The sequence below is a fragment of the Neobacillus sp. S1115 genome, from assembly GCF_055385565.1.
Genome location: NZ_AP038275.1, coordinates 5,657,689 through 5,715,359, shown reverse-complemented (window position 1 = coordinate 5,715,359; position 57,671 = coordinate 5,657,689). Strand labels below are relative to the sequence as shown.

52 protein-coding genes and 1 riboswitch are annotated in these 57,671 nt (G+C 43.7%); of the genes, 45 read left to right on the top strand and 7 right to left on the bottom strand.

The genetic code is table 11. The features are described from left to right. The first annotated feature begins 324 nt into the window (after positions 1-324). The 18 genes from ACZ5B7_RS27935 to ACZ5B7_RS27850 all read left to right on the top strand — a co-directional run bounded on the left by ACZ5B7_RS27935 (position 325) and on the right by ACZ5B7_RS27850 (position 18,730). Entirely contained in the window at positions 325-1,911 is a 1,587-nt protein-coding gene (locus tag ACZ5B7_RS27935) for a bifunctional 3-(3-hydroxy-phenyl)propionate/3-hydroxycinnamic acid hydroxylase (protein WP_464491823.1), read from the top strand. Between the two features lie 40 nt (positions 1,912-1,951). Then, the gene (locus ACZ5B7_RS27930; protein WP_464491822.1) at positions 1,952-2,881 is read left to right on the top strand and encodes a VOC family protein; all 930 of its coding nucleotides are present in this window, start codon (positions 1,952-1,954) and stop codon (positions 2,879-2,881) included. A 21-nt stretch (positions 2,882-2,902) separates the two neighbouring features. Next, positions 2,903-3,739: a fumarylacetoacetate hydrolase family protein gene (locus ACZ5B7_RS27925; RefSeq protein ID WP_464491821.1), complete on the top strand. Its 837-nt coding sequence runs from the start codon at positions 2,903-2,905 to the stop codon at positions 3,737-3,739. A gap of 132 nt (positions 3,740-3,871) precedes the next feature. Beyond that, positions 3,872-4,624, top strand: coding sequence for an oxygen-insensitive NADPH nitroreductase (gene nfsA / locus ACZ5B7_RS27920; protein ID WP_464491820.1), 753 nt, complete (start codon positions 3,872-3,874; stop codon positions 4,622-4,624). 333 nt (positions 4,625-4,957) lie between these two features. Next, positions 4,958-5,890, top strand: coding sequence for a 3-hydroxyacyl-CoA dehydrogenase NAD-binding domain-containing protein (locus ACZ5B7_RS27915; protein WP_464491819.1), 933 nt, complete (start codon positions 4,958-4,960; stop codon positions 5,888-5,890). 47 nt (positions 5,891-5,937) lie between these two features. Further along, positions 5,938-6,615 carry a cyclase family protein gene (locus ACZ5B7_RS27910; RefSeq protein ID WP_464491818.1) on the top strand — a complete coding sequence of 226 codons (678 nt, stop codon included), beginning with the start codon at positions 5,938-5,940 and terminating at the stop codon, positions 6,613-6,615. A 196-nt stretch (positions 6,616-6,811) separates the two neighbouring features. Continuing rightward, on the top strand, positions 6,812-7,105 hold the full coding sequence (locus ACZ5B7_RS27905; protein ID WP_213140605.1) for a transposase: 294 nt from the start codon (positions 6,812-6,814) through the stop codon (positions 7,103-7,105). Next, the gene (locus tag ACZ5B7_RS27900) at positions 7,042-7,992 is read left to right on the top strand and encodes an IS3 family transposase (protein WP_464494429.1); all 951 of its coding nucleotides are present in this window, start codon (positions 7,042-7,044) and stop codon (positions 7,990-7,992) included. Before ACZ5B7_RS27905 ends, ACZ5B7_RS27900 begins: the two co-directional genes overlap by 64 nt. Positions 7,993-8,285: 293 nt before the next feature. Then, on the top strand, positions 8,286-9,347 hold the full coding sequence (locus tag ACZ5B7_RS27895; RefSeq protein WP_464491817.1) for a zinc-dependent alcohol dehydrogenase: 1,062 nt from the start codon (positions 8,286-8,288) through the stop codon (positions 9,345-9,347). 159 nt (positions 9,348-9,506) lie between these two features. After that, positions 9,507-9,851 carry a DUF3870 domain-containing protein gene (locus ACZ5B7_RS27890; protein WP_464491816.1) on the top strand — a complete coding sequence of 115 codons (345 nt, stop codon included), beginning with the start codon at positions 9,507-9,509 and terminating at the stop codon, positions 9,849-9,851. Positions 9,852-10,210: 359 nt separating this feature from the next. Further along, complete coding sequence (locus ACZ5B7_RS27885) at positions 10,211-11,548, top strand: short-chain fatty acid transporter (RefSeq protein ID WP_464491815.1); 1,338 nt, start codon at positions 10,211-10,213, stop codon at positions 11,546-11,548. A gap of 215 nt (positions 11,549-11,763) precedes the next feature. Next, a complete protein-coding gene (locus ACZ5B7_RS27880) occupies positions 11,764-12,447 on the top strand; it encodes a CoA transferase subunit A (protein WP_464491814.1) in 684 nt (227 codons plus the stop codon). Continuing rightward, positions 12,444-13,100, top strand: coding sequence for a 3-oxoacid CoA-transferase subunit B (locus ACZ5B7_RS27875; RefSeq protein WP_464491813.1), 657 nt, complete (start codon positions 12,444-12,446; stop codon positions 13,098-13,100). The genes ACZ5B7_RS27880 and ACZ5B7_RS27875 overlap by 4 nt, the downstream gene beginning before the upstream one ends. 13 nt (positions 13,101-13,113) lie before the next feature. Further along, positions 13,114-14,310, top strand: coding sequence for a thiolase family protein (locus ACZ5B7_RS27870; protein ID WP_464491812.1), 1,197 nt, complete (start codon positions 13,114-13,116; stop codon positions 14,308-14,310). 82 nt (positions 14,311-14,392) lie between these two features. Further along, a complete protein-coding gene (locus ACZ5B7_RS27865; RefSeq protein WP_464491811.1) occupies positions 14,393-15,133 on the top strand; it encodes a carboxymuconolactone decarboxylase family protein in 741 nt (246 codons plus the stop codon). Positions 15,134-15,258: 125 nt separating this feature from the next. Continuing rightward, positions 15,259-16,044, top strand: coding sequence for a 3-oxoadipate enol-lactonase (pcaD, locus tag ACZ5B7_RS27860; RefSeq protein ID WP_464491810.1), 786 nt, complete (start codon positions 15,259-15,261; stop codon positions 16,042-16,044). Positions 16,045-16,454: 410 nt separating this feature from the next. After that, positions 16,455-17,867, top strand: coding sequence for a Na+/H+ antiporter NhaC (gene nhaC, locus ACZ5B7_RS27855; RefSeq protein WP_464491809.1), 1,413 nt, complete (start codon positions 16,455-16,457; stop codon positions 17,865-17,867). Then, a complete protein-coding gene (locus ACZ5B7_RS27850; RefSeq protein WP_464491808.1) occupies positions 17,864-18,730 on the top strand; it encodes an MBL fold metallo-hydrolase in 867 nt (288 codons plus the stop codon). Before nhaC ends, ACZ5B7_RS27850 begins: the two co-directional genes overlap by 4 nt. A 121-nt stretch (positions 18,731-18,851) precedes the next feature. Here the strand turns inward: ACZ5B7_RS27850 and ACZ5B7_RS27845 are convergent, their stop codons facing one another. Both ACZ5B7_RS27845 and ACZ5B7_RS27840 read right to left on the bottom strand, forming a co-directional pair. Next, a complete protein-coding gene (locus tag ACZ5B7_RS27845; protein WP_464491807.1) occupies positions 18,852-19,424 on the bottom strand; it encodes a hypothetical protein in 573 nt (190 codons plus the stop codon). A 252-nt stretch (positions 19,425-19,676) separates the two neighbouring features. Next, positions 19,677-20,339, bottom strand: coding sequence for a TetR/AcrR family transcriptional regulator (locus ACZ5B7_RS27840; RefSeq protein WP_464491806.1), 663 nt, complete (start codon positions 20,337-20,339; stop codon positions 19,677-19,679). 196 nt (positions 20,340-20,535) lie between these two features. Between ACZ5B7_RS27840 and ACZ5B7_RS27835 the strand changes: the two genes are divergently transcribed. The 4 genes from ACZ5B7_RS27835 to ACZ5B7_RS27820 all read left to right on the top strand — a co-directional run bounded on the left by ACZ5B7_RS27835 (position 20,536) and on the right by ACZ5B7_RS27820 (position 25,986). Then, the gene (locus tag ACZ5B7_RS27835) at positions 20,536-22,074 is read left to right on the top strand and encodes a BCCT family transporter (protein WP_464491805.1); all 1,539 of its coding nucleotides are present in this window, start codon (positions 20,536-20,538) and stop codon (positions 22,072-22,074) included. Positions 22,075-22,184: 110 nt separating this feature from the next. Next, positions 22,185-24,236 (top strand): CocE/NonD family hydrolase, encoded by a 2,052-nt coding sequence (locus tag ACZ5B7_RS27830; protein WP_464491804.1) that lies wholly within the window; start codon positions 22,185-22,187, stop codon positions 24,234-24,236. 83 nt (positions 24,237-24,319) lie between these two features. Further along, on the top strand, positions 24,320-25,456 hold the full coding sequence (locus ACZ5B7_RS27825) for a M24 family metallopeptidase (RefSeq protein ID WP_464491803.1): 1,137 nt from the start codon (positions 24,320-24,322) through the stop codon (positions 25,454-25,456). A gap of 17 nt (positions 25,457-25,473) precedes the next feature. Beyond that, complete coding sequence (locus ACZ5B7_RS27820) at positions 25,474-25,986, top strand: DUF2179 domain-containing protein (RefSeq protein WP_464491802.1); 513 nt, start codon at positions 25,474-25,476, stop codon at positions 25,984-25,986. 88 nt (positions 25,987-26,074) lie between these two features. Here the strand turns inward: ACZ5B7_RS27820 and ACZ5B7_RS27815 are convergent, their stop codons facing one another. Further along, on the bottom strand, positions 26,075-26,524 hold the full coding sequence (locus ACZ5B7_RS27815) for a MarR family winged helix-turn-helix transcriptional regulator (RefSeq protein WP_464491801.1): 450 nt from the start codon (positions 26,522-26,524) through the stop codon (positions 26,075-26,077). A gap of 287 nt (positions 26,525-26,811) precedes the next feature. On the opposite strand from ACZ5B7_RS27815, the gene ACZ5B7_RS27810 reads away from it, so the two are divergent. The 4 genes from ACZ5B7_RS27810 (at position 26,812) to ACZ5B7_RS27795 (ending at position 30,882) form a co-directional block, all read left to right on the top strand. Further along, positions 26,812-28,032 (top strand): MalY/PatB family protein, encoded by a 1,221-nt coding sequence (locus ACZ5B7_RS27810; RefSeq protein WP_464491800.1) that lies wholly within the window; start codon positions 26,812-26,814, stop codon positions 28,030-28,032. 42 nt (positions 28,033-28,074) lie between these two features. Continuing rightward, complete coding sequence (locus ACZ5B7_RS27805) at positions 28,075-29,451, top strand: APC family permease (protein ID WP_464491799.1); 1,377 nt, start codon at positions 28,075-28,077, stop codon at positions 29,449-29,451. A gap of 99 nt (positions 29,452-29,550) precedes the next feature. Further along, positions 29,551-30,210, top strand: coding sequence for a carboxymuconolactone decarboxylase family protein (locus tag ACZ5B7_RS27800; RefSeq protein WP_464491798.1), 660 nt, complete (start codon positions 29,551-29,553; stop codon positions 30,208-30,210). Between the two features lie 132 nt (positions 30,211-30,342). Then, positions 30,343-30,882, top strand: a complete 540-nt coding sequence (locus ACZ5B7_RS27795) for a CBO0543 family protein (protein WP_464491797.1) — start codon at positions 30,343-30,345, stop codon at positions 30,880-30,882. Between the two features lie 78 nt (positions 30,883-30,960). Here ACZ5B7_RS27795 and ACZ5B7_RS27790 read toward each other — a convergent pair whose 3' ends face one another. Further along, complete coding sequence (locus tag ACZ5B7_RS27790) at positions 30,961-31,596, bottom strand: nitroreductase family protein (RefSeq protein ID WP_464491796.1); 636 nt, start codon at positions 31,594-31,596, stop codon at positions 30,961-30,963. 149 nt (positions 31,597-31,745) lie between these two features. On the opposite strand from ACZ5B7_RS27790, the gene ACZ5B7_RS27785 reads away from it, so the two are divergent. Then, positions 31,746-32,087: a winged helix-turn-helix transcriptional regulator gene (locus ACZ5B7_RS27785; protein ID WP_464491795.1), complete on the top strand. Its 342-nt coding sequence runs from the start codon at positions 31,746-31,748 to the stop codon at positions 32,085-32,087. Positions 32,088-32,195: 108 nt separating this feature from the next. Here the strand turns inward: ACZ5B7_RS27785 and ACZ5B7_RS27780 are convergent, their stop codons facing one another. Further along, positions 32,196-32,333 (bottom strand): hypothetical protein, encoded by a 138-nt coding sequence (locus ACZ5B7_RS27780; RefSeq protein ID WP_423799875.1) that lies wholly within the window; start codon positions 32,331-32,333, stop codon positions 32,196-32,198. Between the two features lie 21 nt (positions 32,334-32,354). Then, positions 32,355-32,439: riboswitch (cyclic di-GMP riboswitch) on the bottom strand. A gap of 221 nt (positions 32,440-32,660) precedes the next feature. Here ACZ5B7_RS27780 and ACZ5B7_RS27775 point away from each other — a divergent pair. Further along, on the top strand, positions 32,661-34,856 hold the full coding sequence (locus ACZ5B7_RS27775; protein ID WP_464491794.1) for a heavy metal translocating P-type ATPase: 2,196 nt from the start codon (positions 32,661-32,663) through the stop codon (positions 34,854-34,856). Positions 34,857-34,949: 93 nt separating this feature from the next. Here ACZ5B7_RS27775 and ACZ5B7_RS27770 read toward each other — a convergent pair whose 3' ends face one another. After that, positions 34,950-35,099 (bottom strand): hypothetical protein, encoded by a 150-nt coding sequence (locus ACZ5B7_RS27770; protein WP_464491793.1) that lies wholly within the window; start codon positions 35,097-35,099, stop codon positions 34,950-34,952. A gap of 573 nt (positions 35,100-35,672) precedes the next feature. Here ACZ5B7_RS27770 and ACZ5B7_RS27765 point away from each other — a divergent pair. The 8 genes from ACZ5B7_RS27765 to ACZ5B7_RS27730 all read left to right on the top strand — a co-directional run bounded on the left by ACZ5B7_RS27765 (position 35,673) and on the right by ACZ5B7_RS27730 (position 45,576). After that, on the top strand, positions 35,673-36,578 hold the full coding sequence (locus tag ACZ5B7_RS27765; RefSeq protein ID WP_464491792.1) for a LysR family transcriptional regulator: 906 nt from the start codon (positions 35,673-35,675) through the stop codon (positions 36,576-36,578). Between the two features lie 200 nt (positions 36,579-36,778). Continuing rightward, positions 36,779-37,294: an acyl-CoA thioesterase gene (locus ACZ5B7_RS27760; protein ID WP_464491791.1), complete on the top strand. Its 516-nt coding sequence runs from the start codon at positions 36,779-36,781 to the stop codon at positions 37,292-37,294. A 23-nt stretch (positions 37,295-37,317) separates the two neighbouring features. Next, positions 37,318-37,680 (top strand): hypothetical protein, encoded by a 363-nt coding sequence (locus ACZ5B7_RS27755; RefSeq protein WP_423799870.1) that lies wholly within the window; start codon positions 37,318-37,320, stop codon positions 37,678-37,680. Positions 37,681-37,928: 248 nt separating this feature from the next. Then, the gene (locus ACZ5B7_RS27750) at positions 37,929-39,200 is read left to right on the top strand and encodes a LysM peptidoglycan-binding domain-containing protein (RefSeq protein ID WP_464491790.1); all 1,272 of its coding nucleotides are present in this window, start codon (positions 37,929-37,931) and stop codon (positions 39,198-39,200) included. Positions 39,201-39,461: 261 nt separating this feature from the next. Further along, the gene (locus ACZ5B7_RS27745; protein WP_464491789.1) at positions 39,462-40,661 is read left to right on the top strand and encodes a sensor histidine kinase; all 1,200 of its coding nucleotides are present in this window, start codon (positions 39,462-39,464) and stop codon (positions 40,659-40,661) included. After that, entirely contained in the window at positions 40,658-41,323 is a 666-nt protein-coding gene (locus tag ACZ5B7_RS27740; RefSeq protein WP_464491788.1) for a response regulator transcription factor, read from the top strand. Before ACZ5B7_RS27745 ends, ACZ5B7_RS27740 begins: the two co-directional genes overlap by 4 nt. A gap of 197 nt (positions 41,324-41,520) precedes the next feature. Beyond that, complete coding sequence (locus ACZ5B7_RS27735) at positions 41,521-42,294, top strand: CPBP family intramembrane glutamic endopeptidase (RefSeq protein ID WP_464491787.1); 774 nt, start codon at positions 41,521-41,523, stop codon at positions 42,292-42,294. Between the two features lie 222 nt (positions 42,295-42,516). Continuing rightward, entirely contained in the window at positions 42,517-45,576 is a 3,060-nt protein-coding gene (locus tag ACZ5B7_RS27730; RefSeq protein ID WP_464491786.1) for an efflux RND transporter permease subunit, read from the top strand. Positions 45,577-45,719: 143 nt separating this feature from the next. On the opposite strand, the gene ACZ5B7_RS27725 is transcribed toward ACZ5B7_RS27730, so the two are convergent. Beyond that, a complete protein-coding gene (locus ACZ5B7_RS27725) occupies positions 45,720-46,037 on the bottom strand; it encodes a hypothetical protein (RefSeq protein WP_464491785.1) in 318 nt (105 codons plus the stop codon). 306 nt (positions 46,038-46,343) lie between these two features. Between ACZ5B7_RS27725 and larB the strand changes: the two genes are divergently transcribed. From larB to ACZ5B7_RS27680, 9 genes are all read left to right on the top strand, one after another. Beyond that, complete coding sequence (larB, locus tag ACZ5B7_RS27720) at positions 46,344-47,102, top strand: nickel pincer cofactor biosynthesis protein LarB (RefSeq protein WP_464491784.1); 759 nt, start codon at positions 46,344-46,346, stop codon at positions 47,100-47,102. Beyond that, positions 47,099-48,073 carry a nickel pincer cofactor biosynthesis protein LarC gene (gene larC / locus ACZ5B7_RS27715; protein WP_464491783.1) on the top strand — a complete coding sequence of 325 codons (975 nt, stop codon included), beginning with the start codon at positions 47,099-47,101 and terminating at the stop codon, positions 48,071-48,073. Before larB ends, larC begins: the two co-directional genes overlap by 4 nt. Positions 48,074-48,646: 573 nt before the next feature. Continuing rightward, on the top strand, positions 48,647-49,981 hold the full coding sequence (locus ACZ5B7_RS27710; protein WP_464491782.1) for a gluconate:H+ symporter: 1,335 nt from the start codon (positions 48,647-48,649) through the stop codon (positions 49,979-49,981). A 216-nt stretch (positions 49,982-50,197) separates the two neighbouring features. Next, positions 50,198-51,019 (top strand): ATP-dependent sacrificial sulfur transferase LarE, encoded by an 822-nt coding sequence (larE, locus tag ACZ5B7_RS27705; protein ID WP_464491781.1) that lies wholly within the window; start codon positions 50,198-50,200, stop codon positions 51,017-51,019. Positions 51,020-51,062: 43 nt separating this feature from the next. Beyond that, positions 51,063-52,835, top strand: a complete 1,773-nt coding sequence (locus ACZ5B7_RS27700) for a PrpR N-terminal domain-containing protein (protein ID WP_464491780.1) — start codon at positions 51,063-51,065, stop codon at positions 52,833-52,835. A gap of 288 nt (positions 52,836-53,123) precedes the next feature. After that, positions 53,124-54,479 (top strand): four-carbon acid sugar kinase family protein, encoded by a 1,356-nt coding sequence (locus ACZ5B7_RS27695; protein WP_464491779.1) that lies wholly within the window; start codon positions 53,124-53,126, stop codon positions 54,477-54,479. Positions 54,480-54,535: 56 nt separating this feature from the next. Further along, entirely contained in the window at positions 54,536-55,543 is a 1,008-nt protein-coding gene (gene pdxA / locus ACZ5B7_RS27690; protein ID WP_423799857.1) for a 4-hydroxythreonine-4-phosphate dehydrogenase PdxA, read from the top strand. 107 nt (positions 55,544-55,650) lie between these two features. Next, positions 55,651-56,904 (top strand): nickel pincer cofactor-dependent isomerase, group 22, encoded by a 1,254-nt coding sequence (locus ACZ5B7_RS27685; RefSeq protein WP_464491778.1) that lies wholly within the window; start codon positions 55,651-55,653, stop codon positions 56,902-56,904. A 47-nt stretch (positions 56,905-56,951) separates the two neighbouring features. Next, entirely contained in the window at positions 56,952-57,533 is a 582-nt protein-coding gene (locus ACZ5B7_RS27680; RefSeq protein WP_464491777.1) for a DUF456 domain-containing protein, read from the top strand. Positions 57,534-57,671 lie beyond the last annotated feature (138 nt).

The following is a 57,671-nucleotide window of genomic DNA, read 5'->3' as shown; positions in this document are numbered from 1 at the left end:
TTTATCGTAATGCAATATTATTTTTAAAAAAATATATAAAATTTGCATAATTCTATTTTCATTTATTAAATTATGATAATACTGAAAAATAAGCAAAATGGCCAATCTATACTATTCGGTTAAAACCACTGCGTAAAATCATATATTAATAATTATAATAAAATAAAGCGGTTTAATTTTTAAATAATTAATATCAATTATCAAATTATGATAATAGTTGTTGACAATCAAAAAAATATATTTGATAATTATGAATATTAAATACTGTTTTACAGGTGAATACGTTAAAAACTATTAAAATTTTTACTAAATGAGGTGAAAGTCATGATGTATGCAGATGTAATAATCGCCGGCGGCGGCCCAACCGGGGTAATGGCAGCCAATATTCTAGGAAAATACGGGCTTAAAACGATTGTATTTGACAAATTAAAGGATATATACCCCAACCCACGAGCTGCAGTAATCGATGATGATATTGCCAGGATTATTCAATTTGCAGGACTTGAGGAAGAAATACTCAAATTATCCACTGTTTCAAAAGGATACAAATTTTTAAATCAACAAAGAACGCCGATGTTCGGCTTCAAACGTGTGGAAGGCAATACGTCCAACGGCTATCCTACCACGCTGGTCATCAGACAGCCTTTGATTGAAGAGGTATTAAGGAGCGGCCTGAAGCAGCATGAGAATGTCACAATGTATAGCAATCATGAAGTATTAGATGTAGAAGAACACAACGATCTTGTAACGGTAAAAGTGAAAGATTTAGTCGCAAAAGAAGAAAAAACGTTTCAAGCAAAGTATGTAATCGCGGCCGATGGTGCCAGGAGCAAAATAAGAGAATGTATCGGAATCGAACGAGAAGATATGAATTTTAACCACCCTTGGTTAATTGTCGACATTAAAGCACCAAAAGAGCTGAATTTACCTAATATTAATCAGCAATTTTGCCATCCATCTCGGGCAGCTACTTGTATCTATCTGGGCAATGATATGTACAGGTGGGAAATTGCCCTCCATGAATATGAAACCCAGAGCACGTATAAAACCGATGAATCGATCAAGGAACTGCTGTCTAATTGGATGAATACGGAAGACATCACGGTGGATAGAAAAATAATCTATGTGTTCCGCTCCTTGTTGGCGAAGCAGGGCAGAAAAGGACGGGTATTCCTGGCCGGCGATTCAGCCCATCAAATGCCGCCATTTTTAGGTCAAGGGCTTTCATCGGGAATTCGCGATGTGATGAATATTTGCTGGAAAATCGCTCATATCCTCAAATACGATTTCTCTGAATCCATCCTAGATTCCTATGAAGAAGAGAGACTGCCGCATGTAGAAAAGATTATGCGCCATGCGGTCCTGCTGGGTGAGATCATTCAAACAAACAACCAAGAAATCGCGGACTTCAGAGATCGTCTATTTAACTATTTAAACAGCATTCCAAATGTGAAAGAAGCATTAAACAACCTGGCAAAGGCCGCTTCACCAATTGGCATAGGGTTTCACCATTCTACTATAAAAAGTGACGAGACGACCTTGTTCCCACAAACAACTGTAACATTGGCAGACGGCACACAAGCTAAATCAGATAATGTGATTGGCAACAGGTTTGCCATGGTTGTTTCAGCAAACGTTTCAGAGAATAAACTCGATGCATTAAAGCAAAAATTAGCCGCCCTCCATTTAACCGACTTTTTTGAATGCCTGCAGGTTGTCACGCAGCAGCCCGTAAAGGCAGGCCAAATCCTGGAGGAAACACCCCATTTTTCAGAATGGTTTGAAAAAAACGGCGTGGACGTGGCCATTGTTCGTCCTGACCGGTATGTCTATGCAAAAGGCGAAGCTGAAATAGCTGGAGATATTTTGGAGGATTTGGCAAAAGGCCTCGGGATCAAGGTACTGAGTTAATATTTTAAAAAAACAAGATTGCGGGTTAGGAGATGATCGTGTGATTAAAACGATTCAATTAGGTTATGCCGATTTTAACTGTGTGGACCTGTCCAAGATGGCGGACTATTATGAAAACGTTCTCGGACTGTCGCTCGTCGAAGAAGGCGATCAGGGGGAAAAATATCTTAGCAGCAGCTTAGATCATCATAATATTGTGTTAAGAAACAGTAGAGAAAGTGAATTGTCCACGCTTGGCTTTCAAATCGCAGAAACCGATTCTTTGGAAAATGTTCAGAAGTTCCTTGCGAATGCCGGGATTCATTCAGTAATAAAATCCGATTATCAACCGGGGATAAGGAAGTTATTGGAGCTGAACGATCCGGATGGCTACACCATCCACTTATACCACCATATTGACATGCCTGCACCGGGGTATAAGCGAGATTCAATTTCCCCTTTTAAGCTTGGGCATATTGCATTAGGTTCAAAAAAGCAGCAGGAGTCGGTTGATTTTTATAGGGACATTTTAGGATTTCTAGAAACCGATAAGATTGGCAACCGGGCAGCCTTTTTAACTTGTAATTCCGATCATCATGTCTTGAACATTTCAAACTTTGGCCATAAAATCATGCACCATATCGCTTTTCAATTGAAAGATTCGAGCCATCATACGTTAAGTGCCGATTTTCTTGCCAGTAAAAATATCCCGCTAGTTTGGGGACCATTCAGGCATACCGCCGGACATAATCTTGCTTCCTATCATCATGACCCGGAGCTGAATTTAATCGAATTGTACACGGAAATGGACCAATATATTCCGGACCTCGGGTATTTTGAACCGCGTCCCTATCATAGTGAGCTGCCATTACGCCCTAGAGAGTGGTTGCGTAATTGCAAATGGTATCCAAAAGTAGAGCGTGACATTATCGACTCTGTTTTACAAAAAGTAGAATTTAATAATCGTTTAGTTTCACAAATACATGATTAATAGATTAGGATGGTGTTAGATATGAAATTAGTAAGCTATCAAGTGGAGAACCAAAACAAGTTTGGCATTGCGAAGGATAACGGGATTGTTGATTTAACGAAGCGTCTGGATGCTGCAGACTTAAAGTCTTTATTGGCCGCCGATTTAGCTCAGGCCTCGGAGTTCGAACATGAGCCTGTGGACTATACATTCGAAGAAGTGACTTTTCTGCCGGTCATTCCGAATCCTAATAAAATATTTTGTGCCGGAGTCAACTACGATGCTCATCGAAGAGAAGTCAATCGCGATAAAACGGAAAAACCGGTGATTTTCTTCCGCCTTGCTGATTCGCAGATTGGTCATAATGAAGCGATATTGCTGCCACAGGAATCGGATGTACTGGATTATGAAGGCGAAGTGGCAGTCATCATTGGAAAACCTGGAAGACGGATCCCGAAAGAGCAAGCGTTTGAACATGTAGCCGGCTATGCTTGTTATAATGATGCCACGATCCGCGACTGGCAGCGACATACACACCAATGGGGGCCTGGAAAGAATTTTGAAGGAACGGGAGCGTTTGGGCCATGGATGGTGACCCGCGATGAAATCGAAGACAATGAGATATTAACGCTCGAAACACGTTTAAATGGCGAAACTTTGCAGCATACTACAACCGATTTAATGATTTTCTCCATACCTGAACTGATTCACTACGTCTCCTCCTTCATTACCCTAGTGCCAGGCGACGTCATCGTCACAGGCACACCAGGCGGAGTCGGCTTCAAACGCAACCCACAAGTCCTAATGAAAGCCGGAGATGTCGTAGAAATAGAAGTAAGCAAAATCGGGATCCTTCGCAACCAGATCAAAGAAGGGTGAAGCATGGGGACGGTTCTTGTGCCTCACTTCATCACAGTGATGCACGATGGAGCATGGGGACGGTTCTCGTACCTCACCCAATCACAGTGATGCAAGAGAACCGTCCCTCTGCCTCAAGAAAGGAAGAACTAGATGAAAGATACAAGTACATTATCTGAAACAATGAAAGTGATGCAAAGGCATGTTTCCGTTCGGAAGTATTCGGCAAAGCCGATTTCGACAGAACATTTGGTGGAAATCCTTCAGGCGGGTCAAAGTGCAGCTTCTTCGCATTTTGTCCAGGCGTATTCGATTATTCGCATCACCGACAAAGGCAAAAGGGATCAAATCGCTGAGCTTGCCAAAAATAAGCATATCAGTGACGCTTCCGAATTTTTATTATTTTGCGGGGATTTAAAGCGCTTGGAAGCTGCTGGCCGGAAGCAAGGGATTGTGATTGAACATGATAATTTAGAAAATTTTATCGTCGCCACTGTTGATACCGCCCTCATTGCCCAGAATGTCATCACTGCTGCGGAGTCACTTGGTTACGGCGGCTGCTATATCGGCGGCGTCCGGAATAATCCCGGTCCGATAAGCGAGCTGGTTGGTCTTCCAGACAAAGTGTTTCCGCTATTTGGATTATGTTTAGGAGTCCCTGCCGAAAAGAACGAGGTAAAACCAAGACTCCCTTTAGACGCCATTCTCCATGAAAATGTCTATAACGAGGAAAAATACGAAGGTTTGCTCGATGACTATGATCAAACCATGAGCAACTACTATCAGCAGCGTTCTACTAATAACAAAAATACCAACTGGACTGAATCAATGGCCCACTTCATGCAGGGGAAGAGACGAGTGCACATGAAGGAATTTATGGAAAGCAAAGGGTTCCATTTGGAATGATGCATAGTGAAGGTTTTTATAAAATTTTGGTACGTAAAAAGGCACAGCTAGTGGATTAAAGTTAGCTGTGCCTTTTTACGTACTGTTTTATGTGATTGATTAGGATACACCTCTCGTCCCCGTTACACGACTTGACTTCAATTGAATTTCGAAATATCATAATAATATAAACAGCTTTAATAGTGAATGAGAAGCAGTTTCTTAATGGTGAAATTACCCGTTTCATGTAATTTAGGATACCTAGCTTTCCATTGAAAGATAAGGATGGGTTTGTTCTTATTTTTTATGGGGCTGGGTTTTTTTATTTTCAAATTAAGGAGGGACCACGCTCATATGGAAGATAGAAAAATTACGGTTGTTGGTGCGGGAACGATGGGTAGAGGGATTGCTCAATTACTTGCGCAAAATCATGTAAACGTTCACATGGTAGAACAGAATCAAGGGATTCTGAACGAAGCCGTGGATAGAATTAGGGACCAATATGAGATTCTAAGAGAATATGAGTTTATTTCTGAACAAGAAATGAATGAGGCACTTGGCCGGATCTCACTTTCAGACAGCCTTCAAGATGCGCAAAACTCCTGGATGGTGATTGAGGCGATTCCGGAAGTCTTGGAATTAAAGCAAACTCTCTTTCAAACGCTGGAAGAGATTTGCGACCAGGCGACAATTTTTGCAACGAATACTTCGGGATTATCCATTAACCAAATCAGCGAACAGCTAAAGCACCGCGAACGCTTTATCGGAACGCATTTTTTCATGCCGGCGGCGATTATTCCGTTAGTGGAAATCATCCGCGGGGACGAGACTTCGAATCAAGTCGGTGATGAAGTCATGAGTTTTTTCAAAAAAATCCATAAGGAACCTGTCCTGATTCGAAAAGACATCCCGGGTTTCATCGGCAACCGGATTCAGCATGCGATGGCGCGTGAGGCGATTTCGCTGCTGGAGGAAGGGATTGCGACAGCGGAGGAAATCGATACGGTTGTCCGCTGGAGTCTTGGGGTCCGGCTTCTATTCACCGGTCCACTCGAGCAGCGAGACCTGAACGGCTTGGACGTCCATCACCACATTGCGTCTTACCTTTATAAGGATTTGGAGAACCGGACCGAACCTTCCCGGCTGCTTTCGGAAAAAGTGCAAAATGGCGAGCTCGGGACAAAAACAGGCAAAGGGTTTTACGATTGGGACAAGGATTCCCAAACTGACGCCCTTCAAACGAAAAATGCCCAGCTGCTTCAATTGATGAAATGGCTGAAGAAGTAGAGCGGCTTGCTCATTTATAAAAAATAAACTACTAGAGGTGCGTAATTATGAAAACGGTTGATTTATCAGTATTGTTGTACGACGGCTTAGTTTCTTTTCCATCCCATCCAAAAGTAGTGTTCATGGATCATATCACACACGATTTTTCAAAACCAAGATATACGGCTCCTTGCGAAGGCTATGCCAGTAAGATTTTCATGATGTCCGACCATAGCGGGACGCACATGGATGCTCCCTATCATTTTTTCAAAGATGGCTTAACGATCGAACAGATTCCGATTGATGCAACGATGGGGGACGCAGTTTTAATTGATTGTTCGGATAAAAATCCTGCGGAACCGGTAACGCGGGAAATGGTAGAAGCGGTGGTTGAGAGGGACCAACTGGAAATTAAAGAGAATAGTATTGTTCTGTTCCGCTGCTGGGACGGGGAATGGAACGGCGAAGGCTTTCATGAGTGCAAATCCCTTGCTCCTTCTGTCGGGGATTGGGTCGTCGAGAATAAAATCAAAGCAATCGGCCTGGATCTGTCGAATGCCGATATCAATGAAAATATGCAAAGGGATGTCCACCTTACTTTGCTGAGCAGAAATATTCTCATTATGGAAAATATCGTCAACTTAGATAAGTTATCGCAAAAGCATTTCTACTTTATCGGAACTCCTTTGAATTTAAAGGGGTTAACAGGTTCGCCAATCAGGGCGATTGCGGTTGAAGAGTGGTAATAGGTTCAGTCTTCGGACAAAACTAGTGAGAAATGAAGAGGAAATGTCCGAAGGGAGAGTATCTTCGGACAAATCTGGTGAAAAACGAAGGAAAAATGTCCGAAGGAATGGCATCTTTGAGGTTAGTCTAAAAAGTGGACACGTAAAAATGAGATTTAGATTATAATACAATCATCATTTAAAAGGACGTGTTCACATGGGTAAACATCATTCTCAAGAGTATAAAGAATATGTTGCAAAGTTAATCGTTGAGGAGGGGAAAAAAGCCTCCCAGGTAGCTTTTGAACTCGAGATCTCCCCTAAAACTGTTAGTCGATGGGTGGCAGCTTACAGGACTAAAACAAGTGCTGGGAAAGCTGGAGAAAACTATCTTACACCCACAGAACTTGAAAAACTGAAAAAGCAACACGAGAAAGAGATACAAAAATTGAAAGAGGAAAACGAAATTCTAAAAAAGGCCATGCACATCTTCACGAAAAACCAAGCGTAATTTATACGTTCATTCAAGCCCACTCTGATGAGCACGCTGTGGCGAAGATGTGCAAAGTTCTTAAAGTATCATCAAGTGGCTATTATAAATGGCTAAGGATCCAGAATAAACCTCAATCTGAGAAAGATGCCTACCGTAAAGAAATCAAGCAAAAAATAAGTAAATCATTTCACGAGAGCTATGGTACGTATGGGAGCCCCAGGGTCCATGCCGACTTGGTGGAGTGGGGTTATACCATTTCTCAAAAGACGGTTGCACGTATGATGAAAGAGATGGGTTTAACAGCCACACCAAAAGAAAAGTTTGTCATTACTACTAATTCAAATCATGATTTACACATTTATCCTAACCTGCTTAATCGCCAATTTAATGTTGAAAAGCCCAACCGAGCATGGGTAACTGACATTACGTACATTTGGACGCTTGAAGGCTGGGTTTATTTATCATCCGTTATGGATCTATTCTCAAGAAAAATCGTAGGCTGGAGTATGGCTTCACATATGAAAAAGGAGCTATCCATACAAGCATTAAATATGGCGATTGTTACAAGGCAGCCTAGTGAAGGGTTAATCCATCATTCGGACCGTGGGTCCCAGTATTGTTCAAATGATTATATCGACATCCTGAAAGGGAAAAACATGCATATCAGTATGAGCAGAAAGGGCGATCCTTACGACAATGCATGTATTGAGTCTTTTCATGCCACAATCAAGAAAGACTTGATCTACAGAAGACGCTTTAAGACCAGGGCTGAAGCCGTAAAAGCCATTAATCATTATTTAAATAGTTTTTATAATGAAAAACGAAAACACTCTACTTTAGGGCACAATTCACCGAATCAATTCGAGAGAAACCACCGGCAAGATGAAGTTGCATATACCTCATAATATAGCCATTTGGTGTTAGGAAATGAGCAGTCATGCTTTTCGACTGATCATTTCTAATACCGTACCAAACGAAGTGCGGTAGTGGTTTGGTTTCTAAAAGTCTTAAATTTTACTGTCCACTTTCTTGACAGAAGACCATCTTCGGACAAATCTGGTGAAAAACGAAGGGAAAATGTCCGAAGGAATGGCATCTTCGGACAAAACTGGTGGAAAACATAGAGGAAATGTCCGTAAAAAGGATTTATAGTCGCTTGCTGACGCAAAAAAGCATAATCCAGAAAGGGTGAGGAAAAATGAAAGCAGTTGTCAAAACAACAAGAGATCACGGGGTAGAGGTAAAGGAAGTAGAAACTCCTAAACTGAAGGAAAACGAAGTGCTTGTCCGTGTCGAGGCCGTAAGCATTTGCGGGAGTGACCTGCACATGTACGAGGGGATGCGTGCCTATGAGTGGGTGGCGACACCTGTCATTCTCGGCCATGAATTTGCCGGAAGGGTCGTTGGCGTGAACAATCCTGACCATGAGCACTTGTTGAACAGCCGGGTTATCATCAATCCGTATGTGGCCTGCGGCGAATGTGCGAATTGCCAGCGGGGCAGGACGAATCTTTGTGACCATGGTAAAGGCGCGATGGACAAGGTGCCGGCAAAATCCCTGCAATATGGCTTCCGGCAAAATGGCGGAATGGCCGAATACGCGGCGATCCATTACAAAAATGTGCTGCCGATTCCGGAAACGATGCCGATTGAGGTGGCCGGTATGCTCGAGGCGCTTGGCATTGGCGTACGTGCGCTTGAACGGGCCGACATTCTGCCAGGCGACACGGCTGTTGTCATCGGACCGGGTCCTATCGGTCTTTCCCTAATCGCATCCTTATCCAGCCTTGGCTTGAAAAAGCTGATCGTAACAGGTTTGTCTGTTGATGAAGAAAGACTGCAGCTGGCCAAAGAATTAGGTGCAACAGACATTGTCTATGCCGACCAGGTGAACGATGTGGAGGCCATATCCGAGCTGACAAACGGTCAGGGTGTAGACCATGTGTTTGAAACTAGCGGATTCCATCAATCGATGGTGTCTGGGGTCAGAATGTGCACAAAAGGCGGCGAACTGTTATTGGTTGGCATTTCCGCCAAGGAAACCGTGCTGCCATCTAACGAAATTGTTCGTGGGGAAGTAACGGTCAAAGGGGTATACGGGGTAACCGAACAAACCTTGAAGCGGACCATCGCCATGGCTTCTTCCGGAAAATTTCCTTATCTGAAGCTGGTTTCCCATGTCCTTCCGCTTGAAAAAGCAGTCGAAGGCTTCGAAGTCGGCGTTCAAAAGCACGGGGTCAAGGTAATCCTAAAACCATAAAGTGAGGCGTGGGGACGGTTCTCGTGCCTCACTTCCTTCGTTTGCAAAACAGGAACCCCAACCCTTCCCTTGCTCAAAATGATGCAGAAGAACCGTCCCCATGCATCACCCATGCATTACATTTGGTATAATAAGAGTAAAATTAAGGGAGGGTCGAACTTGAATTCACAACATGAAATGAACACAGTGTTGGTGACTGCTTATGCGAAGGCGCCGACTGGAAGTGCGATGTATGAGATTTATAAGCATGCCGGAATTGTTCTAGAGGTTGATCCGACGAACCATTCCATTGTCGACGCAGAGTTTACGTTTATTACCGACTTGGCCAAGGATTTTATCAAGCGGCTAGTGATTGGTTATGATTTATCGAATGGTGTCGACGAGCTGGTCAATCGGATTGAAGAGCATTATTTTGCGCCTTCGGTTAATTCTGTGATTGTCGCCTTGAAAGCAGCCCATAAAAGATATTTTGAAAAAATAAATCAATTGGAAAATAAAAAATAATTTGACAACTAAACGAAAGATATATTATAGTTTTTTTATAAAGTAAATACCTTTCGAAAAGCGTCTTCTTAACGATGGAATTACCCATTCCACCTTAAATTAAGAATACCCAGCTTTTCCAAAAGACAGTGAGGAAACCGTGTGTTTTCTTATTCCTTTTGGCGCAGCTGGGTATTTTTTATTGGCTTTATGGAGGTGAGCGGCAGCACAGCTAACGCTGTTAACCATTATTTGTTAATGAGGAAACCTATTCGATTCCTTTACAATAAGGATAGAAGCTTTAACGAAGGGGATTTTTTTCGAATGTAATGAAAGCGTTAACTTAAACTATTTTTCTAAAACAACAAGGGGGCGAAAGCATGGAGAAAATTACTGGTTTTTTCACGAATCTGATGAGGAAGTATCTTCCCGATCCATTTGTGTTTGCAATTGGATTGACCATCCTAACACTAATTTTGGCGGTTCTTGTCGAAGGGCAAGGATTCGTGGCTGCTACAACCAGCTGGGGAGCAGGTTTTTGGAATCTGTTATCTTTTACCACCCAGATGGCAGTCATCCTGGCGATGGGCTATGTGCTGGCAAAGGCGCCGATTATTGACCGGTTCTTAAACAAAATTGTTTCACTCGTTCATACTCCTCGAATGGCCATTATCGTTGCGACATTGGTCGGAGGAATCGGCAGTTATTTGAACTGGGGCTTTGGTTTGGTAATTGGGGGAATCATCGCCAAGAAACTCGCTTTAAAGGTCAAAGGGGTTCATTACCCGCTGATTATCGCAGCAGCGTACAGCGGATTTACGTTATACGGATTAGGTCTTTCTGCTAGTATTCCAGTGTTGATTTCAACACCTGGCCACCCGATGGAAAAAGCAATGGGCGTCGTGCCGCTATCGGAGACGATTTTTTCAATACCAATGTTAATTACCAGCTTGATCGTTATCATTACTCTTCCATTATTAAACGCATGGCTGCACCCGAAAACGAAGGAAAATGTCATTGAAATCAATCCTGAGATTGAGGCGCGTGAACAGGTGGCAGCAGCATCTGCCCTTGGCAACGAAGAAGTGACGTTTGCTACGAAATTAAACAACAGCCGCTTGCTTTCACTGGCAATTGGAATTATCGGTATCATTTATGTCGTGTCCTTCTTTACAAAGGGCGGCAAACTGGATTTAAACATGATCAACTTTATTATTCTTTTCCTTGGCATTATCCTGTTAGGAACTCCAGCAAACTATGTTGCTAGTTTAAATGAAGGGATTAAGACGATTTCCGGTATCATCCTGCAATATCCGTTCTATGCTGGGATTATGGCGATCATGGCGGGTTCCGGTCTGGTTGATACAATTGCTCACTGGTTTGTGCAGTTCTCTTCCAATCACACACTGCCATTCTGGGGACTGGTCAGCTCATTCGTCATCAACTTCTTTGCTCCGTCTGCCGGCGGACACTGGGTCGTTCAAGGACCGTTCATGATTGATGCAGCGAAAGAATTGCACGCATCCATCGCCCATACGTCTATGTCCGTCATGCTCGGAAATGCCTGGAACGATTTAGTCCAGCCATTCTGGATCTTGCCGGCGCTGGCCTTATCGAACCTTAAGTTAAAAGACGTTATGGGTTACACCGTTGTCATGATGTTCTGGGTTGGGATTATCTATTGTGGTGCTGTTCTACTTTGGGGATTCTTTGGGTAAAAATAAAGTAGTATAATATAATAGAAGAAATCGGGTCACAAGCTGACTGCGATGATGGAAAGTTGAGATCTTCACGGTGAGAACGGCATCCCCGTTTTCACACTAATGAGGGTAGCCCAGCCTTTCCAAAAGAAGTGCACTAGAGTTGCGCTCTCTTTTGGGATGGCTGGGCTTTTTGTTTGAAAAAATGTAATCAATTTTTAGAGGTGATAATCATGCAAAAACAAATGAAGCCAGAAGAGGCAATTCAAAAAATTCAATCAGGACACACCCTGATGGTTGGCGGGTTCGGTCTTGTCGGAGCACCGTTAACTTTGATTGACGAACTGACACGCTACGATGTCAATGGGTTGACCGTGATCAGTAATAATCTTGGCGAGGCTGGAAAAGGCCTTGGGATTTTATTGCGCCAAGGAAAAATCAGAAAAGCGATTGGATCTTATTTTACCAGCAATCGTGAGGTCGGCGATTTTTATAATCAAGGCAAGCTTGAAATTCAATTGATGCCGCAGGGAACGATGTCCGAATCGATTCGTGCAGGCGGTGCCGGGATTGGCGGTTATTTTACCAAAACAAGCGCCGGTACAGAGCTGGCAAAAGGGAAGGAAACACGGGAAATCAACGGTGAGCTTTATGTGCTTGAGTCTCCATTGAAAGCCAATGTCGCGCTTGTCAAAGCGGCCAAAGCCGACACTCTAGGAAACTTGGTTTTTTATAAAACGGCGCGAAATTTCAATCCGTTAATGGCAACGGCAGCGGACTTTGTGATAGCCGAAGTCGATGAGATTGTCGAAGCCGGCGAGCTTTCACCGGAAGAAATCGTCACCCCGCATTTGTTCGTGGACGCGATTGTCGAAAGCCAATTGATTTTAAGTAAAGAAGGAGTTGTTTCCAAATGACCAACAAAGATATTCAAGAGTTGATTGCCAAGCGCGCGGCCGCAGAACTGAAGCCAAACTCGGTTGTGAACCTTGGAATTGGCATCCCTACGCTTGTCGCGAAATATGTTGAGCCGGGTTCGGTCTTTTTCCACACTGAAAATGGGATGCTCGGGGTGGAGGAGCTGACGAGCGAGGAGGATTTGGATCCAAGCTTGGTCAATGCCGGCAAGCTTCCTATTTCAGAAGGTATTGGCGCTTCTTATTTTAATAGTGGCGAGTCCTTCGCCATGATCCGCGGCGGGCACGTGAATGTTGCCATCCTTGGCGCGCTTCAGGTTGATCAGGAAGGTTACATTGCCAACTGGGCGATTCCCGGAAAAAACATTATGGGCGTCGGCGGCGCAATGGATCTGTTGAGCGGAGCTGGCAAGGTCATTGTTACGACGAATCATACTTCAAAAAATGGCGAGTCGAAAATCGTCGCGAAGTGTTCATATCCGATTACATCACTTCGGAAGATCGATGTCATCATTACCGAACTAGCGGTATTTAAGATGGAAGACGGAAAGCTCGTGTTGAAGGAATTAATGCCGGGTGTGAGCTTGGATGAAGTCAGAGAAAAGACCGAGGCGTCTTTTGAAATAAGTGAAGAGATTATTGTCTTACAGTAGGGAGATGGAAAGAATGGATAATCGAGTATTTGTGGTCAGCGCCCAGCGGACGGCGGTAGGAAAAATCGGAGGAACATTGAAGGACCTGCAGCCGGATGAGCTGTTAGTGCCGTTATTTGAAGATTTACTGGCGAAAAATTTAATCCCGGTTGAAGAAATTGATGAAGTCATCATTGGCCAGGCGAAGCAAAGCCAAGACCAATCCAATATCGCGAGAAAGGCGCTTTTGATGGCGGATTTGCCTGAATCGCTGCCTGGCTATACCGTTCATCGCGCCTGCGGTTCCGGCATGCAGGCGATCCATAATGCGTTTATGGCAATCCGGTCCGGCATCGGCCATGCCTACATTGTCGGCGGGGTGGAAAGCATGAGTGCTGCTCCTTATTACATCCGCAATGGCCGCTATGGATTCTTGTCCGGCAATGCGGAAATTTTGGACCCGAATAAAGAAAGCCAGCCTGGTTCACAGCCTGTGGATAAATATGGCCGGCTGGTGATGGGAATGACGGCTGAAAATCTGGCTGAAGACTATGCGATTTCCCGCGAGGAGCAGGATGTTTTTGCCTATGAAAGCCAGGTAAAAGCACATGAAGCGATCGAAAGCGGCGCTTTTGAGGATGAGATTGTTCCTGTGACAATTGTTCAAAAAAAGGGCGAGCCAATTGTTTTTTCAGTAGATGAGCACCCTCGGAAGACGAGTTTGGAAAAATTGGCTGCACTGAAGCCTGCCTTTAAAAAGGACGGAACGGTGACGGCCGGGAATGCCTCCGGATTAAATGACGGGGCCTCGATGCTATTGATAGTATCTGGGGATATGGTCGAAAAACATCAACTCAAGCCACTTGCGGAAATTACGGCGCTAGGCCTTTCCGGCGTAAAGCCCGACCGGATGGGAATCGGCCCGGTGGAAGCAAGTGAAAGAGCGTTAAAAATGGCTGGAATCAGCAAAGACGAGTTGGATTTGGTAGAATTAAATGAAGCGTTTGCAGCTCAGTCACTGGCGTGCTTGAAAGAATTGAAGCTGCCGATGGAAAAGGTAAATGTCAACGGCGGAGCGATCGCCCTTGGCCACCCAATCGGCAACAGCGGCGCCAGAATCTGCGTATCGCTCATCCACGCAATGAAAAAAAGACAAGCCAAATGGGGCCTCGGCACCCTCTGCATCGCCGGCGGACAAGGAATCGCCACAGTTTTTCGTTCGGTAGATTGAGGCAGAGGGACGGTTCTTATGCATCATTTTTCAATGTTCACGGGGCGGCTCTTAGAAAAATAAATGTTTGGAGATGGTTACAGTGTCAACAGAATTTAATGGGTTGGAATTTTTCGAACAGGTATACGGTCAGGTTCCAGAATGGGTAGCCAAAATGCATCATTTTGCTCCTAAGGCGCTTGAATATTACACAAAATTACGGGGCGAAATTTTAGTAGACGGAGCCCTTTCCAAAAAAGAAAAAGAATTAATCTTAGTCGGCATCAATGCGGCCCGCCGCTATGAACGCAGCATGATTTATCATACCAAGGGAGCTATTGATTCAGGCGCAACCCTCGAAGAACTTGCAGACATCCTATCCGTCTGCATCATCTCCAGAGGCATCCCAGCCTGGTTCACCGGCGTAAAAGCCCTCGAATACGCGGTATCTGAACTCGGAGTGAAGCAGGGGGACGGTTCTTCTGCCTCATTTTCGGACGAGGCAGCAGTTAGTGCTCTGGCTTATTATGAAAAAGAAGCTGGCGGAGAACTTCCTGGCTGGGTGAAGGTTTTACATCAATACAACCCGGCATGTCTGGAAGGATACGCAGACTTAAGAAAAACAGTCCTAAGAGACCATGTTGTCTCTCGTAAACTGAAAGAACTAGTTTTAGTAGGAATCAACGTCGCGGAAATGTATCCAAAAGGAATCGAGCTCCATATCAACGGAGCCAAAAAATTCGGAGCAACCGACGCCGAAATCGCCGACGTCTCCCTAGTTGCCCTACTGACTGCAGGCATCCCAGCCTGGTTTGAAGGCAGCGATTTTTTAGAAGTTGAGTGATGTGTGGGTGATGCATAGGGACGGTTCTCCTGCCTCATGCAATTTGAAGTGATGCACAGGGACGGTTCTCATGCCTCATCCCATTTTTTTAATAAGCTAATAATAAGTTACAGGGGTGTTTTTTCATGAATTTTATCGAGGTAAACGGGGTTCGTCTGCATTACCATTTCGACGGGTCGGAGGAGCTTCCGGTTGTAGTCCTATCCAACTCGTTGGGGACGGATCTCACCATGTGGGATCCCCAAATAGAAGAGTTAACGAAATATTTCCGTGTGCTTCGCTATGATACGCGCGGTCACGGGGCTTCCGATGTCCCTGCTGGTCCCTATTCCATTGAGCAGCTCGGTCAGGATGTTGTGGGGCTGTTAGACGGTTTGGGGATTGAACGCGCCCACTTTGCCGGCGTTTCGATGGGAGGCATGACCGGCATGTGGTTAGGTCTGAATGCTCCCGAGCGCCTTGGGAAACTGGCGCTCTGCAATACGGCTGCCTTAATCGGGCCGCGTGAAATTTGGGATACCAGAATTTCTGCCGTGCAAAACAGCGGGATGGAGCCAATCGCTGAGGGTGTCATAGCGCGTTGGTTTACAGAATCCTACGTGCAGCAAGTGCCGAAAGAAGTGGATCAGGTCAAAAAGGTGTTTTTAAACACGTCTGCCGATGGCTATGCTGCGGCCTGTGCGGCTGTTCGTGACATGGACGAGCGTGATACGGTGAAAAATATTACCGTGTCGACATTGGTCATCTCAAGTAAAGATGATTTGGCTACTCCTCCACGTGACGGTAAGTACTTAACCGGCCAAATTGAAGGTGCACGTTATGTTGAGCTAGACGGTTCCCACCTTTCCAATATCGAAACCTCAAAAGAGTTTACAAAGGCATTGGTAGATTTTCTGCGAGGGATTGCTTAAACCCTTATAGGAAAAAAAGACCTTTAAAATCGTATTAAAGCCTAAAGCCCAACCAGAAATCGTCCGCTGGTTGGGCCTTTTTGCGCAAAAAAACGGAATGATGCACGAGAACCGTCCCCATGCATCACTTACCCAATTTAAAAAAGATTGACTATGATGATACATTCTATTAATATATCCATATACTTAACTGCGTAAAAGCATAAAAGCATAAAAGCGTTGAACTATTAAAGCGACTGATATCATCTTTTAAATCAGAGCTTGATAGGGAACTAGGGGCCTGCTTCGGCCGTTATCTAAACATGCGAGCAGAAGGTTAATCTGTTAACTAGGGTGGTACCGTGGAGCTTCCTTCCCTTTTAGGGATAGGGGGTTTTTATTTTATTAAATTATCTAAGGAGAAGGTGTACATGAAAAAGGAACTGTCTACAGGGAAGTCGCTCATTCCTATTATTGCTTTGATTGGCGCTGCTGCGTTTTCTATTTTTATTTGGAAAGCGGGGATGCATATTCCGTTAATGATTGGAGTAATCGCAGCAGCCATTGTTTCCATTATGGCTGGGTGGAGCTGGGATGATGTCCAAAAGATGATGGTAAATGGTGTCGCAAGGGCATTGCCTGCCGTATTTATTTTGCTTATTATCGGTATTATTGTTGGCACATGGATTGCGAGCGGCGTCATTCCGACGATGATTTACTATGGATTGTCGATTATTAAACCTGCCATGTTTGTACCGATTGTGGCACTGGTTACCGGAATTATCTCTATCACACTAGGAAGCTCTTTTACTTCTATTGCAACAATTGGCCTTGCTTTCATGGCGATCGGAGAAGGCCTTGGTTTCTCTCCAGGGCTTGTAGCAGGAGCCGTGATTTCTGGTGCCTATTTTGGTGATAAATTATCTCCCCTGTCTGATACAACCAACATTGCACCGGCAATGGCTGAAACCGACTTGTTTAGCCATGTCAAGCACATGCTTTGGGATACGATTCCAGCTTTTCTACTTTCCATTCTATTGTATTGGGTAGTGGGCCAGTCAGCAGGGATCCATGGCGGGGCAGATACAAAGGTTATTGGTGCAATGAAAACAGGTTTGGATGATGTTTTTGTCATACATCCCTTACTATTATTGATGCCTGTATTAACCATTATTTTAATGGTTAAAAAAACACCTGCTATTCCGGCATTAATGGGTGTAGGTATCTTAGGCGGTGTGCTCGCCATCTTCGTTCAGGGGTCTTCGGTAACTACTGTCATTCAAGTCATGACAAGCGGATTCCATGTAGAGTCTGGAATAAAAGCATTAGATTCCTTGTTAAATCGAGGAGGACTTATGTCGATGCTGGGGACAATCGGCTTGTTAATTTTAGCAACCGCACTTGGGGGAATTTTAGAAGAGACGGGTTCGTTCGAAGTATTAACTAAAAAGTTGATGTCAAAAGTTCATTCTACTGGCACCTTAATCAGCACCACCATTCTTTCTACCTTTATAGTCGCATTTGCCAGCGGGGCACAATTTTTAGCCATCATTTTACCAGCAAGAACATTTGTCAAAAACTATAAAAAGATGGGGATTGATACGAAGAACCTTTCTCGCTGTGTAGAAGCTGCAGGAACTGTTGGAATCAACCTAGTTCCGTGGGGGGTACCCGCTGTATTTGCTGCGGGAATACTCGGTGTTAGTCCAGGTGAATTTATTCCATTTGCGTTCTTTGCCTTCCTTGTCCCACTCATGAATATTATATTCGGATTTACCGGTTGGACGATTACAAAGAAAAACTATGAACGCGAAACAAATCACAAAAGGAGTGTTTCACTATGAGTGAGGTCATCTTAAGTGTATTAGGAACTGCACAAGATGCTGGGCTGCCCCATCCCAATTGTTTTTGTAAAAATTGTTCAGAGGCAATCAGAAACCCGCAGTTTAGACGCCTTGCCGCATCGTTGGCGATTGTCGAACCCAATGAGCAAACATGGCATTTGATTGATGCAACACCGGATCTTAAAGAGCAAATGGCAAGGCTGCAAATGAAATACAATCTGCAAACTAAGCTAATGGATCATATTTTTTTAACTCATGCCCATTTGGGACATTACCCTGGTTTATTATTTTTAGGACGAGAAGCCATTGGTGCAAAGGGAATTCCGGTAATGGCCGGTTCAAAAATGAAGTATTTATTAGAAGAACAGGCTCCATGGAGCCAATTAACGAAGCTTGGCAATATAAATGTCCAAGAAATCCAGGATAGCCAAGACATTCAGGTTTCTCCTCTGGTTACGGTAACACCTGTTGAAGTACCGCATCGAAATGAATTTTCGGAGACATTTGCTTTTTGGATTAAGGGGCCAAATAAGAAAGTCCTTTATGTTCCAGATATTGATCGCTGGCACGAGTGGGACCATGACATTCACTCCGTTTGCGAGGAAGCAGACATATGTTTACTCGATGGGACCTTTCATTCTGAAAAAGACCTTGAAAGTATTGGCCGGGATTATCGCGAAATCCCCCATCCGCTCATGACAGAAACAATGAATCTTCTGCAAGATTTAACAACAACGACTGAGATTTATTTTACCCATTTAAATCATTCAAATCCGGCAATCGATTCGGAGCAGGAGATTCGGAGCCAAATTGTGGCAAATGGATTTCGTATTGCAGAAGAGGGAATGGAGTTTAGGTTATAATCCTGCTAAGTAATTTGGGTTCGGTCATAAATATTAATGAAAGCCAATTCATATGCGAATGGCTTTCATTTTTGCCTTTTATACCAATGTTTCTCTTAATTTAGATCGTATTTTTTACACTTTAAAATAAAAATCTTCCGATACTAATTAGACTGCTGAGAATTCCCAGCCCGCCTAATGCTCCTTTTCCAACCTTAAGTAAACCTCCGAACATCCCCGGTTGACCTTGACCCACGTTATTCCACCAGCCCATTGGAACTCTCGGATTACCCCAGCCTGCTGGATAGCCATAATTTCCCCAGCCTGGCGGACGTCCAGGACCTCCCCAACCCATCATTTGCCCTTGAGTGTTCCAACCTGTTTGATTCACTGGCGCCCAAGTGGCTGGCTGTCCATGAGCGCTTAAATCTGTTTGATTCACTGGTGCCCAGCTGGCTGGCTGTCCATGAGCACTTAAACCTGCCTGATTTACATGCGCCGCCCAATTAACCGGATGCCCAGGATCATTATTAACCGGACCCCACCAACCTACTGGATTAACTGGACCACTCCAGCCTGCTGGAATTCCAAGACCATTTAGTTGGTTAGGTTTAGGCATTTGTTGCTGAAAGTGTAATGGTGGTGCCAAAGTTTGAGTTTGGTTATTATATGACTGCCTTTGTTCCCCTAATTTCGTATATTTATAATGGTACATCTGCATAACCCCCCATCTTAAAAACATAATGTTAAGGTTAAGTTATGTAATTTGACTTTTTATGATTGGTTAAATAACTACGTGAATAAGCCAAAATAAAAAAGTGCGCCGGGAGGGCTTGCCTAAACTTTTATAGAAAAAAAGAGCTTAAAACGTCGTATAACAATCTAAGGCCCAACTAGCTATCGTCCGCTTGTTGGGCTTTTTTCGGTGATATAACAGCCAATGAGGCAAAAGAACCGTCCCCGTGCCTCACCCAAAGTTAAAAACAGCTTGGTTTCTGACGATTTCTGTGATGTAGTTCATGGTCATTTGCATGGCTTCTTCTGGTGTGTATTGCCTGCGGTTGTTTAGGATGTTGGTGAACATGCCTTGCCAGATGAGGATGGTGATTTCGTTGATGGCATCGATATTTTCCTCTTTGATATAACCTTCCTTTAGGGCTAATTCCAAGTATGATCTTCCTCGTTTGGACATGTTCCGTTCGAACAGAATCGGTTTTAGCTCCTCCGGGATGGTGATCAGTTCCTCCGGATAAATCTGATAATAACGTTCAAGCAGATTTTCCGGTTGTTCTCCTAGGTCCATGATAAAGACAGCATGAAAGATCTGCGGGTTTTGGAACGAGTGCTTGCAGAAGCATTCCCAGGCCAATAGGTATTTCTCCAGGGGATTATTCCCTTTATCCATATATGTGGCTACTTCATCTGTATAGGGCTTTAGAAACTTCATCGCCGCGAAAAAAGTTAAATGTGAGATCTCGGAAAAATAATTATAGATAGTGGCACTATTGTAGCCCGCTTTATCGGCCACCTTCCGAATGGTGATCTTATTAATGCCCTCTTCCTCAATAATTTCCGCCGTCGCTTCCACAAAATATTGCCACATTCGGCTCATTTGGATTTTCTTCTTCATTACAGCCATTTCTCCTCACATCCATTATCTTTTTGAGTATATCAAATTTTTAGAATTTTCATTGAAAAATTTCAGATAGAATAATATAATCTTAATTATAAAGTAATCATGATTATATTTTAACCAATTTTACCACGATTGGGGGCTTTTAGAAACTATTTTACTAGAAATGAAATTTTCACAAAGGAGTGGAAGAATGGGGAAGGTAAAAATTGATCCGATTGTATTTTGGTCTTCATTAATTGTTATTGTTGCTGCAACCTTACTACTGGTCTTCAATCGTGAAACGGCGGAGCCGTTATTAAACAACATGATGACAGACATTACGTTTAAGCTGGATTGGGCGTTTCAGTTTCTGACCGCAGGATTATTTATCTTGCTAGTTTGGCTGATTTTTGGACGCTATGGAAAAATCAAACTCGGCGAAGGAAAGCCTGAATTCTCCAACTTCAGCTGGGGCGCGATGCTGTTTTGCGCCGGGATGGGTACGAGTATTATGTTCTGGTCGATCATGGAACCGATCTATTATTATACCGGCCCGCCATTCGGCATCAAGGCAAAAAGCCCTGAAGCGGCGGAGTGGGCTGTCACCTACGGTTTATTCCATTGGGGGATTTCAGCATGGTCATTGTATGCGCTTCCGACCGTAACCATTGCTTACTCATTTTTTGTGAAAAAGCAATCCTCTTTAAAAATCAGTACGGCCTGCCGTGGCATTCTCGGCAAACATGCCGACGGTTTAGTTGGGAAAATCATTGATATCCTTGTAATTTGGAGCTTGGTCGGAGGACTTGGTACTTCCCTGGGACTTGGTGTTCCGATGATTTCTGCCGTCATTGGCGAACTTTTGGGAATGGAACAATCACTTGGCTTAAGTATCATCATCATTCTTATCTGGACCGTTATATATTGCTCGAGCGCCTATCTTGGACTCTATAAGGGCATTCGTAAATTAAGTGACATTAACGTATACATGGCCTTGGCGCTCGCCTTATTTGTGTTGCTAGCAGGACCTACGCTGTTTATTTTGTCCTATTTTACAAACAGCTTTGGTCTGATGCTGCAAAATATTGTACGCATGAGCTTTTATACAGACCCGATTAATAAAGGAGGCTTCCCACAGGGATGGACCGTCTTTTACTGGGCCTGGTTTGCTGCAACCGCTCCATTTATGGGTCTGTTTGTTGCACGTATTTCAAAAGGAAGAACAATTAGGGAATTAATCAGCGCGGTACTGTTATGGGGCTCGTTAGGAAGCTGGCTGTACTTTGCGGTGTTTGGCGGTTATGCGATGAACCTTCAGCTGAATGATATTGTCCCAATCACAGAAATTCTCGACAAACAAGGAGGCCCTGCCGCGATTGTCGCTGTCTTAAAATCTCTGCCGCTCAGCACCATTGTCTTGATTTTCTTCGTGGTTCTCGGCTTTATTTTTCTAGCGACGTCATTGGATTCGGCCACTTATATTCTTTCTGCTATTGCCACTAAAGAACTAGTGGGTGAGCAGGAGCCGGCGCGCTGGCACCGTCTGTTATGGGGAGGCATTCTGGCCATTATGGCGGTAGCCTTGTTAATGATTGGCGGGCTGAAGGTCATTCAAACCTCCTCCGTGATTGTGTCCGTTCCGGTTATCATCATTTATCTGTTGCTGACAGTGTCCTTGCTTCGGTGGTTAAAGCAAGATTACGGCAGCCATGCCTCAAAAGACGTTGATTTAGAGGAAAAGGCGGGCTAAGTCCTTAAAGAATTAATTGCTAACGCGCAGTGTGCCGCCATGGCTGCTGCGCTTATCTTCATCAGGAGGTCTTTTCAAAAATTTTTGGAAACGGTTTTGGAGGTTTTTTCATGGTTTTTAATGTACGTGATTCGAATCTTTCTATTAAAACAGAATTCCCGCGCAAGGTCCGTGTAATCGAGCATGTTTGGATTCCGATGTCGGACGGCACGCGCCTTTCTGCAAAAATCTGGCTCCCGGAGGATGCCGAACAGCATCCAGTGCCGGCAATTTTAGAATATATCCCATACCGGAAAAATGATTTTACGGCATTAAGGGATTCGATCCGCCATCCTTATTTTGCGGGGCATGGCTATGCGAGCATTCGCGTCGATATGCGGGGGGCTGGAGATTCGGAAGGAATTCTTTATGATGAATACCTGCCACAGGAGCAGGAGGATGCCCTTGATGTATTAAGCTGGATTGCGGAACAGCCATGGAGTACCGGAGCGGCCGGTATGATTGGCAAGTCGTGGGGTGGCTTTAATGGCCTTCAGGTGGCTGCAAGGCGTCACCCTGCTTTAAAAGCGATAATTACCCTTTGCTCGACTGACGACCGCTACGCCGATGATGTCCATTATATGGGGGGATGCGTGCTGGCGTCTGATATGCTTTGGTGGGCTTCGACGATGCTTGTTTATAATGGCCGTCCAGCAGATCCGGAAGTGGTCGGGGAAACGTGGCGATCGAGCTGGCTGGAGCGCCTTGAAAAAACGCCGCCATTTGTCGAGGAGTGGATGAAGCATCAGCGCCGTGATGCCTATTGGAAGCATGGTTCTGTCTGTGAAAATTATGCGGATATAGATATTCCGGTCTTTGCTGTTGGCGGCTGGGCAGACGGTTATACGAATGCCATCCTGAGGCTGCTGGAGGGACTGCCGGGACCACGGAAAGGATTAATCGGCCCGTGGGCGCATGAGTATCCGGAGGTAGCAGTTCCCGGTCCGGCGATTGGCTTTTTACAGGAAGCCTTGCGCTGGTGGGATTATTGGTTAAAGGGAATCGACACCGGCATTATGGAGGAGCCGATGCTGAGGGCTTGGGTGCAGGAAAGTGTACCGCCGCAAGTAGATTACGAGGAACGTCCTGGCCGGTGGGTGGCCGAAACAGCCTGGCCGTCGCCGGCGATCGAACCTGTGGATTTTTGGCTGGATGAAAAAAGAATGTCAGAATTGGTGCCGGGTGAAAAACAGGAAATCCTCGTTTCCAGTGCCCAGCAGCATGGACTTTATTCCGGTGTTTGGTGCCCATTTGGCCAGCCGGGCGACCTTGCATCTGATCAACGGCTCGAAGACGGGCTGTCGGTGTGCTTCGCTTCAGAACCCATGACGGAACCGGTGGAAATCCTCGGTTTTCCGGAGGTAACAGTGGAATTGTCGTCTGACCGGCCGAACGCTTTGCTTGCCGTCCGGCTTTGCGATATCGCGCCAGACGGGGCCTCAACCTTGGTCAGCTGGGGCATGTTGAATTTAACTCATCGGGACAGCCATGAGTTCCCAACTCCGCTTGTTCCAGGTGAGCGTTATACCGTAACCGTCAAGCTCAATGCGATTGGGCATGTGCTGCCTGAAGGACACCGCTGGTCGGTCGCGTTATCGCCAACCTATTGGCCGCATGCCTGGCCATCGCCGGAACCGGTGACCTTGAAAGTTTTTACCGGTGAAAAAACGCGTGTGACCTTGCCGGTACGGCCGCCGCAGCCGCTAGATCAGGAACTGCCTGAATTTGGTCCTCCGGAAACGGCCGCTGTCGCCGAACGGGAAATCCTTAGGGCCGAGAACCGCACCCGGAAAGTCCACCATGATTTAATTAACGGAGTATGGGTGCTCGATGACTTTTCAGACGAAGGAGCCCGCCGCCTGCCTAGTAATGGTCTCGAATATGGCAGTATGAATCGGAATGTTTACACCATTAAAGAGGGCGACCCGCTGTCGGCCGAGGTTAGCTGCGAATGGACGCTGACGGTGGGCCGCGGAAGCTGGCAGACACGTCTTGAGAGTGTGAGTACTATGAAAGCAGATGTCTCTAAGTTTTATCTCACCAATGAATTGACAGCTTTTGAGGGTGAAGAGCAAGTTTTTTCGAAAAAATGGAATAAGGAAATTCCGCGCGATCTAGTGTGAAATGATATAAATGATCCCCTGGTGAAGACCTAGTCTGCCAGGGGGTTTTTTGAGGGGAAAAGTAGATTTGGGGGGGAGTTTTAATGAAGATAAATAAAAGGATTCAAATTTTTCGAGAGTTTATGGAGCAGAAGGGCGTCAGACTTAGTTTGATTTGGGATCCCGACAATCAATATTATTTAAGCGGGTTTCGAGCGATTATCTATTCGCGTCCCATTGTGACGCTCATCCATGCGGATAAAACTGAACTTATTGTTCCAGGGCTGGAAGAGCTTCATGCCTTAGAAAAGGCGAAAGTTGACAAACTCTATGTTTATTATGAGCAGATTGATATGGCTCACAAGGAGATTTCCTATTTAGATCATTTAACTAGATTGCTAAAAAAATATCCTGCCGGAACAAAGCTTGGCGTTGAATTGGGGCTGCTGCCTGCGAGCGTCTATTTATTTTTACAAGAGCAGGGCTTTGAGCTTGTCGACGTTGGTCAAAAAATTATTAACATGAGGGCGATTAAAGATGAACAAGAGATAGAGCTGCTGAAAATTGCCGGCCAGCTGTCCGACTATGCGATCGGCGAATCGCTCAAACATGCACGGGCCGGAATTAGTGAATTGGAATTCGATTCGTATGGTGACAAGTTTTTATTGGAAATTGCCTCAAAGGACTATCCGGAGGAGTTGATTGGCTACGCGAATTGGACCTGTTCCGGAATCAAGCGGAGCGCCATGCCGCACCTTTATTCCAGCACGCGGAAATTTGCCGATGGCGATGTTGTCGTTCACAGCCGTCAGGTGTGGTTTAACGGATACCGAGCCGAAAACGAGCGGACGTTTTTTGTCGGAAAGCCATCTGAAAAACAAAAGGACTTATTGAAATTGGCGATCGAGGCGCAGCGGGTCGGCATGGAAATGATTCAGCCGGGAATTACGGCAAAAGAGGTCGATATTGCGTCGTATCAGGTTTTTAAAAAGGCTGGTTACGGAGAATATGTGAATCATCGAATCGGACATGGGTTAGGATTATCGGAACACGAGGAACCGTACTTGCGGTTTGATAATGACTTGGTGCTCGAGGAGGGCATGGTTTACACTATTGAGCCAGGCGTGTATGTACCGGGCCTTGGGGGCTTTAGGCATTCCGATACGATTATTTTGACCAAGACAGGAAGTTTTTCGATTACCCAATACCCTCGTGAACTAGAATACATGCTTTTTGATTAACAGCTGAGGTGGACGTCATGTCGTCAATTATTCTTACCATCATTGTGATTAACGTTTTATATGTTTCTTTATTTACTTTGAGAGTGATGATTGTCATTAAAGGATACCGGGTTCTAGCCTCAGTGCTGTCGATGGGTGAGGTGTTTGTCTATTTGATGGGACTGACGATTGTCCTTGATAATCTTGATAAACCCATGAACATCGCAGCCTACTGCTTTGGCTGGGGACTAGGTGTGTTTGTCGGCAGTAAAATTGAAGGGTATTTGGCTCTAGGTTACGTCGTGATGGAGGTCATCGTTGAGCCGGTGGACTGTATCCTGCCTGACAAACTCAGGGAACAGGGCTATGGAGTCACTTCTTGGGGGGCCGATGGAAAGGAAGGCAGGCGGCTGGTCATGAAAATCCTGGCCAAACGAAACCGCGAACAAAAACTCAAAAACCTCATCCTATCCCTATCACCAAAAGCCTTCATCATCTCCTACGACCCCACCCACTTTAATGGAGGGTTCTTGCTAAAGAGGCTTGGGTGAGGCATGGGGACGGTTCTCATGCCTCATTTAGAGCAAAGGGGACGGTTTTTTTGCTTCCAAAGTGAAGCAAAAGAACCGTCCCCGTGCTCTATTTCGACGTATTTTCTGATAGGATGGATGATATTTTGATGTAGACTAATAGGTCTTCTTCGGAAAATTGGTGTAGTTTGTTTAGTATTTTGGCATATTCCTGTTTATCTAATTGGTAATGGAAATCGTAAACCATCTTCCCTTTTTCTGTTAGCTCTAGGATGTATTCTCGTTTATCGATTGGGTTTTTGGATTTTAAAACTAGGCCTTTTTTAATTAGTTTATTAACCATTTGGGAAATGGCGCCTTTTGTTTTTTTTGTAAGATTGGCAAGTTCGGAAGCAGTTGTTTGGGTTTTGTTTCCGATTAAATTGATTGTATGTGCTTCGACCATATAAAGCTCATCTTCGGTACCGTACTTTCTAGGTATACTTTCGTAGGAGCTAATTTGTCTGGAAAGGTCATAGACAGATTCCATTAATTCATAAATAATCTCTTCCTTTTTCATTTCTGCTCCTTTTTAAAAATTTAATAGATTCTTATCTTTATTATAGCATAATACTTATTTTTCCAGTCACTTTTATCAGATGGAATAGCCTCCAATACCGATGAGAAGAAAGACCTAACAATTATATTTCGATATAATTATTTCAATTTTCAGAATTTTTATTGACTAAATATAGTATAGTTGCTAAACTATATTTAGATGGTTTAGGTACTAAACTATCGTTAAAAGCACTTTTTTAAAAAATATTTGTAAGCGTTTTAATTCAAAAGAGGGGGAGTTGATTTCAAGTGAAGTACGATTTTGACCAAATCGTCGACCGAAGAAATACGTATTCCTTGAAATGGGACGGCGGCGATTTAATTAAGGAATTGGGAATTACCCAGAGGTATGATCAAGAAACTTTGCCTTTATTTACGGCGGACATGGATTTTCCCGTTCCACAGCCTTTACTCGATGCTTTGCATCAAACAGTCGAGCATCGGATATTTGGTTACTCCATTTTTCCAAAGGAGTACTTCGAGGCGATTCAGCATTGGTTTAAAAAGAGACATGACTGGGACATCCAAACCGAAGAAATTGTCTATAGCCCGGGAACGGTCCACGCATTAAATGTGGCGGTACGAGCTTTTACAGAGCCGGGTGATGGGGTCATTATTCAGAGACCGGTCTATCCTCCGTTTACTGCGGCGATTGAAGGGAACGGGAGACAGGTTGTCAATAACGCCCTGATCCGCGAACAGGATGGATCCTATTCGATTGATTTTGAAGATTTTGAAGCGAAAGCACAAAATGAAAACACGAAGCTTTTTATCCTCTGCAATCCGCATAATCCCACCGGAAGAATTTTTACACCAGAAGAATTAACAAGATTAGCAGATATTTGTGAAAAAAATCAGGTTATTATCATTGCGGATGAAATTCACGGGGACTTAATTCGCCGGAACCAAACCTTTATCCCAATCGCCAAAGCGGCAGCGAACACACGGCATATCATTACCTGCACGGCCATCAACAAAACCTTCAACGTGGCCGGGCTCCATTGCACCAATGTCATCATTCTGAATCCTGAACTTAGGAACATCTTCAGTCAAGCCATGGGGTTCCAATTACCTTCGCCCTTCACCGTTTCAGCCTTAATCGCTGTCTACCATGAAGGCGAGGAATGGCTGGAACAGTTAAAAGAATATTTAGATGAAACGATGGAATACGTTAAAGACTTTTTTGCTGAAAAAATGCCACAAGTGAAGGTACACATTCCGGAAGGAACGTATGTGATGTGGATGGACTTCAGCGCCTACGGCATTACGCCAGAAGAGGTTCATGATCGCATTTACAACAAAGCCAATGTCTTATTGGAAGATGGCAGTATGTTTGGTGAAGAGGGACAAGACTTCCAGCGGATTTGCGTATCTTCCCCAAGACCGATTATTAAGGAAGCATTGGAACGGATCGAGAGGGAATTTGCCGACCTCGAGTCTCCTAGCCATAAAGCAGCTACCATCCGATGATGCAGCAACAATCCCAAAAAAAACATATAAGAGGTGAATGAAATGGCTAGTCAAGAATCGAATTTAAAAAAGGTTTTAGGTCTTGGGGATGTAATGAGTATTAGTATCGGACAAATAATTGGTGCGGGAGTCATGGCCCTTACCGGGATTGCCATTGGGATGACTGGGAGCGGCGTTTCATTAGCCTTTGTCATTTCATCCATCTTTACCTTGTTTATGGTTATTCCTATTGCCGCGATGGGTTCAGCTATTCCAACAACAGGAGGATTGTACAGATATACAAGCCGGTTATTGTCCCCAAAGGTCGGGTTCTTTTGGTTAACGTTATTTATTCTTGCGCAGTTAACCCTGGCTATGTATGCGATATCCTTTGCGGAATATGTTCAAGGCCTGGTGCCTAATGCACCGCTAAAACTGATCGCGTTCTTGCTGCTGACTGTGTTTTATATTGCGAATTTAGTAGGCGTACATTTTGCAGCCCTTGTTGAAAAATTAATGGTTCTTGTCTTGCTGCTTGCCTTGATTGTTTTTGTCGTATGGGGAATGCCTGAGGTGAACTACGCTGTGTTTAATTCAGGTGAAATGTTCTCAGGCGGCTTTGGTGGATTTTTTATGGCTGTAGGATTGTTATCCTTTGCTACCGGCGGTGCGCAGGTCATTGCCGAGCTAGGCGGGGAGATGAAAAATCCGGGGAGAGATATCCCGCTGACGATCATCACAACGACATTGGGTGTCGGAATCTTGTATGCGTTGATGGCGACGATTGCTGCAGGGGTGCTGCCGATTGCGGATGTTGCGAACAAGCCTTTAACAGATGTGGCCAAAACGATTTTACCAAAACCGCTGTTTATCTTCTTTATGGTCGGTGGAGCCATGTTTGCCTTAGCAACAACATTAAATGCGACTCTTTCCTGGGTTACTAAAGGGATTATGATTGCCTGTGAAGACGGCTGGCTGCCAAAATCCTTAGGGCAAGTAAATAAAAAGTTTGGAACACCGCACTGGTTACTTACCTTGTTTTATGTGATTGGAGTAATTCCAATTGTAACAGGGCTTTCCTTAGGAATCATATCGGCTTTAGGCACTGGTGTATTCCTGCTGGCGAATATGATTCCGGTTTTTGCTGCCACCAAATTACCAAAGAAACACCCTGAGCTGTATCAGGCGGCACCATTTAAACTGTCGCCAATGGTTTTAAATACGGTTGTCTATATCGGAATTGCCCTATTATTTTTTCAAGGATATTTACTCATGTCATCATTATCTATGCCAATCATTATCGGGACGATTGTCTATATAGTAGCGGCTGCATCCTACGTTATGATAGTAGGTAAAAAAATAACCCACGATCCAGGCCACTTCGGCTTCGGCGGGCATGTAAACCCAACTGAAAACCCCAAGGAGAATATAGGAGTCTAAAATGATGCATGGGAATGATGCATGGGGACGGTTCTCATGCCTCACTTTGTGAGGCAGAAGAACCGTCCCCCCGCATCCAATGAAATGGAGGTAAAAGATTTGATAGATGAAAGTTTATATAAAAAGTCAAATATTCGTAGATTGCCGGAATTAGGAAAGCTTGCGCCCGAGACGTTTAAAGCATTTGTGAAGTTTGACCAATTGGCTTTAGCGCCAGGGGCGATTCCTCAAAAGACAAAAGAACTCATTGCAGTCGCTGTGGCACATGTTACGGGTTGCCCTTATTGCATTGATGGTCATGTTTCGAAGGCAAAAAAACTAGAGGCTTCGAAGGAAGAGATGCTGGAGGCGATTATGGTCGCGACTGCTTTGAAAGCAGGTTCGGCCTTGGCACATGGATTAAATGCCTTGAATGCCTATGATGAGGATGGGGAAGAAGAGCTTTACAAACGCTCAAATATGAATCGATTTGGCGATTTCAAAGAATTAGGGCCAGAATCCTTTCAAGGCTTTGTGAAGTTTGATACGCAAGCTTTGAAAGCCGGGTTATTAAGCCGTAAGGAGAAGGAATTAATTGCTGTTGCTGTCGCCCATGTGACAGGCTGTGCCTACTGTATTGAAACTCATACGAAAAAGGCCAAGCAATTGGATGTTACGAAGGAAGAGCTCGTCGAAGCCATCTTTGTCGCAACCGCATTAAAGGCAGGGGCTGCACTGGCCCATAGTGTGAATTCGCTAAACGCATACGATGAAAATTAAATAGTGAGGCGTGGGGACGGTTCTTGTGCATCATGATGCACAAGAACCGTCCCCATGTTTCATTTTTAGGTTTATAGCAAATAATAGGAATGGTAGTAAAATTGTTTTTCGAAAAGGATTTGAGGGAACGTAATGTTACACACTGTGGTTTCGTATTTAAGATTTGCGCTGCCTTTTCTTTATTTGCTGGGTTCCTGGCGATGGGGGGATTGGAGGAATCGGAAGGATTACTATCCGACCATTCTTTTTTTCGTAACCGTGAACTTTTTTATTTCTATTATTATGTATGAATATCCACTATGGACTTATAAAGAATCTTTTTTTATTCCCAACCATACCATTGTTGATTTTATCATTGCTTTTTTGATTTTCCCCCAAATAGCCTTTATATATCTTTCAAAATACCCTTTTCAGGCAAAAATGCTTAACCAGATAGTATATATATCTTTCTGGGTCATCTTTGGTATCGCATTGGAAAGCCTTTTTAAGGCTGCAAACCTCATCTCCTATGATCATGGATGGAATTTCTGGTGGTCTCTAATAGTCTGGATCTTTATGTTTTTTGGCCTGCGCCTCCACCACACCAGGCCCATCTTAGCCTGGCTTCTCTGCTTCATATGTACCATTTTTTTAATAACATACTTTAACATCCCCCTATCGAAATACAAATGATGCATGGGGACGGTTCTTGTGCCTCACTCGACATGCTGCACGAGAACCGTCAGTCACCACGCCTCACCATCTCACTCATCAAACAAACTCTATTACGTCCTCCAAAGGAATCCGTGTGGTTTTGAATGCCGGTGCCGCTGCTTTTCCTAGGGAGATCAGGAGCATTGGCATGTAGCGGTCGGATACTTGGAACTTGTCCATAAATTTTTGTTTGTCGAAGCCGCCCATCGGGACTGTGTCGTAGCCTTTTGCTTTGGCAGACAGCATCAGCTGCATCGACACAAGGCCTGTATCAAAGGCCGCGATACTCTTGCGGACATCCTCGGGCAAGTTGGGATACAAGCTGTTTGAACCAGCGATTAAACGGTGCATGTTGACTTCATCCATAAAGCCGGCTTCATTAGCGCTTCTATACACCTTCTCAATATTTCTGTACATTTCCTTATCACCCAAAACCGCAATCACGGCTGAAGAGGTTTCGACCTGCTCTTGATTGTTTGCAATCTGCCGGAGCTCTTTCTTCATTTCTTGGTCCTCAATCACGATAAATCGCCAAGGCTGGAGATTGCTTGAAGAAGGAGCCAGGATAGCCTCATTTAAAATTTCTTCAATCTCCTCCCGGGCTATTTTAAAAGTAGGATCATATTTTCGAACAGAGTGACGTTCTCTGATTACATCGCTGAAACTCTGTGCGTTCATAGTTGCAGTGGACATTCTTATTGCCTCCTTTTGAAAAGTAAAACTTACTAAAAGTAAGCTTTTTTAGTTCGTGTTTTAGCTTACTATTAGTAAGTAATTGAGTCAAGTGAAAACTATTGTGATATAATGTGAAAATATTGGTGAAAAGCAAATGAGGTAAGAAAATGGAAAAATCAAACTGTACCTGTACCGAACAAGAGATCAGTAAAATTTGTAAGGATTTTCACGGAACGATTGAATTTATCGGAAAACGCTGGATGGGGATTATCATCTATCAATTACTCAATGGGCCTAAACGCTTTCATGAACTAGTGGAGAATATTCCTGGCATTTCTGACAGACTTTTAACCGAACGATTGCGTGATCTTGAAAAAGAAGGCCTGGTCATCAAAAAAGTCCTTGTCCCTTCGCAAAAGAAGGTCGAATATGAATTAACCCCAGCAGGGAAGGAACTTGAAGCGGTAATTACTTCGATTCTCCACTGGGTTAAAACAAGGCAGAAGTGAGGCATGGGGACGGTTCTTGTGCCTCATTAATGCACAAGAACCGTCCCCACGTATCAAATAAAAAAGGGCAGCAATAACATGCTGCCCGTAGCTTCGGATATCGAGGATCTACAGTTGGTTTGAGACTATCGTTAGTAATGCACTAAGAACGATAGTGGCAAAAACTATAGAGACATATACAAGGTTTTTCTTCATCTTTTTCCTTCTTAGTACTTCCTCCGGCGTAAGCCAGTAACTCTTCGACATCAAAATTCCCCCTATATATTTGATGGCAGCTGGCTGGCCTTGTTCCATCACAGAGACCCCTATAGCTTTGCGTCATCACCTTTCAGTGATTTTGCCCTTACATAGATTAAAGGATTTTGAGGAATTTGTCTAGATTTGTCGAAAATGAAACATGGGGACGGTTCTCGTGCCTCATTTTCGATTCGTTTTGATGAACAAGAACGGTTCCCGTGCCTCATTTTAGCTCGTTTTGATGCACAAGAACCGTCCCCATGCATCGTTCTAAAGCTCTCCTATTGTTAATAGAATATATTAATTTGAGGAAGTTGAAAGTGGTGAATGTCGAGGATGAAGGAAACTGCCCATATAGAGATTAGTGGGATGTATTGTGCCGCTTGCGCCGCCAGAATTGAAAAGGTTGTCTCTAAATTAGACGGGGTCGAGGAAGTGCAAGTCAATCTGGCAACGGAAAAGGGACGCGTTACATTCAGTAAGAACCGGACAAGCATTCAAGAAATTATAAATAGAATCATTAAAATAGGATATGATGCAAAAATCGACCGGCAGAATCATGTTCAGTCCGAATTGGAGAAACGGAAAGAAATGACGGTTCTCAAGCGGCATTTTTTTGTCTCGGCCTTACTTACTATACCTTTGGCGTGGGCGATGTTTGCGCATTTTACATGGGCTTCTTTTATTATAGTGCCAGAGCTTTTTCTTCAGCCCCTCTTCCAATTTGCTTTGACTATTCCTATTCAATTTGTCATCGGGTTCAAATTTTACGAAAGGGCATGGAAAGCGCTGAAAAGCGGCAGTGCGAATATGGATGTTTTAGTGGTGTTAAGTACATCAGCCGCCTTTTTTTACAGCCATTATTTAACGTTCACGCATTTAAATACTACAGAACATCCAGTGTTGTATTATGAAACAAGTGCTTTTATCATTACATTTATTTTATTAGGAAAATTTCTTGAAGCTAGAACCAAAATGAGGACCACACAGGCAATCAAGCAGCTTTATCAATTGCAGACGAAAACCGCCACGTTGTTTTTGAATGGAAAGGAATCTCCATCCCCTGTGGACCAGTTGTATCCGGGGCATGTGATTATCGTGAAATCAGGAGAAAAGATCCCGATTGACGGGCAGGTGATTGAAGGGAACTCGATGGTTGACGAGTCTTTGTTAACAGGTGAAAGCATCCCTGTTGAAAAAAGCAACGGCCATGATGTTTATGCCGGGACCATCAATCAGAACGGCACTTTAAAAATAATAGTTACAAAACGGGATTCTGAGACGACGTTGTCGCAAATCATTCGGATTGTCGAGGAGGCGCAAGGATCTAAGGCGCCGATTCAGCATATCGCCGATAAAGTGACCGGCATTTTCGTCCCGATTATTATTTTGATTGCGCTGCTTACGTTTGTTCTTTGGTATTGGATGTTTCAGCCGGGAGTTTTAAGCGAGGCGCTGGAGAAAATGATTGCCGTCTTAATTATCGCCTGCCCTTGTGCCCTTGGATTGGCGACGCCTACTTCGGTCATGGTCGGGAGTGGACGAGCCGCCCAGTCGGGGATTCTTTTTAAAGAAGGGAAGTTTCTTGAATTACTAGGGAAGAGCACCACGGTAATCTTGGATAAAACCGGAACGATCACGAAAGGCGAGCCGCACGTTACGGACGTGTATGTAGAGCATGTTAGTGAGGGAGAGTTCTTTGCCATTATCGGTGCGGTGGAGGGATCTTCGGGGCACCCAATCGCGAAAGCTATCGTAGCAGAAGTCCGAAGAAGGGGAGGAAGACTTCCAATTGCAAATGAGGTTGTAGCGATCCCGGGTTTTGGAATTAAGGCATTTGTGGATGGAAAAGACGTGTTGATTGCCAATCCAAGTTATTTTTCGAAAAATAAACTTTTCATTCCAGTTAGAGTATGCAGAGAGATTGCCAGGCTTGAACAAGAAAGGAAGACGGTAATGGCGGTTGCGATTCAGAACCGCTTTGCCGGAATGATTGCAGTTGCCGATGAGGTAAAACCAGCCTCGAAAGCGGTGGTATCTGGGTTGAAAGGGATGGGACTGGACGTCATCATGCTGACGGGCGACAACCTTGAGACCGCTAAGGCGGTTGCAAAAAAGACCGGGATTTCAAAGGTGAAAGCGACCGTCGCACCACAGCAAAAGGCGGAAATCATCCGAGCATTGCAGAAGCAAGGAAAGAAGGTGGTGATGGTCGGGGATGGGATGAATGATGCCCCGGCCTTAACCGTCGCCGATGTCGGCATCGCCATGGGGACCGGCTCCGACCTGGCCATCGAATCCGGCGACATTACCGTCATCAAAGGAGATTTGAGCAAGGTGGTCGAGGCCATCCAAATCAGCAAAGCCACCATGACCAACATCAAACAAAACTTCCTCTGGGCCTTCCTATACAACATCATCAGCATCCCATTCGCCATGCTCGGCCTCCTAGCCCCTTGGCTCGCCGGTGCCGTCATGGCCTTCAGCTCCGTCTCAGTAGTCCTAAACGCCCTTCGACTAAACCGAATGTGATGCACAGGGACGGTTCTTATGCCTCAATTTCAAAAGCAGCTTGTCCCCGTTGACGGGCAAGCTGCTTTGTTTAATACATAAAAACTAAGGTTATTATTTATTGGCTTGACGTCCGCTTTTTTTCTGACTCTGTGAATTGGTGTTTCCAATTTGAAATTCATTGCCTAATTCAATATCATTCCTTTTATCGTGTTTCTCAATTTGTTCTCTCGTTTGATCACGCTGCATTCCTGGTCTAGACACGATTCATTCCATCTCGCTTTCCGATTAGTCTTTTTTAAATTCGCAAATAAGGCATGAAAAAAAGGGGGTACTGAAGCAAATCAGTATCCCTTTTTTGTGGAAACACAGAAGAAATCCTGGGTAGGGTCTGTTCCGAAGACTTTTCTGATCTCACACAACTATTATTATGTACTCATACGCAAATTTATATTAGGTCATGGGGACGGCTCTCGTGCCTCACTTTCGTAAGCTGCTTGCTTACATCTCAGGCAGTGTGGTTTTTTTGCTAAAGGAAAACTCGAAATTTGTTTGAGTATACAGGAAAAGCATCCGCTATTTCCCAAGCAATTTTCGACGAGTTTTTCCAATGCATTCAAGGGAAAATGTAATAATAACGGGTTTTGTCAGGATTCAACCAAACGATTGGTTGAAAAAGAAAAACGGGAAACCTGTAAAAGTCCCCCGAAAAAATCATAAAACAGCCTCTTTGAACCCGTCCTTTTGATGCACAAGAACCGTCCCCATGCATCACCTATGCATCAATTTGTGGTAAACTAAATAATATTTTAAATTTATGTAAGGTGTTTGATGTGCTTGGAGTTTAAACAGTTGGAGTGTTTTATTGAGGTTACACGGACGGGGAGTTTTACGACGGCGGCGGAGAATTTGTTTATTACGCAGCCGGCGTTGAGCAGGATTATTAAGTCGTTGGAGGATGAGCTGGGGACGCCTCTGTTCATTCGGACGAGGAAAAAACTGGAGCTGACGGATGCGGGGCGGGTTCTCGTCAAACATGCCGTAAAAGTCGAGGAGCAGCTGCAGCTATTGAGCGAAGAGCTTGATACCGTGCTTAAGTTAAAAACGCGGCATGTCCGCATCGGACTACCGACAATCACCAATTCGATTTTTTTCTCGCAGCTGATCGCATCGTTCCATCAGGAATATCCAGAGGTGACCTTCCAATTAGAAGAGGATGGGTCGAAACGGATAGAAGAGAAGATTATCAATGGTTTACTCGACTTTGGAGTCATCGTTCTTTCTGAAGAAAATGATCTTCTGGACAAATATATGTTTGTAAAAGAAAAACTGAAACTGGTTGTTCCACCATCACATCGTCTGGCAGCCAAAAAAGAAGTGTCACTGCAGGAACTGAAAGAAGAAAGCTTTATCATGTTTAATAAGGATTTTGAACTGCGAAATCTCGTCATCACGGCCTGCAGGGGGGCTGGATTTCAGCCGACGATAATTTCTGAAACCTCCCAGTTGGACTTTATTCAGGAATTGGTTGCCTACAATATCGGGATTACGTTACTGCCTGAGACTACTTGTTTGGAGTTGAAAAATGATTTTAAAACCATTCCTGTCACTAATCCGGTGATTGAATGGAATCTGGCGTTGATTTGGAAAAAGGATGAGCACCTATCGAAGGTTGCCAAAGAGTTTATCCGCTTTGCGAGGGTAAAACTGGCGAAGGAAAACCCCTCCACTGGCAATTATTAGAAAGCTTCCTCTTGTAAAAGGGGGAGCTTTTTTCGGTTCCGCCTGACAGGAGGCGCTTTCATACAGTTTTGTTATGAACACCATGTTCTATCGGCATTGTATTATAACACAGTGGCCGTATTATAATTTTCTATGTCAAAAAAATTAATGCCAACGGGGCTGCCGCTTCGAAAGGCATTTTTATATATAGGGTGATGGAAATGCAAACAAAAAAAGTGAAAGAAACACGTGTTGTTCAAACCGACCAAGTGCTCATCAATGATTTGAACAACTACCATACATTATTCGGCGGCGTTCTAATGAAGAAAATGGATGCCTGTGCAGTGCTTTCTGCCCGCAGACATACACGGGTCAAGGAATGTGTAACAGCATCAACGGATTCCGTCAATTTCATCGAACCAATTCGCGTCAGTGATTCGGTCTGCATCGAATCCTTTGTCAGCTATACAGGGAAAAAGTCAATGGAGATTTTCTGCAAGGTAGTTGCTGAGGATTTGGAAACAGGAAATCGCAGAATTGCGGCTACGGCGTTCTTTACGTTTGTTCCTTTAGATGAAAATAAACGGCCAATCGAAGTGCCAGCGGTGATTCCGGAAACAGAGGAAGAAAAGTTTCTTTTTGAAACAGGCAAAGAACGTGAACAAATCCGCAAGCTGAAAAGGCAGCAAAACAAAGAACTCGTGTCTAAACTTACAGTAGATAAGCCATGGGATTAATACGAATCAAGGGGGAGAAATACATGGTCATCGTTTCAAGCTATAACGAATTAAAAAATGTGCAAACAGCCATCGAAAAATTAAATGCTTCCATTTATCAAAAATTTATTAATATCATTAAACTGACTCGCCAATTTCATTATGGATATCAATATATGGGTTCCTTACTGATGGAGGAAGACTCAAGCCATTACGAGCCAGCAACCCAGGATGAATACGTTCTGTCAGTTTATTATGGTGAAATAGAAAAATTAAAAACAGACAACAAATTCCGTGACCTAAAACAATTGCTAAACAACTACAAACAATTAGGCTACGTAAACATCAGTAAACTCGCATTAGGCGAAAACCCACAAGCACTAGTCGGTCCAACTCTCATCAGATAATGATGCATGGGGACGGTTCTCGTGCCTCAAAAATTGAGGCGCAAGAACCGTCCCTTTGCTTTACCTGTGCCCCCAATTCCCTCTCCACTTTTTCAAGCAAAGACAACCCACTTCTGTTAAAAAACATGGAAATCGGTCTAACATCATCTATTTTCGACTAATTATGACAATTTTGGGACGTAAAATGATCCTTTGTGACGATTACTATAGAGGGGCAGTTTTAACCAAATAGAGAGAGAATTGGAGACATGATGATTTTGACACAAGAACTTGTTGTAAATGGGGAAATGACGCTTAGCAGGAAGGTGACGTACGGCAAGGGCAAGAAAATGCAAAGTCTGCCAGTATTCACTTCAAGGATGGAAAAACGTGAATATTATAAAAGCATCCAGTTTGATATCCGAAATGTGTTAGATGTTAAAGGCTTCTTAAGAGACATTCGGGCAAATTGGAATACATATGTTTCGCAGGTTAACGAATGGATTCAAAGCAATGTCGTGAAAAAGCTTGTTGTGACAGGCATTTTTACCGTTGTTTTTGGTTTGTTTACAAGTGCAGCGAATGCCGCATTTATTCAAGAATACACCTATCAGGTTAAATCGGGTGAAAATATTGAAACCATCGCAGCAAAACATGGAGTCACCGCACAGGAGATATTAGACGCCAATGGGATTACATCCATTAACGGTAAAAAAATTCTATTGCCAAAAGTGGAAGACAGGACTGTGACCGCCACATCCCTGAATGTCCGTTCCCGGCCGAACACGGATAGCAGCATACTTGGAACCTATAAAAAAGGGGAAGATGTCAAGGTTGCATTTATCGAAAATGGATGGGCGGCTATCCTGATTAACGGACGCGTTTGTTATGTTAGTGCAGCGTACCTTTCGCAAAAACAAGTCATTGCTTCTCAAGCAAAAACGATGTATGTGACCGCCACATCGTTAAGAGTTAGAGAATCTGCTTCCATGGGCGGTGCCGTACTCGGTTCGTTAAAATTTAACGAAGGAGTGTCTGTTATCTCAACCTCTTATGGCTGGGCGCAAATTCAATACAATGGCAAAACAGCGTACGTAAGTGCTGCTTATTTAACTAATAACGCACCTACTTTGGCAAATAATGAGCCTAGTAAACCCAACAGCTCAACGACAAGTACATCTGTGTATGTGATTAAGAGCGGGGATACTTTTACAAAAATCAGTAAAGCGCTTGGGGTCTCAGTTGCAGCCATTCAGGCACTTAATCCAACAGTGGACCCGGTCAAGTTGAAAATTGGCCAACCCATCAACATCCCTGGTGAGGCAACTGCCTCCGCGCCAAGTCAAATTAGCGTAACAGCGCAAATCGGCGGAGTAAACCCAAACGGAGTCTTCCGTTTCAACACCCCTGATGGCCGGACCTACAGTGCAAAAGCATCAGGCAACATGATCAATGAACTTTTTAACCGCCAAGGAAAACAAGTGACCCTAACCCTTGAAGCAAAAAGAGGGCAACAAATGACCCTGGTCGCGCTTAGATAAAACTCGGATACGCGGGGACGGTTCGTGCCTCACCAGTGGCGTGATGCATGGGGACGGTTCTCGTGCCTCATCCAGAACATCCGCAAAATAAAATAAATATCCCAAGACTCCCTCAGCACAACACTGCGGGAGTTTTTTTATCATGGAATCAAAAAAGGATAAATATTCCAAAACGATAGTTTAAATGTTAAAATGATTAATAGCACAATGGGCCAGGTTCCTATGTAATTAGAAAAACTCTTCTAAAGGAAGATGATCAAAATGGATGTCCATATAGAAAAACGAACATGGTCCTCGCTTGATACCTTTATTTTTTTCATCCGGATTTTCTGGATTGTCTTTAATGTATCGATCAATGCGCTCCCGCTTTATCCAGACCCCTATAAAAAAATGCTGTTCGCCTTATGGTTTTTGCTCATTTTGTTTGTTCCCTACCTATTTTACAGGCCGGGGAAGATTCAGCTCCACCTCTATTTAACCGCAGAATTGACCCTGACAGGCAGCATGTTCATCTTTCTGGTCAGCCAATTCTATCATTTGGGCCCGGAAATCCTAAGCATCATCAGTTTCCCGCTTTTCACCATCGCCTTTGTCAGCCAGTCCCGCCCATATATTTGGATTTCCCCCATCCTGAGCGCAGTACTTGTTTTTACAGGAGCGCTGGTCGGCGATTATTTTTTCAAACAGGATTCCTGGGGGCGGTTTGCCGATATGGCGATGCTATATGGCTTCGGGTTCATGCTCGGGAGGATCGGCATGATGAACCAGCATCGCAATGAACTGCTAAATTCCATCCGTGAAAAAAATAAAACCCTGGAGCAATATACGAAAAGAATTGAAGAATTGGTGATAAAAGAAGAAAGAAGCCGGGTTTCAAAGGATATGCACGATACGGTGGGACATGTTTTCACATCGGTGATTGCCAGTCTGGACGCGCTCCCGTTTATCATTAAGGCCAATCAAGAGGCGGCGGTCTCATCAATTCAGGAGCTATCGCAGTTAACTCGAAAAGGCTTGGCAGATGTTCGAAAAACGATCCATCAGCTGTCAGGGGATTGGAGAGACCAGGCCTTGACCGCCATTTGCCAAAGTTTAATCGACGATTTCTCAACCCATACAGAGACAATCGTTGATTTTCAGGTAAGTGGGCATGAAACCGAAATCACTGATGGGGGAAAGTACGCCTTGATGCGCAGTCTGCAGGAGTCCCTGACCAATGCGAAACGGCATGGGCAGGCGACGCACATAACGGTTACCCTTCAATTCACCGAGGCGATGATTCTTTTGCGGATAAAGGATAATGGCGTGGGCCGTGAGCAAATTCAGTATGGCTTCGGCCTAAAGTCGATGAAAGACCGGCTGATGACTCTTGGCGGCTCCTTCCTTATTGAGTCCAATGAAAAACAGGGAACGACGGTCAGATGCACAGTTCCAGTTCCGAAGGAGTGCAGTGAAAGATGATTCGATTAATGATTGTTGAAGATCAAGAATTAATTCGAAAAAGCTTAAAAATTGTTCTGGAAAGCATATCGGACTTAAAGGATATTGCATTGGCCGAAAATGGGAAGGCGGCTATTGCCCATTGTGAGCGGTCGGTGCCAGATGTGATTTTGATGGATATTGAAATGCCGATCATGGATGGTGTTCAGGCCACAAAGGTCATAAAGGAAAGATGGCCGCAAGCCAAGATTATCATTTTAACGACGTTTGAAGATATTGACCACGTCCGGACCGCGCTTCAGGCGGGCGCAGAGGGTTATATATTAAAAGCGGTGGATCCGCAGTTTTTGCTGAGAGGAATTGAACTGGTCTATTACGGCGGATCGCTTGTGCCGCAGCATTTGGCAAGAGAAGTTTTTCAAAGCGTATCCGAATCACAACCAGCTGCCCCCGAGGAACCTTCTGCCAATAACCCGTATGACCTAAACCAGCAGGAATTGAAAATTCTGAGCCTTCTCTCTCATGGCTTCCAAAACAAGGCCATCTCGGAAAAAATGTTCTTATCCCTAGGCACGGTGAAAAATTATATCTCCAGCATCTATTCGAAGCTAGATGTCAAAAACCGCTCCGCTGCCATTACAAAAGCAATGGAGGAATGCCTGTTGCCGGAAAAGAGAAAATAGAAGCAAAAAGCTGACCTATATTGGCAGCTTTTTTTAATGGGCCTAAACCCAGCCCCTCCTTCATCATTGAAAAAAAGTCATGGTAGAAAGTAACCGAAAAGTCATCTTCCCCCCTGAAAGGTTATGACTTTTCGGCACTACGATGATGCTGTTTCAAGCGGTACATTAGAGATACAAATTCACAGGGGGTTTTTAAATTGAAAAAGAATTACATTCGCTCGTTATCGATTGTCTTGATAAATGTTTTAACACTTTTCGTCTTGATGGTTGTTTGGGGCAAAAAGATGGACCAATTAAACATCGTCCAGTGGGGGACGCTTACGGTTATTGGGGCTGTGCTCCAAACCGTTTCAATCCTGCTTTTCTACAAATATGTCGATAAAAAATCTTTTTCTACTTTACGACTTAAGCTGAACCGGAAAGATGTGCTGTTTTCGGTACTTTCCGTTTTGTTAACGGCCGGTATGGTCCTATTTTACGTGTATCAGGCTGCCAAAGTGGATCATTTTTCGGTTCAATGGAATCTCGCAGCGTTTTCGAGCGTTTCGTTTTACCTGTTGCTGTTGCTAGCAGCATTTGCCTGGTTTCAGGCAGCCTTGACGGAAGAGGTGCTTTTCCGATGGTACCTGGTGACCAACCTCGAGCATCTGAGCACAGTAAAGCTCTACATGATTACCAGTTTGTTTTTCATGCTGTCACATGTATTCAAAGGCTTAGATCCGATTTTCATCCTGTTTCTGCTGACCGCCAGCTGCTCGCTTTTGTATGTCTATTTACGAAGCGGCCGAAAATTGCTGCCAGTCACCATTGCCCACATGGCCCAAAACCTGACCATCAATCACCTAATCGGACCAAGCGACATCGCTATCCTCCAATTCACAACAGAACCAAGCATCATCCACCTAATGGCCTTATTCATCCTATACAACGCCATAATCATCGGCCTATCGACCATGATTTATAGAAAATAGAGCGTGGGAATAGAGCGTGGGGACGGTTCTCATGCCTCATTTCAGCCTAACTATCACCGCCATTTTGATGCACAAGAACCGTCCCCATGCCTCATTCCCTCTAGGTCTGAGGTCTTAGTTGCAATTACAGCAGCTGCCCGAGGTTAGCGGAGGGTTGGAAACTCTATAATAAAAAAGGTAAATACATCCAAATGCATCTGATTATAAAGGGGAAGAGAAGTTATGAAATCGTGGATTAGGTTTTCGTTAAAGAATGCAGGGGTAATTTTTATCGCCATGTTGATGGTGATTGCTGGGGGGATTTATTCAGTCAAGACGATGAAGATGGAGTCAATGCCGAATGTCGACATTCCATATATCATTGTCCAGGTTCCGTATGTCGGCGCTACTCCGGAGCAAGGATTAGAGGATATAGGCAAACCGCTGGAAGAAACGCTGTCAGGAATCAAGAAGCTTGATAACTTATATATCGAAGCTCACAGTAATGTGGTTGTCGGAGTTCTGGAGTTTGAGATGAGCAAGGATATGGATGAAGCGGAGAAGGAAGTCACGACCGCAGCCACTGCCATCAAGCTGCCTGCCGGTGCAGAAAAACCGGAGATTCTAAAGGATGGTCCTTCCGCCATGCCAGTCTTCACCTTTGCGCTATCGTCGGAAACCGCCAATCAATCCGACCTGACGCAATATATCAACGAGCGGATTAAGCCGGCATTGACCGGAATTGACGGAGCTGGCTCCATCGATATTTCCGGTGAAACAGAAAAGGAAGTCGCCATCAAGCTCGACCCGGAAAAAATGAAGCAGCACGGTGTGACCTATGAGACCGTCAAGCAAACACTGCAGGCGCACCATTTTTCATTCCCGGCTGGGCAAGTTAATATCAACGAAAAAACATTCAACGTGCAGGCCGATTTCAAGCTCGATTCGGTTGAGGATGTAAAAGCAATTCAAATTTTAGCACAGGGGCCAACAGGCGCGGTTGAAAAACTGCAGCTGGCCGACATTGCTGACGTTTCTTACACAAACAAACAAGAAATGGTGTATACCCGCCTGAATGAAAAGCCTGCGGTCCTTGTAGAAATGAAGGCACTGCCTGGCGCCAATACCGTTGAAGTCGTTTCGAAAGCAAAGGAAAAGCTGGATGCACTGGATCTTCCAGCTGGCTACACCTTAACGAAATTATTTGATACGTCAAAAGAAGTGAAATCATCTGTCGATGGCATGCTTCGCGAGGTATTGCTCGGAACATTGTTCGCCGTAATTGTCACTTTTCTTTTCTTGCGTAACATAAGGGCAACGCTGGTGGCTGTGCTTTCCATTCCGCTGTCCATCTTGGCCTCAATGATTACGCTGAAGTATTTTGACTATAGCTTAAACATGATGACACTCGCCGGAATCGCCGTGGCAGTCGGCCGCGTCATTGATGACTCAATCGTGGTCATCGAAAATGTGTACCGCCGCACGCTAACAAGCCCGAACCGAAATGAAAAGCTTGTGCTGACAGCGGCAAAGGAAGTGGGCGGAGCCATCACTTCTTCAACGTTGACGACGATTGCCGTCTTTGGCCCGCTTTCCTTTGTACCTGGAATCATTGGCCGCTTCTTTGCCCCGTTCGGCATTACGGTCATTGTGGCACTGGCTTTCTCATTGATCGTCTCGCTAACTGTCGTGCCGCTGTTGGCGAAGTTATTTTTACTAAAAATAAAACACCAAGAGATGAAGGAATCCATTTTTGAAAAAGCCTATCGGCATACGCTAGCCTGGGTGTTGAATAAACGGGCAATCACGATCATTTTGGCTGTTGTCCTATTTGCCGGATCGCTAGTCTTGGTGCCGCTAATTCCAAAAAACTTCCTGCCGCAGGAAAAAGCCGTATCGTACCGTTTGACAGGTGATTTACCGGCTGGAACTTCGCTGGAAAAATCAAACCGGATTGCTGTAAAAATGGAAGAAATCCTAAAGCAGGAAAAACAGGTGAAACATGTTCAAACCGTTGTGAATGGGGAATATGTCCGTTTATCGATTGACCTGAAGGATGACACTACAAAGAATCAAACAACTGATTTTGAGAAACGGGTCCGAAACAAGGCAGAAAAGCTTGATTCTCAAATGCTAGTAGCGCTTAGTCCCGTTGGCCTTGTAGGAACAAGCGGTTTGGCGTTAATGGTTGAAGGCGGGAACGCCGAGGATTTAGAGAAGGCTGGAAAAATGATCACAGAAAAACTGAAAGGTATCGATGGTCTGGAAAATGTCGAATCCAACCTTTCTGGAGTGAAGGAACAGTTACAGCTCGAAATCGATGATAAGAAAGCTGCGGAAAAGGGTTTAAACCCAATCATGGTGGCAGGTTATGTTAGGGAGTTGATTTCCGGAGATACGGTCGCCAACATGCAGGTGGAAGGGAAAACGACAAACATCCATCTGTCATTGGCAGGGGAATCGTTAGATTCCATTGATAAAATCATGAGCCAAAGCATGACAAATCCGATCGGGCAGCAGGTCACCCTTTCCGAAGTGGCAACCTTGAAAAAGGCGCCAAGTCCGTCTGCGTTATACCGGTTGAATCAGCAGCAATATGTGCAGGTGACGGGCCGTATAACCACCGATAACGCTTCGGGTGTGCAGGCAGAGGTGGATAAACGGATGAAAGCCTTGGATTTGCCGGCAGGAATCACCTATCATTCAGAAGGCCAGGCGCAAGCAATGAATGAAGGTTTTACCAATATGATGATTGCTATGGCAGTCGCTGTTGTGTTGGTATTTATCGTGATGCTTGTTGCATTTGGCAACACGTTAATGCCAGTTGCGATTCTCTCGTCGCTGCCATTCTTATTCTCCGGCGGATTGCTGGGATTGTATTTGACGAACCAGGCACTAGGAATGCCGGCGTTAGTTGGATTTTTAATGTTAATCGGAATCGTGGTCACCAATGCCATTGTGTTGATGGACCGGGTGAAGCAAAATGAACAGAAGGGAATGGAGTTAAAAGCCGCGCTGCTTGAGGCCGGAAAAACACGCCTACGTCCCATCCTGATGACGGCACTTGCCACAATCGGCGCTCTATTGCCATTGGCCCTATCCGACGAAGGCGGACTCATCTCCAAATCACTCGCCATCGTCGTCATATCCGGCCTGCTTACATCCACCCTGCTCACACTCGTCATTGTCCCAACCATGTACCACCTACTCAGTGGTGCACGGGGACGGTTTTTGCGCATCATCGCCAAGGGTGAAAAACGAAACACGGGGACGGTTCTCGCGTTTCATCAGCAAAAACAGTAAAAAAGCCCGAATCCCTATCAAGGGAAACGGACCAAATCACTTTCTAGTAGGCTGTCTTTATTGAAGGTGCCAATAAAAAATGCACATGCGGTTTGCATCCCAAACCCCATGTGCATTTTTTGTAGCATCAGGGTTAGAGATGCTTATTTCTTTTCAACTTTCACTAACCCTTTTCCAAAATTATGCTTATCAAAATAGCAAATGACCGTATCGTGAACTTGAACCCTTTCACCCTCGCTGATTTTATCCGCTGAAAATTCGATTTTTGTCCCGTCGGTACCTTTACCGTAGTATTGCTCACCCTTAATATCGGTAATTTGGTATTCTATTGTAGTGAACCCAGCGGAATCGCTGCTTGCCGTTGGCGTATTGTTCACAGGAGAAGGTGTATTATTTTTAAGCAAAACCAATGCCAATAAAACTGATAAAAGAATAACCAAGATAATTAGTTTTTTGAACATATTGCTAACCCCCATATATGTATTTTATGAAATGAAAGGCAAAAGTCATATCCCTCTAAATTCCCTCGGACTTTATACCTATAAAGGGCTCCCGCGATACTTTTTGAGGCACAAGAACCGTCCCCATGCCTCACACCTATTGATTTTGAAAAAGTAAAAACCTTCAGTTGTGCTTTTTAAAGAAGATTATTCTATAATTGGGTGGGCCGGCAAATAGCGGCTTTCAAAGTATGTTTGGACTAGTCGAGGAAAATAATAGATGATATGGTTTGGTTCGAACAAGTTTGTTTAAGGTGTGTGAAAATAATGTTAGAAGAGATATTATCTCAAGTCCAAAGTGGCAAATTAACGGTTTCTGAGGCAAAAGAAAAGTTAGCTACCTATGAGAATTTGGGGTTTGCAAAGGTCGACCATCACCGGAAGAATCGGCAGGGGTTCCCGGAAGTGATATATGGGGAAGGGAAGACGCAAGAGCAGATCCTTTCCATTATCCATGCAATCCGGTCAAAAGATAACGATGTATTGGTGACACGAATTTCAAAAGATAAGGCGGATTATATCCTTCGGGAACATCCGGAATTTATTTATAATGAAACGGCGCAAATTCTCTTTTGGAAAAAGAACACCACTAAAGTGGATGATTATCAAGGCTATATTGCCATTGTTTGCGCAGGCACGTCCGATCTGAAAGTGGCAGAAGAGGCTGCGGTTACGGCCGAAGCGCTGGGCAGTAACGTCCGCCGCTTTTATGATGTAGGTGTTGCAGGAATCCACCGCTTATTTGATAATATTGAACAAATCCAACAGGCGACAGTCTCCGTCGTTGTTGCAGGCATGGAAGGGGCACTGCCGAGTGTGGTTGGCGGTCTTGTCTCTCATCCGGTCATCGCCGTTCCGACGAGCATTGGATATGGTGCAAATTTCAACGGTTTGTCCGCCCTGCTGACGATGTTGAATTCCTGCGCCTCAGGTATCAGTGTGGTCAATATTGATAATGGATTTGGTGGAGCATACAACGCTGTCCTGATTGATAACATCGCAAAAAAAGGAGCAAACCAAGGATGAGAACACTTTATATTGACTGCTTTTCAGGGGTCAGCGGGGATATGTTTATCGGCGCCCTCCTGGATGCAGGTGCAGATCCAGCTATTTTAGAAAAAGAATTAAAAAAACTTCATTTTGAAGATGAATATCAATTAACCTGGCAGAAAATCGTGAAGAACGGCATTACTAGTACGAAGTTTGATGTGTTGTTGATACAAGCTGACCATCACCATCATGAGCATGATCACCATCATGAGCACGACCACCATCATGATGGTGATCATCATCATGAGCATGATCACCATCATGAGCACGACCATCATCATGAGCATGATCACCATCATGAACACGATCATCATCATGAGCATGATCACCATCATGAGCATGATCACCATCATGAACACGATCATCATCATGAGCATGATCACCATCATGAGCACGACCACCATCATGACCATGACCATCACCACGACCATGGTCATCACCACCGGTCATACAGTGATATTGTAAAAATGATTGAATCGTCTGATTTGGGAGCTGAAGTAAAAGCGACTTCGTTAAAAATCTTTCGCAAAATTGGTGAAGCGGAAGGACATATTCATGGTGTGCCATTAGAAAAGGTTCATTTTCATGAAGTAGGTGCCGTCGACTCCATCATTGATATTGTTGGTGCAGCAATCTTACTTCATCAACTAGATATACAGAAAGTCAAGTCCTCACCTATTCCTGTCGGCACAGGAAGAATACATATCGACCACGGCATTTATCCAATCCCAGCACCAGCCACATTAGAAATTTTAAAAGGTGTGCCGATTGAACAAAGTGATGTCAGATTTGAGCTGACAACCCCAACAGGTGCAGCCATTGCAGCCGTACTAGCAGAGGAGTTTTGCACGATTCCATCGATGGAAGTAAAGGCCATTGGCTATGGAGCCGGCACAAAAACCTTCAAAGATCGTCCAAATGTTCTTCGTGTTATCATTGGAGAATAGACCAATAGGAATTTTGAATAAGAAATGCGGATAAAGGTATTAGCCCTTTATCCGTTTTTTTTTTTTAAAACCAATTTTATAAGGAGAGAATAAATAAAAAGAATGGGAAAAATAACGTTAGTCAGTAGTTTATTAAGATGTTGCATGTAATAAGTGGTAATTTTCTGATCGTGTTTTATAACTGTTGAAAAAATAAACAAAATCAATCTGTTTTATCCTATTGACAAGATTATTCGTTACAGTATAAAATGATAACGTTCCCAATGTGATGCAAATACCAACGTTATTTTAATTTCGGTTTTGTTCGAAACATTGAGCGGATAAATGTGTTGCAAATATTATCTATTTACCATGATTTAGGTAAAATGCACCAAAGTTTAAAAAAGGCTTTCACAAACGACTCTAACAAGTCTTTATTTTTTCTTCTTATTTGTAAGCACTTGCACGTGTGATAAAAGAGAATTCGGTGAAAGTACTGAGACTTTAAGGCATGATAAATCTAAAAGCATCATGTGTAAAACGATAGGTTGCAGCATTTAAAAAATACAAAAAAACTACATGGGGGATGACATTATGCCTTTAGTCATAATTGCTATCGGGGTACTATTATTACTTCTTTTAATTATGCGATTCAAATTGAACACATTTGTATCCTTAATTATTGTTTCCTTTATCGTTGCCCTATTATTGGGAATTCCAGTGAAGGATGTTGTTCATTCAATTGAAACCGGTTTAGGCGGAACACTTGGCCACATCGGGATCATTTTTGGACTTGGCGCCATGCTTGGCCGATTAATCGCTGATGCAGGTGGTGCGCATCGCATTGCCACAACGTTAATTAACAAATTTGGTGAAAAACGAATTCAATGGGCTGTTTTAATCGCTTCATTCATATGCGGTATTGCCTTATTCCTTGAGGTTACCATTGTATTATTAATTCCGATTATCTTCTCAATCGCAAAAGAAGCAAAAGTTTCAGTTGTCAAATTAGGTCTTCCAATGGTTACGGCTGCATTGGCGGCACATGCTTTCTTGCCACCGCATCCAGGCCCAATCGCTGTTGCTGCTGAATATCATGCAAATGTTGGTCTAATGTTACTGTACGGAATCATTGTTGCGATACCAACTGTTATTATTGCAGGTATTTGGTATCCTAAGATGGCTCAAAAAATTGTTCCAACTGCATTCAATAGAGAAGTCAGTTCTTCCTTTGGTGTCGCGAAATCATTTAAATTAGAAGAAACACCTGGTTTTGGAATCAGCGTTTTCACTGCCTTATTCCCTGTTATCTTAATGGCGATTGGTGCGATTGTCGATATTTTGGGATTAAAAGAAAATGCGTTCATCACCGTTATTCGCTTTATCACGAACTCTGACACCGCTATGATTCTTTCCGTTCTGTTCGCTGTTTACACAATGGGCATAGCAAGAAAAATTCCGATGAACAAGTTGATGGATTCTTGCGGTTCCGCTGTAAATGCTCTAGGAATGCTGCTATTGATTATTGGCGGCGGCGGTGCTTTAAAGCAGGTTATTGTTGATGGCGGCGTTGGTGATTATGTTGCTAAAATATTTGAAGGTTCTCATATGTCACCGGTTCTGTTTGCTTGGATTGTCGCAGCATTACTTCGTGTCTGCCTAGGGTCCGGAACTGTTGCAACCTTAACAACTCCTGGCTTAGTTCTTCCGTTACTAGCAACTATGCCGAATGTTAACTTGGAATTAGTTGCACTTGCAACTGGTGCAGGTAGTGCCATCGCATCACACGTTAACGACGCGGGATTCTGGATGGTTAAAGAATCTTTAGGCATGACCTTGAAAGAAGCATTCGGTACCTATACGATTCTTTCCACTATCGTTGGTGTTTGCGGATTGGTATTTACTTTAATATTAGATATGTTCTTATAAAAAACAAAAGGGGGCCATTTTATAGAGATTCTATAAAATGGTTCTTTTTTTTGAAAAGATATATTCTTGAAATCGCTTTAGTAATTACTTTTACTTTGAGAGAAATTCGCTTATAATAAAAATGTGTTGCAAAATGCAAAAGAGAAAAGTTTTTTTAAAAATGTTTGTTTTGCATCAATAAAATATATACGAAAATATAGATAGGTGGAAATCTGCATGAACGAGAAATATGAGCGTTTGAAAGATATCTTAATAGAGATGGGCAATGTGGTTGTTGCTTTTTCCGGAGGTGTCGACAGTACGTTATTATTAAAAGTGGCGGTTGATGTTTTAGGAGTGCAAAACGTATTGGCTGTAACGGCAGATTCTGAAACATACCCTTCAAGTGAACTAGAAGAAGCTAAAAAGCTCGCCAAGCTGATCGGGGCCACACACCAAGTAATTGAAACCTCTGAACTGAATATTCCGGGCTACGCAGAAAATGACCGGAACCGATGCTATTTTTGCAAAAATGGGTTGTTCGAAGAAATTGTACCGATTATGCACGAGAAGGGATTTCAAAACGTGGTCTATGGTTTAATCGCCGATGACATGAGTGAACATCGTCCTGGCGTCCGTGCAGCGAGAGAGCATGGCGTCCGCGGGCCGCTTCAGGAGGCGAATCTTTTTAAAGAGGAAATTCGTGAGCTTTCCAAGCAATTAAACCTGCCTACCTGGGAAAAACCATCCTTAGCCTGCTTATCATCCCGCATTGCCTATGGTGAACGGATCACGCAGGAAAAATTAACAAAGGTAGAAAAATCTGAAGCGTATTTAAAATTACTAGGGATTCGGCAAGTTCGTGTCCGGACGCATGAAGAGATCGCCAGAATTGAGGTTGAACCTCAAGATATGCAGTTAATTTTAGCAAACCACCAAGAAATCCAAGAAAACCTTCGAGCGTTTGGCTATAAATATGTCACTCTTGATCTTCAGGGCTATATGAGCGGCAGCATGAATAAAGTACTAACACCGAGCTTTACTAAAGGTGAATCCTGATGGAAAATAAAAGAATAGAGGAAATTTAGTAGGTGAGGGGAACATGATTAAAGCGTTGGTTATTGTCCCATATGAGGGGCTATACGAAATGATGAAAGAGATTCAGCAGGAAGTCAAAGATTTTCAACTTGATATCGAATTAGGAAACCTATATGAAGGGGTGGCTGTTGCAAAAGAAGCCGAAAATAACGGCTATCACGTCATCATCAGCCGCGGTGGTACAGCGTCCTTGATTCAGGAGGCCGTATCAATCCCTGTGATTGACATTCAGGTGACAGGCTATGATGTATTACGCATCATCACTCTTGTAAAAGGGTTTTCCCGGAAATCGGCGATTGTTGGATTTTCGAATATTACCCAAGGTGCTGCAACAATCTGTAAGATTCTTGATTTGGATATTAAAACACTAACGATTTCAAAAGATACTGAGGTTAAAGAAATCTTAACGAATTTAAAGAAGCATGGCTATGAAGTGATTATCGGTGACGTGGTCACGGTCCAAGCTGCCAAACAGTTGGGACTGACCGGAGTGCTGATCACTTCCGGCAAGGAAGCGATTATGGAAGCATTGGAAGAAGCGAAAAGATCCCATCGCATCTTCTCACAGCTGCAGCAGGACGTTTCATTATTTCAATCCATTCTTGATTGTAACGAACAACCAATCGGTATTTTTAACAAAGAGGAGAAACTCATTTACGGGAATGAACGTTTCAATCGCGAATTTCATTGGATGATTGTTGAAAATTCCAACGATATAAAAAAGCTGATTCAAGAAACGGTATTAATGAAGGAAAAGCAAACAAGAACCATTCACATTAATCAGTCATTCTGGAATATCACTGCTTGTCCGCAAAATGGTGCGATTGCTTTATTTTTTGAAAAAAATATTCAGAACCAAGCTGCCTTGCAGGTTGGGGAGAGGGAAGCGAAAAATGCTATCGAATTCCATACGTCCGCTTCGTATGTCCCGATTTCGGGAAAAAGCGAGCCGATTCAGAAGGTGTTAAAACAGATTGATCAATACAGTGCAAACGATGAACCTGTGTGGATTTCCGGTGGGAAGGGTAATGGAAAAGAATTAGCGGCCCACACCATTTATGTGAAAAGGAATAACCTGTACGACCCGTTTGTTGTGCTCCATGGTGATTTATTAAGTAAAGAGCAGCTGGGGAATTTCATGAGTGACTTTTTTGAAAAATATGCTCATGGAGTCATTTATGTAAAAAACATTGACCAATTGAGCGCAGATATGCAAAAAGAGTTATACCATTTCGTCAAGAATGCTCATCACACAAAAGTAAAGTGGCTGGTGTCATCCGAAAACAACATGGAAGAAAAGATAAAAACCGGCACGTTTGATCGTGACCTATACTCTACACTCGGTCAGCAAAAAATTTACATCCCGCTACTCCGGGAACGCCGGGAGGATATAGAGGATTTAGTTCATGTTTTTATATCTGACCTTCATCCGAAATATGGAAACGCTGTCGTTGGAATTCGCACCGATGCTTTGGCCGAGCTTGCCCGTTATGATTGGCCGGGTAATGTGGAGCAGCTAAAGCAAGTAATCGAACAATTGTTTAAACAAACAAGTTCTTATTACATTGAAAAAGAAGATGTGGGGGCGGTTTTAGCAAAATGCGAGCAGCCGGAGAAAAAGGATGAAGCCTTAACTCCTATCGATTTAACCGGTACATTAGAGGCAATTGAAAAACAAGTCATCACCAAAGTTCTTGAAGAAGAAGGCTTAAACCAATCAAAAGCAGCCAAACGCCTTGGCATAAACCGCTCCACACTGTGGCGCAAGCTTAAATAATAGCTTGTGTCTTTTTTTTGTGGCAGATGTGTTGCAAAACGCAATAAAATGAAAGTTTTTATGACATTTTTTCTATATATATTGCCAAATGCAACATTTTGTTTTAATATTAATAGTGCTGAAAGCGTTTTTAGATGAAAAATAAAACGGCATCTAGAGCCTTTAATTAAAAATCAACTGATCTGTTGCAGAACTTATCATACCAGTATGTATAGGCGATTTAAGTCAGTTGAAAAATAATAAAACTCGAGACAAGACAAACTAGAATTAGCGTAAAAGGGGGTCGGGATGCAGGTGAAACTTGCGGTTATAGCAGACGATTTAACGGGTGCCAATGATACGGGCGTGCAATTTGCCAAACAAGGGTTAAACACGACAGTGTTATTTGCCGAAACGCAATTACAGCCAGCACATTTACGTGCAGATGTGATTGTCTTAAATTCAGATAGCCGTGCCTTAACGTCTGAAAAGGCTTATGAAGCGGTTTTTAATCTAGCTGCACAATTGAATAAATTGTCTGTTTCAAAAGTTTTCAAGAAAATTGATTCTACCATGCGGGGAAATATTGGTCCGGAAATCGATGCCGTCATGGATGCATATAAGTTAAAAACCTCGTTTGTGGTTCCGGCTTTTCCGAAAAGCAATCGCGTGACCATGAACGGAAATCATTATGTGAATGGTGTTCTTTTAGAGGAAACACCGATCGCTCAGGATCCAGTCTGCCCAGTAACCGAAAGCTACCTGCCCAAGTTGCTGCAGGAGCAGAGCAAACGGGAAGTCGCAATCATTTCCATTTCCGATGTACGAAAAGGAAAAAACCATTTATTTAAAAAAATGAATGAGCTATCCTCGGAAAGTGTTTCAAAAATTATTATTGTAGATGCAACGACTGATGAGGAACTAAAAACTATAGTCGAAGCTGCAGAATTTTTAAAGGAGAATTTCCTTTGGGTAGGTTCAGCTGGAATTGCCTATCATCTTTTCAATACGGGCCAGCCCGAAGAGCGATTACGTCATCAACAGTCGGGTGAACGGCTTCCAGTCCTGGTCGTTGCAGGTAGTGTAAATCCTGTCATTGACCGGCAAATTCAAGTCTTGAAAGACAACTATCATGTCAAAGAAATTGTCATTTCCCCGGAAGAATTCTTTTATGAAGATAGAAGAAAACGGGAAATCGAACGGATTGTGAAAGCTGGCCAGGCGTTGCTGGAAAAAGGCGATCTAGTAGTCACGACCAATCGCGAACGAGAAGCTATTAATGGGGTGAAGGACCTACAGCAGAAGCTTGGATTATCGAACTTTGATGTAGGATATACCATTGCCGAATCGATGGGCGTGATCGCCGGCCAATTAATTGATAGCAAGCCTATCTGCGGGGCAGTTTTAACCGGCGGGGATATTGCTGGAGCCGCCTGTAAGGTATTGAACGGTGAAGGGATTCGCGTCATTGGTGAAGTGGAGGCCGGGATTCCTTATGGGAAATTGTTCGGAGGCTTCTTTGACGGTTTGCCGCTTGTGACCAAAGCGGGTGCCTTTGGAACGGACCAAGCCCTCGCCAATGCTTTACAAACCATAACGGATGTAAATGCTCATGTTAAAAACCGCGATTGGCGTCATACTGATCCGTCTTATGTGTGTGGCTAATTGCAACTCTTTTATATGAAGATATTTTTAAAATAGAATAACGGGAGGAAACGAAAATGGCAGCAAATAAACCAATTATTGCAATTACAATGGGAGACCCCTCAGGTGTCGGACCGGAAATTATCGTGAAGTCCTTGAATGACAAAAACGTCTATGAAAACTGCCGCCCATTTGTAGTCGGCGATTTAAAAATTTTAAAAAGAGCTTTAGGTGTTACCAATGTTGATCTTCAATTAAACAGCATTGCAAATCCTGAAGATGCCAAGTATGAATACGGAACTATCGATATTATCGATCTAGATTTAGTTTCCGAAGATTTACCTTGGGGACAAGTTTCTCCAGAGGCTGGAAATGCAGCATTCCGTTACTTGGAAAAATCCATTTCTTTTGCGAACGAACAAAGAATTCACGGCATTTGTACCGCTCCTTTAAATAAAGAAGCACTTCACAAAGCCGGCCATATGTATCCTGGCCACACTGAAATTTTGGCTGAATTGACCAATACAAAGGATTTCGCGATGATGCTTTCTGCACCAAACCTACGGGTGATCCATGTAACTACCCATATCGGCCTTCTTGACGCTATTCATAAAATTAATGCTGAGCGTCAATATACGGTCATCAAACTTGCGCATGATACATTGCAAAAAGCAGGGATCAAGTCTCCGCGTATTGCAGTTTGCGGCATCAATCCGCATGCCGGTGAAAATGGCCTGTTTGGACATGGTGAAGAAGAAGAAAAAATTGTTCCTGCTATAGAAAAAGCGCAGGCAGAAGGTATTAATGTACAAGGTCCGCTTCCTGCTGATACCTTGTTCTTCAGAGCAAGACGCGGTGATTTTGATATTGTTGTCGCACAATATCATGACCAAGGCCATGGACCAATTAAAGTATTGGGTCTGGAAGCAGGCGTAAATATTACTGTTGGTCTGCCAACAATCCGTACCAGCGTTGACCACGGAACCGCGTTTGATATTGCTGGAAAAAATATTGCGGATGAGCAATCATTAAAAGAAGCAATCCGCATGGCCATTGAATTGGCTCCTGAGAACTTGGCAATATAAATACGATGAAATAGAAGCAAGAGGTCATTATCTGATCTCTTGCTGCCTTTGTATGTGTGAAATTCTTTTATGAATACGGTGTTTATTTTTGAAAGGGGAGTAGTACAATGTCTTTTCCTAAAATGGCGAAAATAAGACAAAAATTTCAAGTGGAAAGCTTACAGGATATCCCTGGAACGATTACTGAGCAATTCACGGCTGTCAAGGCCGATGAAAAAATCAAGCCGGGCATGGAGATTGCTATTACTGTTGGCAGCCGGGGGATTAACAATATCCCGTTAATCGTGAAGAGCGTGGCGGATGAAATTAGGAAGAGAGGCGCAACTCCATTTGTCTTTCCGGCAATGGGAAGCCACGGCGGTGCTACAGCTGAAGGGCAAAAAGAGATGGTGGAAAGCTTAGGTGTAACCGAAGAATACACTGGCTGCGAAATCCGTTCCTCCATGGATGTCGTGGAAGTTGGCGTAACGTCAGAAGGAATCCCTGTTTATGTAGACAAAATAGCTTACAATGCAGATGGCATCATCGTGATGGGCCGCATCAAGCCGCATACAGATTTTAAAAATAAAATTGAAAGCGGCGTCTTAAAAATGGCGTCCATCGGAATGGGTAAGCATAAACAAGCCCTGGCTTTACATACTTATGGCATTAAAGGAATCAGCGAAATGATGCCTGAAGTAGGGAAAGTGGCGATTGCCAAGTCCAATACTCTATTTGGAATTGGCATTGTGGAAAATGCTCATGAAGAAACGGCAATCATTGAAGCTATTGAACCGGACCAAATCGAAGAACGTGAAAGAGAATTATTGAAAAAAGCATTTACCTTGATGCCAAGCCTGCCAGTCGACGAAATGGATATTTTGCTCGTCGATGAAATCGGCAAAAACTATAGCGGTACCGGCTTTGATACAAACATTATCGGCCGGATCCGGGTCTTGGGCGTAGAAGAGCCGAAAAAGCCAAGCATCAAATATGTCATAGCCTCCAATTTAAGCGAGGTCAGCCACGGAAACGCTTTAGGAATCGGCTTAGCGGATTTAACTACCAAGCGTTTATTTGAAAAAATCGATATCAAAACCATGAACGAAAATGTCGTCACCAGTACCTTCTTGGCACGTGCAAGTATTCCGATTGTCCTGGACAACGACCAAGAAGCATTGAAAGCAGCACTGCGCGCTACCTGGGGAGTGGCACCGGAAGAAGCAAGAATCGTACGGATTCCAAACACCCTCCACATCGGCGAACTATATGTATCAGAAGTCATCTTCAACGAACTAAAAGACAAAGAAAACATCGAAGTATTAGAAGAACTCCAAGAAATGAAATTCGACCAAGACGGGTATTTCTTGCCAATGCATTGATGCATGGGGACGGTTCTTGTGCATCATTATTAAAAGCAGCTTTCAAGTTGGAAGCTGTTTTTTTATATGTATTGGAAAGAGGAATATTTTTACATAATATAGAAATGATGTTGATAGAATTTAAATGGAGAGAGGTAATTATTATTCTCGGTATTGTATTCTGGATTATTATCATTGCATGCTTTTTGTTTAGTTTTGTCGGTCTTGTATACCCGATTATCCCGTCAGTGCTGCTCATTTGGGCAGGGGTAGTGCTGTATCACTTTGGAATTAACCCAAACGAACTTTCTTGGCTTTCGTGGACCATGCTTGCCTTATTGACAATTGTTTTATTTTTGTCGGATTATTTGGCAAATCTACACTTTGTCGATAAAGCTGGCGGTTCTAAATGGGGGACACGGGCGGCAACTCTGGGGCTAATCATCGGAAGCTTTGTGGTTCCGCCTTTTGGCGTCATTATTGTCCCGTTTGTTTTGGTATTAATCACGGAAATGCTGCAAAAAAAATCCTTCCTAGAATCCACGAAAGTGGCGTTTGCTACCTTGCTTGCCTTTTTAAGCGGGACGGTTGCAAAGGCCGTTATCCAGCTGATTATGATTGGTGTGTTTGCTTTTGATGTAATTTTCTAAAAGGTCCTTCTTGGGTGGGTTTCGTCGGCTATCCCTTTTCGCTGTATCACTATTTTACTTGGGAATCAAAATAGTAATTTCATCACATGAAACTATTCCACTTTTATTTATTTTTTATTTAGTTCCATTATCACTTTT

What these genes read in the sequence shown, in the direction of transcription:
- ACZ5B7_RS27935 (WP_464491823.1), top strand. Translation starts at nt 325, where the DNA reads ATGATGTATGCAGATGTAATAATCGCCGGCGGCGGCCCAACCGGGGTA.
- ACZ5B7_RS27925 (WP_464491821.1), top strand. Translation starts at nt 2,903, where the DNA reads ATGAAATTAGTAAGCTATCAAGTGGAGAACCAAAACAAGTTTGGCATT.
- nfsA (WP_464491820.1), top strand. Translation starts at nt 3,872, where the DNA reads ATGAAAGATACAAGTACATTATCTGAAACAATGAAAGTGATGCAAAGG.
- ACZ5B7_RS27915 (WP_464491819.1), top strand. Translation starts at nt 4,958, where the DNA reads ATGGAAGATAGAAAAATTACGGTTGTTGGTGCGGGAACGATGGGTAGA.
- ACZ5B7_RS27910 (WP_464491818.1), top strand. Translation starts at nt 5,938, where the DNA reads ATGAAAACGGTTGATTTATCAGTATTGTTGTACGACGGCTTAGTTTCT.
- ACZ5B7_RS27905 (WP_213140605.1), top strand. Translation starts at nt 6,812, where the DNA reads ATGGGTAAACATCATTCTCAAGAGTATAAAGAATATGTTGCAAAGTTA.
- ACZ5B7_RS27895 (WP_464491817.1), top strand. Translation starts at nt 8,286, where the DNA reads ATGAAAGCAGTTGTCAAAACAACAAGAGATCACGGGGTAGAGGTAAAG.
- ACZ5B7_RS27885 (WP_464491815.1), top strand. Translation starts at nt 10,211, where the DNA reads ATGGAGAAAATTACTGGTTTTTTCACGAATCTGATGAGGAAGTATCTT.
- ACZ5B7_RS27880 (WP_464491814.1), top strand. Translation starts at nt 11,764, where the DNA reads ATGCAAAAACAAATGAAGCCAGAAGAGGCAATTCAAAAAATTCAATCA.
- ACZ5B7_RS27875 (WP_464491813.1), top strand. Translation starts at nt 12,444, where the DNA reads ATGACCAACAAAGATATTCAAGAGTTGATTGCCAAGCGCGCGGCCGCA.
- ACZ5B7_RS27870 (WP_464491812.1), top strand. Translation starts at nt 13,114, where the DNA reads ATGGATAATCGAGTATTTGTGGTCAGCGCCCAGCGGACGGCGGTAGGA.
- pcaD (WP_464491810.1), top strand. Translation starts at nt 15,259, where the DNA reads ATGAATTTTATCGAGGTAAACGGGGTTCGTCTGCATTACCATTTCGAC.
- nhaC (WP_464491809.1), top strand. Translation starts at nt 16,455, where the DNA reads ATGAAAAAGGAACTGTCTACAGGGAAGTCGCTCATTCCTATTATTGCT.
- ACZ5B7_RS27850 (WP_464491808.1), top strand. Translation starts at nt 17,864, where the DNA reads ATGAGTGAGGTCATCTTAAGTGTATTAGGAACTGCACAAGATGCTGGG.
- ACZ5B7_RS27845 (WP_464491807.1), bottom strand. Translation starts at nt 19,424, where the DNA reads ATGTACCATTATAAATATACGAAATTAGGGGAACAAAGGCAGTCATAT.
- ACZ5B7_RS27840 (WP_464491806.1), bottom strand. Translation starts at nt 20,339, where the DNA reads ATGAAGAAGAAAATCCAAATGAGCCGAATGTGGCAATATTTTGTGGAA.
- ACZ5B7_RS27835 (WP_464491805.1), top strand. Translation starts at nt 20,536, where the DNA reads ATGGGGAAGGTAAAAATTGATCCGATTGTATTTTGGTCTTCATTAATT.
- ACZ5B7_RS27830 (WP_464491804.1), top strand. Translation starts at nt 22,185, where the DNA reads ATGGTTTTTAATGTACGTGATTCGAATCTTTCTATTAAAACAGAATTC.
- ACZ5B7_RS27825 (WP_464491803.1), top strand. Translation starts at nt 24,320, where the DNA reads ATGAAGATAAATAAAAGGATTCAAATTTTTCGAGAGTTTATGGAGCAG.
- ACZ5B7_RS27820 (WP_464491802.1), top strand. Translation starts at nt 25,474, where the DNA reads ATGTCGTCAATTATTCTTACCATCATTGTGATTAACGTTTTATATGTT.
- ACZ5B7_RS27815 (WP_464491801.1), bottom strand. Translation starts at nt 26,524, where the DNA reads ATGAAAAAGGAAGAGATTATTTATGAATTAATGGAATCTGTCTATGAC.
- ACZ5B7_RS27805 (WP_464491799.1), top strand. Translation starts at nt 28,075, where the DNA reads ATGGCTAGTCAAGAATCGAATTTAAAAAAGGTTTTAGGTCTTGGGGAT.
- ACZ5B7_RS27795 (WP_464491797.1), top strand. Translation starts at nt 30,343, where the DNA reads ATGTTACACACTGTGGTTTCGTATTTAAGATTTGCGCTGCCTTTTCTT.
- ACZ5B7_RS27790 (WP_464491796.1), bottom strand. Translation starts at nt 31,596, where the DNA reads ATGTCCACTGCAACTATGAACGCACAGAGTTTCAGCGATGTAATCAGA.
- ACZ5B7_RS27785 (WP_464491795.1), top strand. Translation starts at nt 31,746, where the DNA reads ATGGAAAAATCAAACTGTACCTGTACCGAACAAGAGATCAGTAAAATT.
- ACZ5B7_RS27780 (WP_423799875.1), bottom strand. Translation starts at nt 32,333, where the DNA reads ATGTCGAAGAGTTACTGGCTTACGCCGGAGGAAGTACTAAGAAGGAAA.
- ACZ5B7_RS27775 (WP_464491794.1), top strand. Translation starts at nt 32,661, where the DNA reads ATGAAGGAAACTGCCCATATAGAGATTAGTGGGATGTATTGTGCCGCT.
- ACZ5B7_RS27760 (WP_464491791.1), top strand. Translation starts at nt 36,779, where the DNA reads ATGCAAACAAAAAAAGTGAAAGAAACACGTGTTGTTCAAACCGACCAA.
- ACZ5B7_RS27755 (WP_423799870.1), top strand. Translation starts at nt 37,318, where the DNA reads ATGGTCATCGTTTCAAGCTATAACGAATTAAAAAATGTGCAAACAGCC.
- ACZ5B7_RS27750 (WP_464491790.1), top strand. Translation starts at nt 37,929, where the DNA reads ATGATGATTTTGACACAAGAACTTGTTGTAAATGGGGAAATGACGCTT.
- ACZ5B7_RS27745 (WP_464491789.1), top strand. Translation starts at nt 39,462, where the DNA reads ATGGATGTCCATATAGAAAAACGAACATGGTCCTCGCTTGATACCTTT.
- ACZ5B7_RS27740 (WP_464491788.1), top strand. Translation starts at nt 40,658, where the DNA reads ATGATTCGATTAATGATTGTTGAAGATCAAGAATTAATTCGAAAAAGC.
- ACZ5B7_RS27730 (WP_464491786.1), top strand. Translation starts at nt 42,517, where the DNA reads ATGAAATCGTGGATTAGGTTTTCGTTAAAGAATGCAGGGGTAATTTTT.
- ACZ5B7_RS27725 (WP_464491785.1), bottom strand. Translation starts at nt 46,037, where the DNA reads ATGTTCAAAAAACTAATTATCTTGGTTATTCTTTTATCAGTTTTATTG.
- larB (WP_464491784.1), top strand. Translation starts at nt 46,344, where the DNA reads ATGTTAGAAGAGATATTATCTCAAGTCCAAAGTGGCAAATTAACGGTT.
- larC (WP_464491783.1), top strand. Translation starts at nt 47,099, where the DNA reads ATGAGAACACTTTATATTGACTGCTTTTCAGGGGTCAGCGGGGATATG.
- ACZ5B7_RS27710 (WP_464491782.1), top strand. Translation starts at nt 48,647, where the DNA reads ATGCCTTTAGTCATAATTGCTATCGGGGTACTATTATTACTTCTTTTA.
- larE (WP_464491781.1), top strand. Translation starts at nt 50,198, where the DNA reads ATGAACGAGAAATATGAGCGTTTGAAAGATATCTTAATAGAGATGGGC.
- ACZ5B7_RS27700 (WP_464491780.1), top strand. Translation starts at nt 51,063, where the DNA reads ATGATTAAAGCGTTGGTTATTGTCCCATATGAGGGGCTATACGAAATG.
- ACZ5B7_RS27695 (WP_464491779.1), top strand. Translation starts at nt 53,124, where the DNA reads ATGCAGGTGAAACTTGCGGTTATAGCAGACGATTTAACGGGTGCCAAT.
- pdxA (WP_423799857.1), top strand. Translation starts at nt 54,536, where the DNA reads ATGGCAGCAAATAAACCAATTATTGCAATTACAATGGGAGACCCCTCA.
- ACZ5B7_RS27685 (WP_464491778.1), top strand. Translation starts at nt 55,651, where the DNA reads ATGTCTTTTCCTAAAATGGCGAAAATAAGACAAAAATTTCAAGTGGAA.